This window comes from Bifidobacterium sp. LH_417 (assembly GCF_056357035.1).
In genome coordinates this window covers 1-40,993 of sequence record NZ_JBKEVI010000023.1, presented here as the reverse complement: position 1 = coordinate 40,993, position 40,993 = coordinate 1, and the positions used below count along the sequence as shown (strand labels likewise).

Here is a 40,993-nt window from a genome sequence, read left to right as displayed (position 1 = left end):
CCCGGACCCGACCGGCAAACCCCCGGCCGGACGGCGAAGCACGCCCACCACGCACAACCCCTAACCCGATACATCACCCCGGCCACAAGTTGACAAAAACATAGGAACACCCCCCGCTCGCTCGCCCATATCTACGCGCGTCCCCTGTTCTCCGCGAGCCGTCTCTGTCATCACGCAACCAAACCGTTTCACGGGCGCGGCCTCCCGCGAAACGACTCCGCCACCATATGACCGGAACGCCTCGGCAAAGGCTCTCCGCGAAGCACGTCCAACATGTCGTGCCCGTTCCGTTTCGCGAAGCCGACTCGTAGCGGAATGAAAAGGGCACGATAAAGCCAGATCGCTTCGCCAAGCAGGTCGGATTGGGAATAATCAGTCTCCCATACATTCCAGCCCCTCCCAGCATCAGGTTCATCTGATTCGTTGCCCCGGTTCCTCTCGCCATTACAAGCGAGGAAGTTCCCGGTTCTGACCACCTTTCTCCGTTGCGAGGGGTGCATCTCGCCGTTCCCCTACGCGTATCTGCGTTACGAGGGGTATCCGATCCCGCATGTCCCGGGTATACATGGCCCGATATCAACGTCCGGACTCGGGAATCACCAGTCGCGGTACCCCTCGTAAGCCAGATGGATGTCCGAACCGCGACACGGACACCCCTATGAAAGCGTGTGAACTATCTCACGCCACACGCCAGCACCATCCCGCATGCCACGTTACGAATCCTCGTTATAGTGTTCTTTGTCGGCGTCGACAGGGGGCAAGAACGCCGGCGAAACACACATCGAGGATGTTTGATTGAACATCAGATATCCGCGATGCGCGTGATGCGCACGTTTGCACGCCATGTGATCCATGGCTACGCGAGTGAATCGCACATCATCGCACGCTCATCGTGCGTGAGGCCGTTTCGCATGACCGTTCCGCACGGAACGGATCGGCGCCCATCCACCCTCTGCGCACACCGGCAGGCCATCGTATCCCGCTACGAAAGGAACCCCGCGCATGGCAAGGCTCACCGCGAATCATTGGACCAGCGCGATCGCGCCCGCGCTGCTCATCCACATCCCGATCGGCACCGTCTACTGCTGGAGCGTGTTCAAGCAGCTCATCGCCGATCAGATGCACGTCGCCCCCGCTTCCGTGGAATGGGCGTTCTCGCTCGCCATCTTCTTCCTCGGCATGTCCGCCGCGTTCGCCGGACCGATGGTGGAGAAGGACATCCGTAGGTCGGCGCTCGTCTCGACGATCTGCTTCGTGGTCGGCTTCGCCGGCACGGGCGTGAGCATCGCGCTGGGCTTCCTGCCGGGCGTGTTCGTCTGCTATGGCGCGGTCATGGGCGTGGGGCTCGGCGTCGGCTATCTGACGCCGGTCAAGAACCTGATGCTCTGGTTCGCGGACAACAAGGGGCTCGCCACGGGCATCGCTGTCGCCGGATTCGGTCTCGCCAAGGCGATCGGCAGCCCGCTCATGGAGCTTCTGATCGGCGCGGTCGGCCTTGTGAACATGTTCTATGTGCTGGCCGCGGTGTACGCGGTGATGATGTTCGCCGGGTTCCTGCTTATCCGCCGTCCGGCCGGCTGGACGTACGATCCGGTCACCTCGCATGTGAGCCGCCGTTCGATTCTCACGAAGCCCGTGTTCTGGGGCATCTGGATCGCCTTCTACCTCAACATCACCTGCGGTCTGGCGCTTATCAGCCAGGAGAAGGACATCCTGCACGATGTGCTGGCGGCGCTCCCCCGGTACTCCTCGCTGAGTCCGAGCGCGTTCGCCGCGGCCTCCGCGGGCGTCATCGGTCTGGTGCTGGCCGTCGATTCGGTGTTCAACACGGTCGGCCGCATCGGTTTCTCCACGCTCTCCGACCACCTGAAGCGCCGCGAGAGCGTGTACCAGGTGCTGTTCGTCATGTCGATCGCAGTCTGCCTCCTGCAGATCGTCTTGAACAGCATCGATGACGCCCTGCTGTGGGCGGTGCTCGCCATGCTGTTCCTCGTCAACGCGGGCTACGGCGGCGGATTCTCCACACTGCCGGTGCTGCTCGACCAGCATTTCGGCACGAAGACCGTCTCCACCACGCACGGACTCACACTGAGCGCATGGGCGTTCGCCGGTCTGTCCGGCAACCAGCTGGCCTCGTTCGTGGTCACGCACGCGCCCGATCAGGCGCACCGCTACGCCGCGCTGATCCCGGTGCTCACCGCGCTGTACGCGGTGGCGCTGGCAAGCGTCACCCTGGTCAAGGCCTCCGGCAAGCGCGTTCCGGCCCGCGCCACAGCCCCGTCCCCGACGCCCACCCCCGCCATCGGCAAGGCCGCCTGAGACGGGTCTCCGGTTCACGATTTCGACACGCAAAGAATTGTGAACCGGAGTTTTGTTCGTTTGCACATGACAAAGCCCGGAATCATGCCGAAAACCGATTCCGGGCTTGTGCGGTTATGGGCGGGTCCGGTTCACGATTCCCGGACGGCGGAAATCGTGAACCGGAGGCTGAAAGCCGTCAGGCGCCCAGCAGGTCGAGCATCTGGGCGATGTTCTTCTTGCCGAACTCGACCTTCTGCTCGCCGCCCTTGTCGATGACGATGCAGGGCACGCTCATCGCGCCGTACTGGTCGCGCAGCTCCGGGAAGTGCGAGACGTCGTAGGCCTCGGCACGCACGAGCGGGTTCAGCGAGGCGATGCGCTGCGAGGCGAGCACCGTCTCCGGGCACATCGTGCAGGTGAGCGACACGAGGATCATCACGTCGGTCAGCGCATCGATCGCCGCGGCACGCGCCTTGAGGTCGTCGTCGAGCGGCTGGCCGGGGCCGGCCGCGTTGTACAGGCCCAGCACGAACGAGTTGAACTCGTGGCCGGACGGCACGCCATGGAAGGCGAGACCGGTGAAAACAAGTTTTCCGTCACCGGCCACGCAGATGCGCACGGCCGGACGGGCGACCGGCATCACGCCGGCCGGGTCGAACTCGGCGCGCCCCGAATCGTCGAGCGTGCCGTACACCGGCAGCACGGCACCGTCACCGGAACCATCACCGGAACCGCCCGCCGAAGCGACGATCTCCAACGGCTCGCCGACGACCAGACCGGTCAGCGCCGACGCGCCGTCCACCGCCGTGACGAGACCCGCGGCGTCCACGGCCACCGAATTCAGCTTGCCGCCGGACAGCGCGACCATCTCACCCACGAATCCCTGCAATTCCGCGGAAAGCGGGGTGTCGTCGAGTTCCAGCGCCAACGTGACCGGACGCGCCATGCGACCGAACACGACACCGAGCTGCTGCTTGATCGCGGCGGAGAACAGCTCGCCCGGCTTGCGCTGCGACGCGGCCTTCGCGGCGGCCGCGTCGGCGCTGCGCTTGACGGGCGCGGGCGCGGGCGACGTGCCGGCGGCACCGGCACCCGACGCGGCCGACGTAGCCGCGGCGGCCTCCGCCTTCTCGTAGGCGGAGGCGGTCGGCCGCGGCGGGACGAGGCCAGTCCGCTCGCTCGCCGACTTCGCGTACCGTTCCAGCTCGACGGCCGCAATCGCGCCGTCGGCGGTCGCGGTGACCACCTGACGCAGGTTCTTCACGCGCAGATCGCCGGCCGCATACACGCCCGGCACGGACGTTTCGAGATAATCGTGCGTGACCACATAGCCGTGATCGTCGAGCTCGACGACGCCCCTCACCAGATCGGTGGCTGGCACGTAGCCGGCGAACACGAACACGCCGAACGTGCCGCCGTCGGCCGGCTTCCACGTTTCGGTCTCGCCGGAGTCGCGGTCGGCGATCGTCGCCTCGCGCAGGCCGCCCTGGCCGGCGGTGACGCCCTTGAGTTCGACGCCATAGCGCACGTCGATCTTCGGATTGCGCTTCGCCTCGGCGGCGACCGACGCGTCGCAGGTGAAATCGTCCTCGCGCACGAGCACGGTGACCTTGCTCGCATACTTGGTGAGGAACACGGACTCCTCGGCCGCGGCGAACCCGCCGCCGACCACGAGCACCTCCTTGCCGGTGAAGAACTCGCCGTCGCAGGTGGCGCAGTAGGCGACGCCACGGCCCGCATACTCACGCTCGCCCTCGAAGCCGAGCTTGCGCGGGGAGGCGCCGGTGGCGATGAGGATGCCGAAGGTCTTCAGGTCGCCGCGCGTGGTGTGCACGGTCTTGACGTCGCCCTCGACGTCGAGGCCGGTCGCTTCGGCGGAGAGGAATTCGGCGCCGAAATCCTTCGCCTGGCTCTTCATGGTCTGGGTGAGCGCGCGGCCGGTCGTGCGGCCCACACCCGGATAGTTCACGACCTCGTTGGTGATGGTGATCTGGCCGCCGAAATCGTCCTTCTCGAGCACGAGCACGCGATATCGGGCGCGCGCGAGGTACAGGCCGGCGGTGAGGCCGGCCGGGCCGCCGCCGATGACGACGACGTCGTAGAGGTCGTTCCGGGTGGATTGTTGCGATGATTGTTGCTTCATGAAAGCTCCTTACAGACACAATGAGCCCCCTCTGTCGAGGGAGCTCAGCATTGTCATGATTCGATCACAGCTGGCCGACGAGGTCGAGGCTCGGCTCGATGGTCTCCTCGCCCGGGGTCCAGTTGGCCGGGCAGACCTGATCGCCATGCTCGGAGACGAACTGGGAGGCCTGGACACGGCGCAGCAGCTCGTCGGCGTTGCGGCCCACGTTGGAGGAGGTGACCTCGTAGGCCACGACGCGCCCTTCCGGGTTCACGATGAAGTCGCCGCGCTCGGCCATGCCGTCGGCCTCGTTGTAGGTGTCGAGGTCGCGGGCGAGCAGGGCGGTCGGGTCGGCGAGCATCGGGTACTGGATCTTCGCGATCTTCTCGCTGGCGTCGTGCCACGCCTTGTGCACGAAGTGGGTGTCGCAGGACACGGAGTAGATCTCGCAGCCGATCTTCTTGAACTCGTCGTACTTGTTGGCGAGATCCTCAAGCTCGGTCGGGCACACGAAGGTGAAGTCGGCCGGGTAGAAGAAGAACACGGACCAGTGGCCGAGCACGTCGTCCTTGGTCACTTCCTTGAACTCGCCGTTCTGGAAGGCCTGGACCTTGAAGTCGGTGATTTCATGCTGCAGAAGAGTCATCATCGTTCCTTTCCGTATTCGCACCCGGCCCGCGCGTGATTCGCGCGGCACCGGTACGCCATGCGCGCTATGTGCAACCTCCCCCATCGTATCCCGGAACACCCCGCACCAGACCCACGGCTCGCGCAGAGCGATGTATGAACAACATCACACCGGGGCGAGAATGTGAGGGATAGGTGAGTAAGGCGGGGAAGAGGGCTCGGTTGGGGAACAACGAGCACGGGGACAATACAGGTCGGTCCGGGTGGATACGGGGAGGCGAAACGATGAAGACGGATTCGGCACGAAGTTGGCGCAAGCCTGCATGGTTTCGACCTCAACCTGCACGGTTCGGCATGGAAAGTGCATGATTCAGCCCCCTACCTGCATGATTCCGACCCGAACCTGCATGATTCCACCTGCAACCTGTGGACATACCCCGGCAAGAGCCCCCGCCTCCAGGCTTCCGCATCCACCGAAAACCTTGGTTTTCCAATACGTGCCATTCCAAAGCGCGGCGGCTCTTCAGGCCCACACCATGCAGGTTCGCGTCTACTTCCTACAGGTTCGCTCGTCAACCATGCAGGTACGCCCCTCGGTTATGCAGGTTCACCCCTCGGTCATGCAGGTTCACCCCTCAACCGTGCAGGTTCCTCCCCTCTTCTCTCCGCTCCCCTCCCACCCGCGCACAAGCCTTTCGGCCCGCGCACCTTCTACACTGGAATCCGGCGGATCGTGGCCGCGATCCGCAACGCACACTCCGAGGAGCGCACATGTCCGAGCAATACGAGCCGTATGAGCAGTACGAAGCATTCAGCGAACCGACCGAACCGTTCGAATCCCATGACACCCCCGAAGCGAAGGCGAACGCCGCGTGGAGCCGCCTGCTGCAGGGCAACCGCCGCTTCGCTTCGGGCGCGGCCGAGCACCCGTGGCAGGACCGCGAGACCCGCGAGCGCCTGCTCGACGGCCAGCATCCGGACGCGGCCGTGCTCTCCTGCTCCGATTCGCGCGTACCTCCGGAGATCATCTTCGATCAGGGCCTCGGCGACCTGTTCGACATCCGCACGGCCGGCGAGGTGCTCGACGACGCGGTCATCGCCTCGCTTGAATACGCGGTGGAGCATCTGGGCGTGAGCCTCATCGTCGTGCTCGGCCATGAGGGCTGCGGAGCGGTGAAGGCGGCGGTGGACGGCGTCGCCGAACTCGCCACCCGGTTCGACGACTGCGACTGCTTTGATGTGCCGGAAGGCGCGGCCCGCGACGAGGCGCACGCCGACCACTTGGAGGCGATGCTCGCCGCGCAGGATTCGCCGATCGTACGCGAGGTGGGCGCGTCCGTCGCGCAGGCGATGGACGCCGATCTGGAGGATTCCGCCGATTTCGAGCGCGCGCACGTGGCCCGCACGATCGAGCTGCTGGCCGATGGCAGCGAGGTGATCAGTCTCGCGCTGGCCGAGGGACGCCTGATGATCGCCGGCGCCCGCTACGTGATGCACGACGGCCTGGTCGAAGTGCTGTCGTTCTAAAACGTTTCCGGGCGCGCCGCCGCCCCCGAGATCACCGTTGCACCGGGCACGCCGCCGTTGGGCGGACATGCCCGGCACGCGCGAAACGCGCCCGGAGTACATTGTGATAGACATCGCGGCCGCGTGCGACGCATCGTCACGACATATCGCCACATGACGCATCATCGCGCAACGCCGCCGAGCAGAAGAGCCACAGAACCAACGAGAGACACCTGTCAGAGAGAAGAAGTCACGGCCATGCCTTTGCCAGCACTCACCGTATACGTCGGTTCCGTCGGCCACGCCATCAATCCCACGCGCGCGTCGGTCATCGGACGCGCCGCCGATTGCGACGTGATCGTCGGCGACCCGCACGTCTCCCATCATCACGCCCGACTCACGCCGACCGCCGACGGCTGGCTGCTGGAGGATCTGGGCAGCGCGAACGGACTGTCGGTCAACGGCGTACGCGTCACGCAGATTCTGATCGCCAACACGACGACGGTGATGCTGGCGGAGAACGTCGGCATCATCTGCGCGGTGGCGCCGCAAGCCGCGACACCGCAGACCACGCAAGCTCCACAGACACCGCAAGCCCCTCAGACACCGGCTGTCGCGCCGCCTCCCGCCACGACGGCGCCCGCGGCCCCGTCCGCTCCCGTGTCAATCTCCCAGCCGGCCCGCCCCGCACAGTCCGCGCGACCGATGCCGCCGGCGCGACCGGTGCCGCCGCGCAACACCGCAGTCCCGCCGTCCGCACTGACGGCGCCGACGGCCCCAGCAACACCGACGGCACCCGTTCCGTCACAGCGCCAGCCGGTGCCGCCGCAGCAGCGCCCGACGGCACCAACGCGGCCCGCGGCGCCCGCGGCCCCGTCCGCTCCCGCGCAGTCCGCGCCCCGCGGCTCCGCGTTCCCCAGCATCGCGAAATCCCTGCCGACGCCGCCCACGCCGGGCAGCCCCGCCGCGCCCACGCCGGGCGCGAACGTCCCCGAACCGTCCTCCCCGACCGGCCTGTACGGCACGGTGATGGCGGGCAGCACGCAGGCGCAACGACTCGAATCGCAGCTGAAACCGTCGCGCGTGCTCGGTGATTTCGATCCGAAACGCGACCAGACCGGCGTGATCGGCCGTGACCCCTCCTGCACGATCCGTGTAAGCGACTTCCTCGTCTCCCGCAGGCACTGCGCGCTCGAAGCGACGCCGAACGGCATCCTCCTGACCGATCTCAACTCGGCGAACGGCACGTATGTGAACGGCCGCCGCGTCGCCAAGATCTGGCTTGAGGAAGGCGACGTGGTCACGGTCGGCAACACCGATTTGACCGTGCATGACGGCGTGCTGCAGGATCGTGCGCCACTCGGCGGCGAGGACGCCGTCATCGCGGAGAACATCGGCCTGACCGTCGGCAAGGGCGTGCGTCTGCTCGACGGCATTGACGCCGTGTTCGCGAAGGGCACGCTCACCGCCGTGATCGGACCGTCCGGCGCCGGCAAGTCGACGTTCACGTCGATCGTCGCCGGCCTCAACTCCCCCACCGAAGGCCATGTGATATTCGACGGCTACGACGTACACCAGAACATCGAACTGCTGCGCAGCCGTATCGGCTTCGTACCGCAGGACGACGTCGTGCATCGCAAGCTCACCGTCGACGCGGCGCTCGAATACGCGGCGAAACTGCGTCTGCCGGGATCGTCGAAGGCGGAGCGCGCCGAGATCATCGACAACGTGCTCACCGAACTGGAACTGACGGAACGCCGCCATAACCGCATCGACCGACTGTCCGGCGGCCAGCGCAAGCGCGTGTCCACCGCGATCGAGCTGCTCACCGGGCCGGAACTGCTCATCCTCGACGAGCCGACGTCCGGCCTCGACCCGTCGCTCGACCAGACGGTGATGAAAATGCTGCGGCAGCTCGCCGACGCGGGACGTGTCGTGCTCGTCGTCACCCACTCGCTGACGTACGTGGAGAAGTACTGCGACAACGTGCTCATGCTCGCCCCCGGCGGCCATCCCGCGTTCTTCGGCACGCCCGCGGAGATGCGGCAGGCGTTCGGCGACAAGGATTGGGCGGACATCTTCAACGACGTGACCGAGTCGCCGAACCAGGTGTATTCGATCACCGACACGCATCAGCGCATGGTCGAGGCGCGCAAGCAGGTCAAACAGCATGCGAACCACGAAAAACCGGTGAAGGTGTTCCGCCTCCGGCAGATGCTCACGCTGGTCACGCGTCAGCTGCATCTCATCATCGCCGACCCCGGTCTGCTCGTCTTCCTCCTGCTGTTGCCGCTGCTGCTCGGCCTGCTGTCGCTCGTCGTGCCCGGTTCGCACGGTCTGGGCGAACCCGATTTCAAGGACGCGGCCACCGAGCCGAGCCAACTGCTCGCGCTCGTGATTCTCGGCGCGTGCTTCATGGGTTCGGCGTTATCCGTGCGCGACATCGTCTCCGAACGCGCGATCTACGACCGTGAGCGCGCGGTGGGATTGTCGCCGAGCTCGTACACGCTGTCGAAGCTCATCGTGATGGCGTTGCAGACACTGCTGCAGGCGGCGATTCTCACGGCGGCGGTGAGCGTGGGCAAGCCGCGGCCGGAAAGCGGCGTGATCACCGATTCCGGCGTGCCCGAGCTGGTGCTCGTGGTGTGGCTGACCGCGTGGGCGTCCGCGATGCTCGGCGAAGTCGGCTCCGCGTTGGTCAAGTCAGGCGAGCAGACGATGCCGCTGCTCGTGATCCTCGTGATGGCGCAGCTCGTGTTCTCCGGCGGCATGATCCCGGTGACCGACCGTGACGGCCTCGAACAGGCCTCGATGGTGTTCCCGGGCCGTTGGGGCTTCTCGGCGGCCGCGGCGGACATCGGCCTCAACAAGCTGCTGTACGGCCCGACCAAGGTGCCGACGTTCAAGAAGGACGACCTGTGGAAGAACACGCCGGACCAGTTCTGGTTCGACATCGCGATCCTCGTGGTGATGGTGGTCGTGTTCACGATCGTGCTGCGTGTGCTCGTCAGCAACGTCGTCGCCAAGATGCGCCGCCGGTAGCGAAACATGACGCATGACGCGGCTGCGGGTCGGTGGATGACGCGTGACGCCCCATCCACCGACCCGCGTCGTCCGCGAGTGCGCACGCGCACGCTGCTGGTATGATTCGTCGTCCTCCGGAAACCGATCTCACCGCCATCGATATCATCGGACAGCGAGATACTCACCAAGATGCGGTACGGCGAATTCGATCTTTCCATGGCCCGCCGAACGAATCAGCTTGTCCTTGATGAGGATCGCACGATACTTGCCAACCCAGCTCCGGCTTCGACGCACCCTCTGCGCGATGTCGGAAACACGCGTGGGTTCGGGCGCGTCCTGAGCCATGGCGTTCAGAAACAGCCGCTCCGCCTCGGAGGTTCCGTCCAGCGCGGGGGCGCAGACGGCATCGTCGAAGGCGAGCAATGCGTCCTTCACACCCGAATCCACATCATGCGCGGTGATGGAATCCACCCCTCGGCGTTCCGCGGATTGCCACATGTAGTAACCGATTAGTTGCACCATGTACGGGTAACCATCAGATCGGTTCGCAGCGCGAAGCGCATCCTCCTCACTGATGGTTTTGCCGGAATCGGCTACGGTCTCCAGGAACGCGTTTTTCACATCCACAAGCGGCACGTTATCGAGTTCGCGCCTCAACGCACGCCGCAGGAATGTAGTCACCTCGTTGTCAAGCAGTTCGTTGACCATATACGGCAATCCCGCGAAGACTATCGCCACGCCTTTTTTGTCGGCGTCCGGGATATCGCTTTCATCGGCGTCGGCGATGACATGCTGTATCGCCGTCGCTATGGCGACCACGTCGCCATGGGAAGCGGCCTGGGTCTCATCGATGGTGATGAGGACCCCCTTCCCCTTACCGATTTTCCGGCTTCCCAAACGGGTGTTGATGGCATTGCGCAACGTCAGCGGATTGGCCACAGCGGAGAGATGCGCCTGCCCCAAACTTGCGGTGGCCACACCGGGTATGCCGATGGACGGACTGATTGTGGCTTGGTCGAACCGTATTCCCGTCGGGGAGAGCGTCTGCACCAGCCGCGAGACCAGTCCTTCGGATGCGGTTTCCCCTATGGTCTCCCAATGTTGGGCTCTGGCGATACGGCGGAACTCGGTGAGCATGACGGTTTTGCCGAACCCGCGTTGTCCGGTGATCAGCATGATGCGTCCGGGAGCCCCGGCACCATTCGCCAAGGCCTCCGAAAAATCCTCGATGATGGATTGGCGTCCGATGAGAATCGGCGGCATCTTACCGGCCGTGGGCTTGAACGGGTTGACCGCCATGCGACTCCTCCCCCTGCAATCGTCAGGTGCGCTCCGAAAGACTGGAGGGCACCTTGAACATCAAATCACACCGTTATGCACCAATGTACACGAATGTACACCATTATATACCGATGTACACCGATGTACACCACAGCACGCCGATGCAGTCCGCCAGCATTACCCACCAGCACAGCCTGCGCCACACCCCGCCGATGATGCCGCCGTCACCCCGCCGTCCACCCCGGAACGACCTTGCGGTCCGCACGCCGTTTCATATGAAACAAAACAGTGCACGGACCGCAAGGAGGAAGGGAAGAGGAAAAAGGGGAAGAGAAAACGGGAGAGGTCCGTCACCGCGGCCGGCGGAACGCGCGGTCCCCGATAGGCGGGAACGGCTTGTGCGGCTCGGCCTGATACCAGTAGGCGACGGTGGCCACGTCGTCCTGCCGTTCGAAGTTGCCCGCCTCCTCGGTGCCGATCTGCTGCCATTCGACGCGAAGGTTCTTCTCGAAGTACATCGGATCGGGCAGATGCCAGCGGTACAGCCCGCGCGTCACCGGCGTGGCGGTGTCCCAGTAGCGGCTTTCGCGCCCGGCGAGGTTCTGCGAGTAGAACGGGAATCCGAGGTAGGGGCCGGTGAACGTCTTCTCGTACATGCGGCCGTTCTCGTCGAAGTCGGCGAAACTCCAGGCGCCGCCGAAGTAGTCCTCGGCGCCGGTGCTGCACCACGTGGGGTATTCACCGTCGTCGTCGATGTAGAACTTGAACTCGCCTTCGCCCCACCAGCGGCTTTCCAGCGCGGTGAGCGCCAGGTACGTGCCGACGTACGTTCCGTGGCCCTCGACGCCGTCGAGCACGACGTAGTCGCGGCCGAGTTCGGTGACGCGCTCGCGGCGCCATTGCGCATGGAAGCGCATCGCGTCGGCGGGCAGCGCGTCGTATTCGGTGTAGTCGATCTGGTAGAAGAACGCGGGCACGTCCTCGTTGTGGTCGCTGCGCAGCACGATACGCGCATGCTCGAATGGCATCGAGAAGTAGCAGTTGAAGCCGCGGTTCGGGTTCACCATGACGGGGATCGAGTTGATGGTGCACGACTGCGCGTGGCCGCAGCAGAAGAAGTCGCCGATCGGGCACTGCACCGAGGGCGTCTCCTCGCCGTCCCAGTAGAACTCGAGGATGAGGTTGCGAAGCACGTCCGGCCCGGTGGGGGAGGTCTTGTCGGTCACGGTCATCCAGATGTGGCGGATGACGCCCGGCCCGTCGACGTCCATCAGGGTGACGGATTCGCCGGCCTTCACCGTGCGGATGCAGGGGCTGCCCTTGCGCGAGGGGCCGAGGGCGCTGGCGGCCGTGGCGGCCTGCCCTTTGCCGCCGTGCGGGTTTTCGGCGTTGATGCATCGCGTGCGGCCCTGGGACCGCATGGTCACGGCGTCAAGCGCGCCCTGACCGAATCCGAGGCTCGCGCCGAGGTCTGCGGCGGGGTTCCCGTTTGCGTTGAACATGGTCGTTCACTTCCTTCCGTAAGGCGCCGCGTCCCGTCCCGTGCGCCGCGTTGCGCGTATTCCCAGGCAGATCGCGGAACGGGACGTGGCGTATGTTGGTGTGCTGTTGTTTGGATGATGCGTCACTTCACGGCGCCGGCGGTGATGCCCTGCGAAAGCTTGCGCTGGAAGATGATGAAGAAGATGATGGTCGGGACGATGCTGAGCAGCGAGGCGGACGCCAGGGTGGTGGCCTCCATCGTGTGCTGGCCCTGCAGCGTGGCGAGCGCCAGCGGGATGGTCTGCACGTCGTCGCCCATGAGGAACGCCATCGGGATCATGTACTCGTTCCAGGTCCACACGAAGAAGAACACGAACAGCACGCTGATGGTTGGCCAGGAGATCGGCAGCACCACCTTGCGCAGCACCTGCCAGCGGGAGGCGCCGTCGATGGCGGCCGCCTCGAGGATGGCCTGCGGGAACGTGCCGTACACGCTGGAAAGCAGGTAGGTGCCGTACGCGCTCTGGATGATGGTGAAGATGATGATGATCGCGAGCTTGGTGTTGTACAGGCCCGCGGCCTTGAACATCGTGTACAGCGGGTAGAGGAGCGCCTCCTGAGGCATCATGTTCGCGAGCATGATGGCGAGTACGATCCACGTGTTGCCCTTGACCTTGCCGATGCCCAGCGCGAAGGAGTTGAGCACGGAAAGCACCACGGCGGCGACGGCCACCACGAGCGAGATGATCAGGGAGTTGAGGAACTTCAGCGGGAACTTGGTGGTGGTCCAGAAGGATACGATGCCTTCCATCGTGAAGGTCTTCGGCAGGCTCAACGGGCCGGTGGCGTTGTAGTCGGCCTGCGTCTTGAATGCGTTGACGGTGAGCACCAGCAGCGGGAACAGCACGATGAGCGCGGCGACGATGAGCAGGACCAGCGTCACCCAGTCCCCTGCGGAGCGTACGTGCTGCGTTTTGCGGGATGCCCTTTTCGCCGCGGCGGCGGTCATTGATTGCGTCATGGTTCAACCCTCGGTTTCAGTCGTTTCGATCGTTCGATCGTTTCGGTATGTCGTTTCGGTGCGCGGTCGGCGCGGATGTCAGACCAGGTTCTTCTCGACGCGCTTCTGGATGATGGTGAACACCACGGAGAAGACGATGATCACGGCGGTCAGCGCGGTGGAGATGGCGGCGCCGTAGCCGACCTGCTGCACCTGGAAGAACTGGTTGTACGAGTAGTAGGACGGCACGGTGGTCGCGGTGCCGGGGCCGCCCTTGGTGAGCAGGTAGACCGGCGCGAAGGTCTTCAGCGCACCGATGGTGGCGGTGAGGATGACCACGAGCAGTTCGGGGATGATGGACGGCAGGGTGACGACGCGGAACTTCTGCCACCAGTTGGCGCCGTCGAGGCTGGCGGCCTCGTACAGTTCCGGGTCGACGCGCTGCAGACCGGACATGAAGATGACGATCGGGTAGCCGAGCTGGATCCACACGAGGATGAACATGAGCACGGGCAGGGCGCTGTCGGGGCTGCCAAGCCAGTTGTGAGTCAGGGAGCCGAGTCCGACCTGTTCGAGGAGCGCGTTGACGGCGCCGTCCTCCGGGCGGAAGATCCAGCCCATGATGATTGCGGCGACGGCGACCGGCAGCAGCTGCGGCAGGTAGAACAGGGCTCGCAGGAAGGACGCGGTTTTGCCGCCGAACTTCTTCTGGATGACGTCGGTGAGCAGGGAGGAGATGAACAGGCCGAGGATGGTCGGGATGACCACGATGGCCACGATGATCCAGAACGAGTTGAGGAAGGAGATCCAGAACGTGGAATCCTTGAAGAGGCGCTGCCAGTTCTGCAGTCCGATGAACCGGACCGGGCCGACGCCGCGCCAGCGGGTGAAGCTCAGGTAGATGTTCCAGACGAACGGGACGATGACGATGATGGTCAGGCCCAGGATGCCGGGGATGAGGTAGGGCACGAATCGTGAGGATTTGTTGCCGGGAAGTCGCGACAGCGATTCGTGATGAGCATGCTTGCGGTTGCCTGCCATTGCTCTCTACTCCTTATGTGCGATAACGATATGCGGTCGATGCGGTGACGACGACGTTGAGGCGCGGTGTCTTGGTGGATGCGAATGGAATGGACGGGGGAGAGAAGGAGCGGCGGAGTGCGGGAAGGGGCGCACGCACCCCGCCACGGGTGGTCCGGCCGATGGGCTGGACTGGCCGATGGGTCCGGACGTCCGGACCGGATAAGGACCGGACGTCCGGGCTTGGACTCAGTTGGCGAAGCCCATCTCCTCGACGCCGGAGTCGTACTTGGAATGGATGTCTTTGAGCACAGCTGAGGCGTCCTTGGTGCCGTTCACGAGCTCCTGGAAGGAGGCCGGGATGGCGTCGGTGAGGCTGGAGGCGGCGTAGTCGGGGTAGTAGCTGAGCTTGCTCTTGCTGGCGTAGGAGTCGTACTCCTCGATCATGGCCTTGCTCTTCTCATCGGCGATTTTGTCGGGGTCGGCGGCGACGGGGATGCCACCGGCGTTGCCGAGGAAGTTCTGGACGTCATCGGAGAGCACGTAGTTGATGAACTTGGCGGCGAGGTCCTTGTGCTTGGAGCGCTCGGGGATGACCAACAGGTTGCCGGCGCAGCCGACGGCGTACTCGGAGTCGGGCATGACTGCGGCGGTCCAGTCGAAGTTCTTGATCTGCTTGGCGAAGCGGCCCTGGTTCCAGGTGCCGGTCTGGTAAATCGGGTACTCGCCCTTGATGAACGCCTGGGTGGTGTCCTCGGCCTTCATGCCGGTCGCGTTCTTGGAGATGAAGCCCTTGTCGAGCCAGTCGCTGATGGTGCTGGTGGCGCCGGTGAGGGTCTTGGAGTTCCAGTTCACGTCGCCCTTGTACAGGTGCCAGGCGTCCATGAACTTGGCGTCGGCGTTCTTGGAGACCAGCTGCCACCACAGCCACATGACACCGTATTCCTGGGCATCGGCGGCGATCGGGGTCACACCGGCGTCGACGAACTTCTGGCAGGCGTCGACGAACTCGTCGTAGGTGGTCGGGATTTCGATGCCGTACTTGGCGAACAGGTCTTTGTTGTAGTAGACGCGCTGGAACTCGGCGTAGCTGGACATGCCGTACCAGGTGTCGCCGCCCATGATGCCGTTCTCGTCGTACTTGGCGGTCTCGGCGTTGGAGCCGGTGACCTTCTTGTCCCAGCCGTACTGGTCGACGTAGTCGCCGAGGTCGGTGAGCAGACCCATGGTGGAGAGCACGCCGGCGGAACCGTTGCCGCGGTTGGATTCCATGAGGTCGGGGGCCTCGTCGGAGTTGAGGAACTGGCTGCCGTTCTGCGCGATCTGGGTGAAGGACTTGCGCTCGAACTTGATGGTGACGCCGGTCTCCTTCTTGAACATTTCGGCGGCCTTCTTCCACGCCTGGGTCTGGCCGGCGTCCTCCTCCTCGTAGTACCAGAAGGACAGGCTGTCCGGGGTGCCCTCGTCCTGCGCGGTGTCGCTGCCGCACGCCGCCAGCGCGGTCACGGACAAGGCCGCCACGGCCAGTGCTGCGAGGCCTCGTTTGATGTTCATGGGATTCTCCTTTTCCTTTGGTTATTGCTTGCGCAACAGCTGCATCTCGTAATCGAATCGTTTCGATTAGAGGGACGGATACCGGGCTCCTTTCATGTCCGATATCGTGGCGGCCGGCCCTGCGGCCGGGAGATCGCGGTGTTTATCGAATCGTTTCGATTACCGTGATGGCGAGAGTGCGGCATGTTCCTTCATCGGCATCACGCCACGCTTTCTACAAGGGAAGTCTTCGAATAGGGGGAGGGGACCGCAAGTCCCACGGAATCGGCCGGGTCCACCGTGAGGACCGAGCCATGCTCCTGGACCTGCGGGAGCACGAATTCGCTGGCATCGGCGATGTCGGCGCCGCCCTCGACCGCGGACACCAGCAGTCCGACGGCCTTGGAGCACAGCAGTCGCGGCATCAGGGGAATCTCGGTGACCGGACGGACCACCAGGTCGTTCTCGAAGAACGTGCCGACCGACAGCACGGAGATGTCGGAGGGGATATCCATGCCACGCTCGACCAGCTCCTGCATCACCATGTTGAGCACGGTGGCGCTGGCCTGGTTGACGATCGCGGTGGGACGGGGGTCCATGGCCATCAGATCGCGGACGAACGCGGCGGCGTCGAAACGGTCCGCCTCGTTCCTTCCGGACTCGACGACGCGCATGCCGAGCTCGGCGGCGCGGTCGAGCATGCGCTGGCGCAGCGTGACCACGTAACCGGAACGGCGGGCATAGTCGCGTTCGTTGTCGCGCAACAGCGCCACGGTACGGTGGCCGTGCTCATACAGGTAGTCCATCGCCAGCGCGGCCGCGGCGTCGAAATCGACGTCCACGCACGCGCAGTCGCCGCGATGCGTGGGATAGCCGATGGCGACGCACGGCTTGCCGTACGAATCCGCCTGCATGACGCGGTCGTCGTCCTCGACGATGTCGAGCAGGACCACGCCGTCGACCATGTTGCTGCGGGTCACGCGTTGGATGTCGTCCACCGCGTCCTCGCCCGTGAGCAACAGCACGTCGTAACCGGCGTTCTTTGCCTGCCATGCGGTGTGGAGGAAGTACGCGTTGTACTTGGCCTCGTTGATGTCGCCGCGAATCGGCTCGCTCACCGCCAGGATCTGGTTGCGGCGTCCGCGCATCTTCTGCGCAGACGCGTCCGGGGTGTACTTCAGCTCCCGGATCGCTTCCATCACCTTACTGGCGGTCTTCTCCGAAATCGCGCGCTTGCCCGACAGCACGTAGGACACGGTGCTGACCGAGACCCCGGCGGCACGAGCCACATCCTTGATTCCAGCCATCATCGCCTCCTTCCACGGTCGCGCAATCGCATTGACGGCACTGTCTTCGATGATATTCCTCATCGAACCCGCTCGCAGCCAGCCCCGCGGCCATGTCGCCATGTCCGGCGCGCCTTGCGCCGATCATGGTCGATTGCGGTCGCTCACGGATCCGTCTACGTCGCTCCGTTCCGACAATCACTGTCGAAACGTTTCGCAAATACTATACGTCGAATCGTTTCGACTTGTCAATCGCACGACACGCCGCAACGGGCGAGAGCACCCCGGCGAGGCCGCCCTTCCCGCTTTGGCGTGCCACTCCCTTAGAGTGGGTGGCATGTCACTTGGCCTGAACATCCTGCTGATTTTCGTGTTCCTGCTGCTCGGTTCGATCTTCTCCGGCACCGAGCTGGCGCTGGTGAGCCTGCGCGGCTCCCAGATCGACCAGATGGAGCAGGAGGACGCCCGCGGCGCCCGCGTGGCCAAGATCGCCCGCGACCCGAACACGTTCCTGTCCACCGTGCAGATCGGCGTGACCCTGTGCGGCTTCCTGTCCGCGTCGTTCGGCGAATCGTCGATCTCCCCGTACATCACGCCGGTCGTGGAGGGCTGGGGCGTGCCCGCGCACATCGCCGCGCCGCTGACCACGATCAGCCTCACGCTCATCATCTCCTACTGCTCGATTGTGATTTCGGAGATGGTGCCGAAGCGCATCGCCATGCAGCGCACGGAGGAGATCGCACGCGCCGTAGTGCCCGCGATCGACATCTTCGCGAAGGTGTGCAGCCCGATCATCTGGCTCATCGGCAAGAACACGAACGGTCTGGTGCGCCTGCTCGGCTTCGACCCGAACGAGACCGAATCCGAGGTGAGCGACGACGAGCTGCGCGTGCTCGTCAATTCGAACACGAACCTGAGCAAGGACGAACGCACGATCCTCGACGACGTGTTCGACGCGTCGGAGACGATCGTCGCCGAGGTGATGCGCCCGCGCGCCGACGTCGTGTTCATCGACGGCGCGATGCCGATCGGAGACGCCGCCGCGTATGTGCGTGAGATGCCGTATTCGCGATACCCGGTCACCGGCAAGGATTTCGACGACGTGCTCGGTTTCGTGCACGTGCGCGACCTGCTCGACGTGCGCGATCCGGAGGCGACGACCGTGGCCGACGTGACGCGCGAGGGCATCTCCCTGCCGGGCACGTCGAAGCTGCTGCCGAGCCTCGAACTGCTGCGCAAGCGCGGCATCCATCTGGCCGTCGTCATCGACGAGTACGGCGGCACGGACGGTATCGTCACGCTCGAGGACATGACCGAGGAGCTTGTCGGCGACATCCGCGACGAATACGATCTGCCCGACGAGCCGGGCGGCGCGCGACGCAACCGTCGCGACGCGTTCGTCAACGGCGTGGCGACGATCGAGGGCGGCATGACGCTCGAGGATTTCGAGGACCTGACCGGCATCGAACTGGAGGACGGCCCGTACGAGACGGTGGCCGGGTACTTCCTCGCGCACACCGGCAAGATGGGCGAGGTCGGCGACGTGCTGCACGCCGACGGCTACAACATGGTCGTCACCAAGATCGACGGCCGCCGCATCGACACGATCGAAGTGCGCAAGGCCGGCGCCCCGGACCACGCCGAGACGCCGGGGCCTGCGCAGCCGAAGTGAAGCCGTCCATCCGTTGACGGTAGACTTGGGGGACGGGTTCCTTACGGGAGATTCCCACAAGGAACGTCCCTCATCAGGAAAGGAAGGACACCCACCATGACACTCGCATTCATCGTCCCGGGTCTTGACGAAGCGACCTCGGAGAAGGCCATCGCCATTCTGCAGAACCGCCTCAGCCAGGAGCAGGAGGCGGCGCTCGTCCTCAAGCACGCGCATTGGAACGTGACCGGCCCGAACTTCATCGCCGTGCACGAGATGCTCGACCCGCAGGTCGAGGTCGTGCTCGCGCAGGCGGACGAGACCGCCGAGCGCATCGCCACGCTGGGCGGTACTCCGGACGGCCGCGCCGACGCGATCACGCGCAACCGCACGTGGAAGCCGTTCGACATCGAGGGCCGCGCCGGCACCGAGGAGTACCTCAAGGCGCTCATCGAGTACTACGACGCGTTCATCGCCGACGACCGCAAGGCCATCGCCGAACTGGACGAGCTCGACCTCGTGAGCTCCAACATCATCCAGGACCACGTGCAGGAGCTTGAGAAGTTCCAGTGGTTCATGCGTAGCCACCTCGCGTGAGGCGTGCGAGGCGCATATGACTGAGGGTGGCCGCCCGGCAACTTCCACGTCCACTATGGACAGGAAACCGGATGGCCACCCTCAGTCGTCTGCAACGACGGCTCCCCCGCTACTCCTTCGTGAGGTTCTGGTACTCGGGCAGGCCCATGTAGTTGAACTTCACGTTGCTCACTGACTTGGAGGCGCCCGCGGAGACGTTGCCGTACCACAGCGGAATCACCGGCAGATCCTTGAGCAGCAGCTCCTCGGCCTGGTGGTAGTACTTGACCGAGCCGTCGAGCGTGGTCTGCTTCGCGGCCTCATCGATCAGCGAGTCGAACTCGGAGCTCTTGTAGTCGCCGTTGTTGAGCCCCTTGCCGTCGGCGGCAGAGGAATCATACGCCTGCACGAGGTAGCCCTCCGGATGCGGGTAGTCGGACTGGAGGCCCTGCGTGAACGCAGCGTCGATCGTGCGGTCGTGCACGGCACCGGAGAAGTCCTTCTGCGTGGGGAACGGGTACGACTTCGCGTCGATGCCGAGCGCGTTCTTGATCGAGTTGACGATCGCGTCCACCCACTGCTTCGAGCCGGAGTCGGACGCGTAGGCGAGACGGAACGTGCCGTCCCACGGCGAGATCGCGTCGGCCTTCGCCCACAGCTCCTTCGCCTTCGCGGCATCATAGGAGAGCACGTCGGAACCGGCGAGCGACTTCGAATAGCCGGCGATGGAGGGCGCGGTGAAGTCGGTGGCGACGGTCGCGGTGCCACGCAGGACCTTGTCGACGATGCGGCTGCGGTTCACCGCGTACGAGATCGCGGCGCGGCGCAGACGCCCCTCCTCGCCGGTGAAGTGCTTGAGGTTCGAGGGGATCGTGAACGCCTTGAACCCTGGGCCCGCCTTGCTGAACGACTGGATCGACTGTTCGTTCTTGTACGTGGCGAGCGCGCTGTTCGGAATCGTGTCGAGCACGTCGAGGTTGCCGGCGGTGAGGTCGGCGTACGCGGATTCGAGGTTCGTGTACAGCTTGTACGTGACGCCGCCGTTCTTCGCCTTGCGCGGCCCCGTGTACTTCGGGTTCGGCGTGAGCTTGATCTCGCTATCATGCCTCCACGAGGCGAACTGGTACGGGCCGTTGCCGACCGGCTTCTCGCCGAACGCCTTGATGTCCTTGTACGCGCTGGAAGGCAGCGGCAGGAACGCCACGTCGCCCACCTTGTAGTCGAACGAGGAGTCGGGGGCGGCGAGCGTGACCTGGAGCGTCCGGTCATCGACGACCTTCAGGCCTTCGAGCTGCGCGTTCTTGTCGCCGTTCTCGTCCTGCAGCTTGTCGTAGCCCTTGATCGTCGCGAAGATCGCGGCACCCATCTGGCCGTTAGCGGCGTTCGCGGCGAACGACCACGACTTCGCATAGGTCTCGGCGGTGATCTTCTCGCCGTCGGAGAATTCGAGGCCGTCGCGCAACGTGATCGTGTACTGGGAGGCGTCGTCGTTCGGCGTGATCGACTCGGCGTCCGCGTAGATCAGCTTGCCGGTGCTGCTGAACGTGACGAGGCCTTCGAACAGCTGCGTCACGACCTTCCAGCCGGCGAGGTCGTTCGTGTCGGACGGGATGAGCCCGCTCGCCGGTTCGACATCGTTGACGACGACGACCTGCTTGCCGTCGGCAGCACTCGCATCGGCACCGCCCGTCGCGCCGCCGGTCGCGCCGCAGCCGGACAGCGCGAGCGCGAGTCCGAGCGTCGCGGCGATCGCGGCGGTGATGCGTTTCGTGAGTCCTGTGCGCATGATGGCCCTCTTCTTCCGTTACTTCCGTTGGTGTTTCGACATATCTCGAATCGACATGTGCGATGACATATCACCATACAATCGCCACGGACATTACGCTTTCGGAGGGGAAACACGCCGCCGCCGTCATCAACGTTGCCGATGACGGGTTACAGCACCGCACGCCACGACACCGCACAGCACCGCGTTACGGTGTCGCGTTACGGTGTCGCGTTACAGCACCGCGCGCCGATTGAGTTCACGTCGCAACGCGCGCCAGCCCGGCAGATACGCGTCCATGCGCGCGCGGAACCGCGGGCCGTGGCCATGCTCCCACAGATGTGTCAGCTCGTGCACGAGCACGTATTCGAGGAACCGCGGCTCCATCAGCCCCAGTTGCAGGTTGATGCGGATACGGCCGGTCTTCGGCGTGCACGACCCCCACCGCGACGTCATCAACCGCAGCGTGACGTGCGTGGGCCTTTTGCCGACGATCGGCGCCCACTTGTCGAGCAGCGCGGGCAGCTGCGACTCGATGGACGACGCCGCCTCACGCCGGCGTTCGTCCGTCCAGACGAACGCGCGAGCGAGGTCGGGCGAGCCGCTACCGCCATTGTCGCCAGAACCGGCATCCGCTGTGCCGTCGGAGCCACGGGAGTCATTCAAGCCATCTGCGCCTCCCATCGTTTTCCCGCCATTGGCCCCATCGAGGCCAGCGAACGCGGCATCGTCGAGACCTTCCAACGGCACGTCGACGGCACCGCCGCGCGCCGCCATCTCCTCGACCACCAGACGACGCGACTGCGCGATGCGCTCCCGCTGCTCGATAATCCAGTCGCGGCGTTCGCGCACGAAATCACGGATGCGATACTCCGCCATGCGCATCGGCGCGGATACTTCGACCGTGCCGGACGGCGGTTTGATGCGCAGATACAGGTTCCTGATGCGCTTGCGCGTCACCGTCACCTCGATGCCGTCGATGTCGATGACGCGGACGGGCGCGGCGGGCCGAGGTGCGGGGTTCGGGGCGGACGCGGCGGACCGCCGGGGGAACGCAGCAGACCGTGAGGCGGACGCGGGGGAAGGACGACGATACGGCATACCGTCATTGTCCCGCGCCGACGGACAAGGTTCGGCGACGCCATGGATTCACGCGCGACACGCCGAAGGGCAGCTCGCTTTGACACAACCGGAATCGCATGTAATATATCTACTCGTTGCGCTTCTGAAGCGCGATGGACGGGCCCGTAGCTCAGGTGGTTAGAGCGCATCCCTGATAAGGATGAGGTCGGAGGTTCAAGTCCTCCCGGGCCCACAGGAAAAACCAGCGGCCATGTTTGAGCCGCTCTTTTTTTCTATCCAGACAAGTTCAGATTCGTTGCGTGCATCCCATTCGGGGCATTGGCGCAGCTGGTAGCGCATCTGCTTTGCAAGCAGAGGGTCACCGGTTCGAACCCGGTATGCTCCACGAACGCAGCGATTGGACTGGTTGAACGAGGCCCTTGGAATCGGTTTGATTCCAAGGGCCTCGTCGTTATCACGCCATCCGACCGGCTTCCTGAAAACACCTGGTTTTGACACGATGTCAAAACCAGGTCTACAATAGGCGGCGAGAGAAATTGACACCGCGTCAACGTGTGTGGATCACGCGTCGCGGCGTCACGGTCCGGCAACGACGCGGACCGAATACCAGGCCCAGGAAAGGACAGTCATGCTGTTTCAGGTCTATGGCGACAACGCCGTCTACCAGTGGATCGGATGGATCCTCGTCTTCTGCTGCCTCATCGGCGCGAACGAACTCGCACGCCGTACGAAAACCGGCGGCATCATCGCCTTCCTCGTCGTACCGGCCATCCTCACCGTGTACTTCGTGACCATCTACACAGCCGCCGCGATGGGTGCCGACTGGGCACTCAGCAACCCCACCTACGTGCACATGACCAGCTGGTTCCACTACGCGAAGCTGTACGCCGCCACCGCCGGCTGCATCGGCTTCATGGCGCTCAAATACCAGTGGGGATCGATCGGCAAATCCGAATGGTTCAAGTGCTTCCCGTTCGTGATCGTCGCCATCAACATCCTCATCGCCGTCGTCTCCGACTTCGAATCCGCGATCCGCGCGTGGGGCACCACGTGGGTCTCCACCGAAGGCGTGACCCTCATGGGCGGCTGGCATAACGTATTCAACGGCGTGGCCGGCCTGCTCAACATCGCCTGCATGACCGGCTGGTTCGGCATCTACGTCTCCAAGAAGAAGCAGGACATGCTCTGGCCGGACATGACATGGGTGTTCATCGTCGCCTACGACCTGTGGAACTTCTGCTACACGTACAACTGCCTGCCCACCCACTCCTGGTACTGCGGCCTGGCACTGCTGCTCGCCCCGACCGTCGCGAACGCGATCTGGAACAAGGGCGGATGGATCCAGAACCGCGCCAACACGCTCGCCATCTGGTGCATGTTCGCGCAGGTGTTCCCGATGTTCCAGGACTACTCGGTGTTCTCCACCCAGTCGGTGAACAATCCGAACGTGAACCTCACCGTCTCGATCATCGCGCTCGTCGCCAACGTGCTCGCACTCGGCTATATCCTGATCCGCGCGAAGAAGCAGGGTGTCAACCCGTGGACGCACGAAGTGTTCAAGGGCACCAAGGATTATGAGCAGGCTATCGCCCGCGCAGAGTAACTGCCTCACGACTGCCGCCGCTCGGCGTCGCCTACGGGGAACCCACCGGGTTCCCCGCCACACGGCTCCGTGAGCAGGCTATCGCCCGCGCAGAGTAGCCGTGGTGAGGCCGGACGGGTCCGGTCTCACCACGATCCGGCATCGAAAAGGGGCATTCGAGTATTTCCTTTGGTTCTTGCTGCACTCCTTTGGTACATCACGCCGGCAACATGAACAGCCCGGAATATGGAAACCTCCACATTCCGGGCTGTTGCGCATCTGCCGACCGCCGTCTCATCGGCGGTTCCGCTGCTCAGTTACCAAAGGAAGACCACAGGGACCAAAGGAATGCCCTCACGGCTCGAATCCGGGACTCAGAACGAGATGCCTTCGCTCTTGGCCTTCGCCATGAAATCGCTGACCTCGTGATCGTCGACGGACACCGCATCCTTGTCGCTGAGCTTCAGATCCACCGTGGCATGTCCGGTCGAATCGCCGTCGACCGTGACCTCCAGCTCGTTGAGCGAGCGCTTGGCACCATAGTCGACCATCACTTCAACGGACGGCAGGGCACCGCTGTCGTAATCGCCTTCGGCGAGCTTCCGCACGGCCTTGTCGAATTCGCTGTCGGCTTCGCTGGACGAGTATCCCTCCTGCTCGCGCAGCTGCTTGACGAGGTACGCGCGCAGTTCGGGATACTGCTTCTCGTTCTTCTGCCAGTACCCGCCGATGTCCTGCAGGAACGCATCCAGGTCGAGGTCATAAGTCAGACGCGTGCTGCCGCCGGATTTCACGCGCTCCTGCTTGGGGAAGATCTTGCTTTGCACATCCTTTTTCTCCAAGTGTTCGCCGAAGTACTTGAGAGCGAACTTCGCGTACTCCTTCTGCACGGATTCGTTCATCTGGCCTTCGTTCCAACGCTTCACGTCGTAGTTGTCGTCCAGTTGCTTCGCACCCTTGTTGAACGTCTGCAACGCGCCGGCGAAGTCCCAGTGGCCGTTGTTCACGACGGCGTCCTTCGTGTCGAGGATGACGTCGTCCCACTCGCTGCCGGCGAGGTCGCGGATCGCATTGCGGATGTCGCCGCGCGACGCGTAGGCGTACTGGGTTTCCACGTCACCGGTCCAATAGGATTTGCTCTGCATGGAGAAGCCGAAGTTGCCGTTCTGCCAGGCGACGGCGATACGCCCGTAATCGTCGCTCTTCGTGGTGAAGTACAGCATCGACGAATCGGTATCCGTACCGAGCGACCACGCGCCGTCGGCGGAGAAAGCGCCGGTCTCGTCGCTGCTGCCGGAAATCTCGTAGCGCGTGCTGGAAAGCTTGCCGACCGATGCGATCGCGTCGGAAGTAACGACGATCGGGTTGTTCGGACGGAATCCGAGCAGTGCCTTCACCGCGGTGAGATTCGGAATGATGATGGCGAGCGCGATGACCACGAGCACCGCCACGATGCCGCCCACGATAGCCGCGATCTTGCCGCCACTCATCCTGCGCTTCGCCGCGACGGGACGCATCGGCGCCCCGGGGGCACCGGAAACACCGGGCATTCCGGGAGCGCCCGGCACTCCGGGTACGGCAGGAGCGCCAGGGACGGGAGAAACCACGGAAGAGGACGGGACTCCGGGAACGGGAGGAACCGTACCGGAGGCCGTCGGGAAGGGCGATTGCGCGGGAGCGCCTGGACCGACGCCCGTGACGGCCGGAGGCGTCGCGGGATTCCCGGAATTGGGTGCCGGGATGGGCGAAGGATCGGGCGAGGGGATTCCTCCCATCATTCCGCCGGGAACCGCCGGCACGGCGGGAGCCGCCGGCGCAACGGGCGGCACCGGCGCGAACTGCTGCGTGGGGGCCGGTGGAGTCTGGGGGAGCGGCGGCAATGCCTGCGTCGGTTGGGTGGAGATGGGCGGCACCGGCTGCTGCGGCAATGCCTGCGTCGGCATGGCGTGCGGATCGGCGGCATACGGATTGATTGGTATGGGACCAGTTGGAGCAGGGCCGGATGGCACGGAGACCTGCGGCATCGGCGCGGAAACCGGATTGAGTCCCTGCGCGGAGACCGGAGCCCCGCACGATGCGCAGAATTGTTCTCCGACCGGTACCGGTCTCCCGCATTGCTTGCAGATGTTCATTGTTCCGACCACCCTTCCCACCGGCATACCGGCGTTTACGTCGGCTTCCCCACCAGCCTCATGAACCGTCTTTGGCCGACCGTTTCTCCCATTCTATCGCCGGGAGACCAATCGGAAAGCCCGGGACACGGCAATCGCCATGTCCCGGGCTTTCCGGAATCATGAGGGTGAGCATAGGTCTTCGGAAGACTTCGGAGAATCGACCTAGAACACGCTCAACGTGCTGGGAAACGCGATCCACACCTCACAGGCGCGGCCAACACGCCTCAGGCCTTGGTCACGTGGCCGCCGAACTGGGCGCGCATCGTGGAGACGACGCGCAGCGTGTCGTCGCCGCCGCCGCGCGAAGTCTGGCGGGCGTACAGCGCGGCCGCGGTGGCCGGAGTGGGCACGCCGAGTTCGAGCGCCGCCTCGATCATCCACTTCGCCTCGCCGGACTCGTTGGCGACCGGCGGCATCGATTCGAGCGTCGGATCGTCCTTGAACGCGTTGGCGAGCAGGTCGAGCAGCCAGGATCCGACGACGGAACCGGACTTCCACGAGGTCATCACGGCGGCCGGATCGTCGACGAGCTCGGAGCGGACCATCGTGGCGAAGCCTTCGCCGAACGCCTGCATCATGCCGTATTCGATGCCGTTGTGCACCATCTTGGCGAAGTGGCCGCCGCCGACCGGGCCGGCGAGCACGAGACCGTAGTCGTCGTTCGGCTTCAGGGTCTCGTAGATCGGGCGCATGAACTCGAAGTCCTCCTTCGAGCCGCCGACCATGAGCGCGTAGCCGCGGTCGATGCCCCACACGCCGCCGGAGACGCCGCAGTCCATGAAGCGGATGCCGAGCTTGCCGAGCTCCTCGGCGTGGCGGGCGTCGTCTACATAACGGGTGTTGCCGCCGTCGACGATCATGTCGCCGGCTTCGAGGAGCTCGCCGAGGCGGGTGATGGTGTCGTCGGTCGGCTTGCCGGCCGGGACCATGACCCACACGACGCGCGGGGCGTCGAGCGCGGCGACGAGGGCTTCGAGCGAGTCGACGTCGCGGCCCGATTCGGGGGACATGTCGTAGCCGACGACCTGGTGGCCTCCGGCGACGAGACGCTTGGCCATGTTGCCGCCCATGCGGCCGAGTCCGATCATTCCGATCTGCATTTCAGTGTCCTTTCACAGCGATGTGGATGCGATGTGGATGCGATGTGGATATTCGACGTTTCCAGGGGATTGGAGGCGATGCGAGGGTTCGAAGGATTTCGAGAGATGGGCCGGCCCGAAGCGGTTTCCCCGGACGGACCGGCCCGGGACGTCATAGGACGAGGGAGAGGAGCATGACGCAGCCGAGGCCGACGACGGAGAGCACGGTCTCCATCAGGGACCAGGTCTTCAGCGTCTGCGAGACGGACATGCCGAAGTACTCCTTGACGAGCCAGAAGCCGGCGTCGTTGAGGTGGGAGAAGAACACGGAGCCGGCGCCGATGGCGAGCACGAGCAGCGCCAGGTGGGTCGGGCTCATGCCCTGCGCGAGCGGCACCATGATGCCGGAGGCGGTCACGGTCGCGACGGTCGCGGAACCGGTGGCGAGGCGGATGAGCACGGCGACCAGCCAGCCGGCGATGAGCGGGTTCATCGCGGATTCGGTGATGCCGTTGGCGATCACGTCGCCGATGCCGGAGTCGACGAGGGTCTGCTTGAAACCACCGCCGGCGGCCACGATGAACACGATGCCGGCCACGGAGGCGAAGGACTTGCCGACCTCGCCGTTGATGAACTCGCGGGTGCGGCCCTGCATGAAGCCAAGCAGAATCATCGCGACGACGGCGGTGATGAACAGGGCGGTGAGCGGCGTGCCGATGAAGACGAGCACGCGACCCCACAGGGCTTCCTTCTGGCCGGTCAGGTCGACGACGGAGGCGGCGAGCATGAGCACGACGGGCAGGAGGATCACGGTCATCGCCTGGGCGAAGGAGGGGCGCTTGGACTCGTCCTTGACGGCTTCCTTCTCGGCCGCCTGCTCGGGCGCCTGGATCGGCACCCACTTGGCCATGATGCGGCCCATCAGCGGGCCGGAGATGATGACGGTCGGGATGGCGACGAGCAGGCCGAGGCCGAGGGTGACGCCGAGGTTCGCGTTGAGCGCGGAGATCGCGACCAGCGGGCCGGGATGCGGCGGCACGAACGCGTGCAGCGTGGACAGGCCGGCGAGCGCGGGGATGCCGATCAGCACGACGGGCATCTTGGCGCGGCGTGCGGCGAACAGGACCACCGGGATGAGGATGACGACGCCGACCTCGAAGAACATCGGGATGCCGACGATGAACGCGATGAGCGCCATCGCCCACGGCAGCATCTGCAGCGGCGTCTTCGCCATGATCGTGTCGACGATCACGTCGGCGCCGCCGGAGGCGAACAGGAGGGTGCCGACGATCGCGCCGAAGCCGATGAGCAGGCCGACGTTGGAGACGGTCGAGCCGACGCCGGACGTGAAGCTGTTCCACGATTCGTCGAACGGGACGCCGGCGCATACGGCCATGACGAACGAGCCGACCATGAGGGAGATGAACGGGTGGACCTTGGCCACGGCGATGAGCAGCACGATGGCCGCGATGCCGACGATGGCCGCGATGATGAGATTCATGGGTTGTTCCTTACAGTCGTTGGAAGGATGTCTTGGCGGGGCGTACCCCCTCCGTCCGGCTTCGCCGGCCACCTCCCCCTGAAAGGGGGAGGAAGATTCGAGCTGCGCCCCCTTCAGGGGGAGCTGGCGCGCGAAGCGCGACTGAGGGGGTTATGGAGGACCGGCGGCTCAGGCCGCGACGGGGACCTTGCTTTCCTGGTAGGCCTTGACGGCGGCGACGGCCTGTTCGACGACTTCGTCGATGGTGCCGTCGACGGGGACGACGACGCCGTTCTCGTCCGGTCCGAGCGGCTGAAGGTCGGCGAACTGGCTGGCGAGCAGCGACGGCGGCATGAAGTGGTCCTTGCGGGCGGACAGGCGACTGTAGATCAGCTCCTCGGAGCCGGCGAGGTGTACGAAGAACACGTCGACGTTCTCGCCGAGCAGATCGCGGTAGGCGCGTTTCAGAGCGGAGCTGGAGACGACGGTGTTCTGGTCGAGGGCCTCGCGGGCGACCATCCACGTGTTGATGACGCGCAGCCAGGGCCAGCGGTCCTCGTCGGTCAGCGGGTGGCCGGCGCTCATCTTGTCGATGTTGGCCTGCGGGTGGAAGTCATCGCCTTCGGCCATGGTGTAGCCCAGTCGGTCGCGGATCGCTTCCGCCACAGTGGATTTGCCGCATCCGGCGACGCCCATCACGACGACATGAATGCTCATTGGTGAATCTCCTTTGGTTCCGTCGGTCAACTACCTCGTTGATTTGTTGATATGACTATACGATGTTTTAATCGTATTTGTCAAGTCAAAAGTACTACTTTTCCGAAAATCGTTCGATTTTTCCGCGGAATAGTATGATGAGACGAGTCAAGGAGGGCATCATGGGCGACGACACCACCGGAACGCAGCCGGCATCGCGGGCGGCATCGCAGTCACGGACGAAGCCATCGGCGAAGCCGAATCTGGAGACTCCGAGCGAGCTGCTGCACCAGGCCATCACCGACGAACTCGCCGTCGACATCCTCGACGGACGCTGGAACCCCGGCGAACCGCTCACGCTGGAAGCCATCCAGGACCGTTTCTCCACATCACGCACCGTCGCGCGCGAAGTCGCCAAATACCTGGAATCGATGAACGCCGTGACCGTGCGCCGCCGCGTCGGCCTCGTCCCGAGGCCGGTCGCGGAATGGGCGGCGCTCAACACGCAGGTCATCCGCTGGAAGCTCATGTCGACGCGGCGCAAGGAGCAGCTGCGCGCGCTCACCGAACTGCGCCTCGCCATCGAACCGGCGGCGGCGGCCGCAGCCGCGCGCAACGCGGCGATGGAGGCGAAGGCGATGTTCCCCGTGATGGCGGGGGAACTGCGCAGACTCGGCGAGACCGGTGACCTCGCCGACTTCCACGACCTCGACGTGCGGTTCCACTCGGCGCTGCTGCTTAACAGCGGCAACGAACTGTTCGCCGGCATGGCGGACATCATCGGCATCGTGCTCAAGGGCCGCGTCGAGCTGCACATGTACCCGCAACGGCCCGAACCGGCCGCGCTCGACGCGCATGACGCCGTCGCCGAGGCGGTGTGGCGCGGCGAGCCGGACCGTGCGCGCGAGGCGATGCACGCCATCGTCGACGAGGTCGCCGAGGCGCTCGACCTGACGTGAACTGACGTGAGCGCGGCGGACGGCGCGGACGCGTCCACACGCCGCCGCATGTCCACCTGATGGCGAATATCATCCCCACCTCTTGAGCGTTTCTCGATTTCGCACCTACAATCGGAACCGTCTATTGATGGTCCAACCCAAAGGGGAGTTTCACTATGCTCACGAACGAGTACGTCAAGCGCGTCTATGCGCAGGTCGAGAAGCGCGACGGCGATCAGCCGGAGTTCCTGCAGGCCGTGCAGGAGGTCTTCGAAAGCCTGCAGCCGGTCGTCGAGAAGCATCCGGAATACGAGAAGGCGGGCGTGCTCGAGCGCATCGTCGAGCCGGAGCGCGTGGTCAAGTTCCGCGTCGCCTGGACCGACGACGAGGGCAAGGTGCAGGTCAACCGCGGCTACCGCGTCCAGTTCAACTCCGCGATCGGCCCGTACAAGGGCGGCCTGCGCTTCCACCCGACCGTGAACGAGGGCGTCATCAAGTTCCTCGGCTTCGAGCAGATCCTCAAGAACTCGCTGACCACGCTGCCGATGGGCGGCGGCAAGGGCGGCTCCGACTTCGACCCGAAGGGCAAGTCCGACGCCGAGGTCATGCGCTTCTGCCAGGCGTTCATGACCGAGCTGTGCCGGCACATCGGCCAGTTCACCGACGTGCCGGCCGGCGACATCAACGTGGGCGCGCGCGAGATCGGCTACCTGTTCGGCCAGTACAAGCGCATCCGCGACGAGTACTCCGGCGTGCTCACCGGCAAGGGCCTGGAGTTCGGCGGCTCGCTCGCCCGCACCGAGGCCACCGGTTACGGCGTCTGCTACTACACGGCCGAGGCGCTGCGCGTGCTCAAGGGCGATTCGTTCGAAGGCAAGACCGTCGTGATCTCCGGTTCCGGCAACGTCGCGATCTACGCGACCGAGAAGGCCGAGCAGCTGGGCGCGAAGGTCGTCACCGTGTCCGACTCCAACGGCTACGTCGTCGATCCGGAAGGCATCAAGGTGGACGTCGTCAAGCAGATCAAGGAGGTCGAGCGCGGCCGCATCAAGGAGTACGCGGAGCGCGTGCCGGGCGCCGAATATCACGAGGGCTGCTCGGGCGTGTGGACCGTGCCGTGCGACATCGCGCTGCCGTGCGCCACGCAGAACGAGATTGACGAGAAGTCGGCCGAGGCGCTGGTCGCCGGCGGATGCAAGGTCGTGTGCGAGGGCGCGAACATGCCGTCCACGCCGGAGGCCATCGCCGTGTACCAGAAGAACGGCCTGCTGTACGGCCCGGCCAAGGCCGCGAACGCGGGCGGCGTGGCCGTCTCCGGCTTGGAGATGAGCCAGAACAGCTACCGCCTGAGCTGGACGTTCGACGAGGTGGACGCGAAGCTCAAGTCCATCATGGAGTCGATCGTCGCCGAGTCGCTGAAGGCGGCCAAGGAGTACGGACATGAGGGCGATCTGATGCTCGGCGCGAACGCCGCCGGCTTCGTCAAGGTCGCCAACGCCATGGTCGCCCAGGGCGTGCTGTGATCATCTCGGCCCCCTCTGACGAGGGGGCCGTCAGCCGTAAGCTGACTGGGGGAGAGAAGAAAGAGCGGCCGCAGGCCGCGGGAACATCGTATCGGCCGTAGGCCGATTCCGCTTCCTGCGGCCTGCGGCCGACCTCACATCGGCTCGCCTGTCGGCTCACACATCGCCTACAAACGCCTCCGGCGTTTGCTTCACGGCGATGTCCCGTCAGAGGGGGCCGAGTTGTTACAGCAGCTCGAGGGTCACGTCGAGCTTGAGCGGGCGGTCGGCGGGCAGCTGGAACTCGTCATGCACCGGGGCGCCCCAGGTGTCGTCGCCTCCGACACCCATCTGGGCGGCGAGCAGACGCAGGTACGTGTTGCGCACCGGCGGCAGCTCGTCGGGGTGCATGGCCTCCTCGAGCATCAGCGAGCTGTACGGCAGCAGGCTCACCGCGAACGGCGAAGCCTCGCCCTCCGAAGCACCGCACCCGCGCACGTCGCCCGCCGAAACGCGCATGCCGTGCCCGTATTCGTCGGTGATCTCCGCCCAGCGCACCTGCTCGTGGTTGCCGGTCTCCTGCGGCACGAGGTAGGGCGCGAAGTCCTCCTCGGCCGTGCGCGAGTACACGCCGAGCTTCGCGCCGTGCAGGCGGTCGGCGTACGTTTCCTCAGGTCCGAGTCCGTAGAACTTCAGGCGGTCGTACTGCGCGGGCAGCTTCCATTCGAGTCCGAATGCGGGCAGCGTCGCCGCGCCGGCCTCGCCCGGGTATTCGACCGTCAGATGCACGCGCAGACGGTCGTCCACGTCGTAGCGCACGACGACCGGCGTGTGCGCGGCGTCGGCGAGTTCGTAGTCGTAGCGCGCGGTCAGGCCGTGACCGTCGGCCGTCGGTTCCACCGACGTGCCGGTCACGCGCGCGTACCGGCCGGCCGCGAACCACTGCGCGCGGTCGAATCCGGAACCGTTGCCGCGGTCGTTGTCGACGAGCGCGCGGAACGTCGTGAGGTTCGGGCGGCGGATGACCATCTCGCGTCCGTCGCGGCGGAACGACACGATGCCGCCCTGCGTCTTCGACAGGATGATTTCGTCGCGATCGTCGTGGATGCCGGCGTTGAAGCCGTCGGCGGCAACGGTCGCGCGCGTCGCGGCGTCGCGGCCGCGACCGCACGCGTCGCCGCAACCGCACGAACCCGTACCGTCGCCGGAACCCGCGCCGTCCACGGACACGACGGCCGTGTGCTGCCCGAACGTGAGCTCGTACCCGGCCGGCGCCCAGTCGGTGGGCGCGGCAAGCCGCTGATCGACCTCATACGTGACCTCGTACCGGCCGCCGGCCACGCCGCAACCACAACCGCAGCCACACCTGCAACCGCAGCCGCAACCACCGGCACCGGCCACGTCCACCAAATCGGTGATCGCCGGGAATCCGACGGCCTCACGGCGGGTCTCGCCTGCCGGCACGTCGAAGCGGTAGTCGGCGTGCCAGCGTTCGACGCCGTCGACGAGCACGCGCGCGGTGAACACGTAATCGGCGGTGGAGACGAACAGATTGTCGTTCGTGACGGTCACGCCGTGCGCGTCCGGCACGAGCTTGACGTTCGCGTAGCACTGCTTGACTTCGGCGGCCTTGGGGGAGGGGGTGCGGTCGGCGAACACGATGCCGTCGCCGCTGAACTCGTAGTCGTTCGGACGGTCGTCGAAGTCGCCGCCGTAGGCGAGGCGCTCGGTGCCGTCGGGCAGGCGCTGGACGAGCGCCTGGTCGACGAAGTCCCAGATGAAGCCACCCTGGTACTTCGGGTGCTTCTCAAGCGCCGTGTACAGGTGCAGGCCGCCGGTGGAGTTGCCCATCGAATGGCTGTATTCGCAGGAGATGTACGGCTTGGCGTCGTCGCCCATGTACAGTTCCTCGATCTCGGCGGGCTTCGCGTACATGCGGCTCATCACGTCGGACACGTCGTTGAATTCCTGCTGCCAGAACACGCCCTCGTAGTGGACCGGGCGATGCGGGTCGTTCGCGTGCACGAAGTCGTACATGGAACGGAACACGTCGCCGCCGTAGGATTCGTTGCCGAGCGACCAGATGACGACGCTCGGATGGTTGTAGTCGCGGCGCATCATGCTGCGCGTGCGGTCGACGCACGCCTCGCGCCATTCGTCGCGGCTCGCGGGCACGGCGAGTTCGGGCGTGAGCACGTCGCCGGGGGAGGTCCAGCTGCCGTGCGTCTCGAGGTTCGTCTCGTCGATCACGTAGATGCCGTATTCGTCGCACAGTTCGTACCAGCGGCTCTCGTTCGGGTAGTGCGAGGTGCGCACGGCGTTGATGTTGTGGCGTTTGAAGAAGCGGATGTCGGCGATCATGTCCGATTCGGGCACGGTGCGGGCGGTGCGGGCGTCGAATTCGTGACGGTTGACGCCCTTGAACACGATGCGCTTGCCGTTGAGTTTCATCAGTCCGTCTTCGATGGCGAAACGGCGGAAGCCGATGCGCTGCGGGACGGCTTCGACGAGCGCGCCGGCGGCGTCCGTCACGACGAGTTCCAGCGTGTAGAGGGTCGGGTTCTCGGCGCTCCACGGCTCGACGCGGCCGACGTTCGCCTGCCACGTGACCACGTCGCCGCCCGCCGCGGCGGCGGTCACGTCGGCGGCGGACTTGGTCTCGCCCCACACGACCGTGCCATCGGCGTCGCGCAGCGCGAGGTCGACGGTCGCGCCTGTGTTGTCCGCGATGGCGTCGTCGAGGCCGTCCACCGTCGCGACGACGTCGAGCACGCCCTCGCCGGTCGAGGCGTCATAGTCGGCGTCGACCTTGAGGTCGGCGACGTGGACGCGCGGATGCACGGCGAGTTCGACACTGCGGAAGATGCCGTGCAGGCGCCAGAAGTCCTGGTCCTCCAGCCAGCTCGCGGAGGTGAACTCGAAGCAGGCGACGGCGAGCGTGTTCGCGCCTTCGCGGATGATTCCGGTGACGTCAAACTCGCTCGGGGTGAAGGAGTCCTCGGCGTAGCCGACGAACGTGCCGTTGAGCCACACGGCGATCGCGGTGGCGGCGCCGTGGAAGGTGAGGGTGACGGTGCGTCCATCGCGGATCGCGGCGGCGGTCTTCGGAGCGGGGGCGAACGCGCGGCGGTACAGGGCGACGTGGTTGTGTTCGGGGATGCCGGGCGCGACCGGGGCCTCGTGGCCGGACCACGGGTACTGCTGGTTCACGTACTGGTGCTTGAGGAATCCCTTGACTTCGAGCGCGGAGGGCACGTCGATGGGGGAGAATGCGGAGTCGTCGTAGGCGGGCTGGGCGAAGGCGGCTTCGGCGAGCGCGCTCTTGCCGTAGTCGGCGAGGTCCACAAGTTCGACCTTCCACGTGCCGTCGAGGCTCTGCTTGAGGTCGGACGCCTCGCCCGCGGCCGGGACGTGGTCGTAGGCGCGGTGGCTGGAGTGGGCGGCGAGGCGGTTGACGGCGAACGTGCGCGGGTCGGTGAGCCATGCCGGATCGAGGCGGTCGGCGGCGACCGGTTGCGCGGATGATTGCCCGCCTGTCCATCCGGCTGTGGTGAGACTGGTCATAATCATTGCCTTTCTGCTGGTCCCGATGGTGCGCCGATGCTTGATTGTTGTGCACCACGACTTCGTGATTTCCCACCGGGATAAATCGTTTACTAAATTTACCGTCGCCAATACGATAACGCAACCACGACACGCGCCCACTCCGACAGCAGGGCATTTCAATCACCGCACGCCCACCAACGCAACATCACACGCAACATCACACGCAACATCACACGCAACATCACACACAACACCGCACACCGCACCACCAACACCAACCTCCGGCAGCACGCCAACACACTCGCGACACGCCTTACCGACAGCCGTTTTTATAACGATATTTAGTTACGATTTTACTTATTCTAAGTAATGCGATACGCTCAATCACATCTGTCCGGACAACAACGTCCGGGCGGCTTCACCGTCGAAAGAAGGCACAGGATGTCCGCCACGCCCACGGAACCCACGCATACGCCATCAACCCAGCAATCCGATCCGCAACGACCGGCAGCACCGCACCCGAACCAATCCGCCACGACCACCGCACCGACGATCCATAAAGGGCGTCTCGCCGCCTACGCGTTCGGCAACTTCGGCCAGGCACTCTTCTACAACGCGCTGAGCACCTACTTCGTGGTCTACGCGACCACGTCGCTGTTCGCCGGCATCGACAAGGCCCTCGCGGCCAAGCTCATCGGCGTCATCACCTCGCTCGTGATGATCATCCGCATCGCCGAGATCTTCATCGCCCCGCTGCTCGGCAACCTCGTCGACAACACCACCACGCGAATCGGCCGGTTCCGCCCATGGCAGTTCATCGGCGGCACCGTCTCCGCCATCCTGCTGCTCATCATCTTCACCGGCATGTTCGGCCTGGTGAACGTCAACACCACCGCGTTCATCATCACGTTCGTCATCGTGTTCATCGTGCTCGACGTGTTCTACTCGCTGCGCGACATCTCCTACTGGGGCATGGTGCCGGCCATCTCCTCCGACTCGCACGAACGCTCCGTCTACACCGCCGCCGGCACGCTGTTCGGCTCGCTCGGCTACAACGGTCTGACCATCGCCGTCATCCCGATCACCACGATGTTCGCGATGGACCACACCACGCAGACGCAGGGCGGTTGGACCGCGTTCGGCGTCATCGTCGCGCTCATCGGCATCCTCACCTGCTGGACCGTCGGCTTCGGCGTCAAGGAGAACGACAGCGCGCTGCGCAGGAAAGCCGAGGCGAACGGCAACCCGCTGCAGGCGTTCAAGGCGCTCGGACGCAACGACCAGCTGCTGTGGACCGCCCTCGCCTACCTGTTCTACTCGTTCGCGAACGTGGCCACCGGCGGCGTGATGGTGTACCTGTTCAAATACGTCGTCAACCGTTCCGACCTGTTCTCGATCACCGGCATCATCCCGTTCGTGGCGGGCATCCTGCTCGCGCCGCTGTTCCCGATCGTCACGCGCCGCGTCCCACGCAAGGCCGTGTTCCTCACGGGCGTCGCGATGATGGGATGCGCCTACGTGCTGTTCATCATCGCGCCGACCAACATCACGGTCGTCATCACCGCGCTGGTGCTCTTCTACGCGCCGCAGACGCTCATCCAGATGACCGGCATCCTGTGCCTCGAAGACTCCGTCGAATACGGACAGCTCAAGACCGGCCGCCGCAACGAGGCCGTGACGCTCTCCGTGCGCCCGATGCTCGACAAGATCGCCGGCGCGTTGTCCAACGGATTCGTCGGCTTCGTGGCCGTCGCCGCCGGCATGATCGGCACGGCCACGGCCGGCGACATGACCCCGGCGAACATCGCCACGTTCAAGGGGTTCGCGTTCTACATGCCGCTCGCGTTCATCGTGATCAGCTTCCTCACGTTCCTGTTCGGCGTGAAGCTCAGCGAGAAGGCGCATGCCCGCATCGTGCGCCAACTCGAGGCCGGCATGGGCGGCGACGGCGAGCCGGAATACGGCAAGGAGATCGCCAAGGCCGCGTTGCTCGGCTAGCGAGGTACCTACCGTCAAGGCCGCGTGACGTCGGTTCGATCCCCGTCGATCACGGTCGGTTCCCAGACTCTCACGGTTCCCTCCTTGGTGTGCCACGGTTTTCCGTTGCACACCAAGGAGGGAACCGTGCTAACGAGGGAGGGAACCGTGACAATCGATGAGCCCGGTGCGCCCGCGCGCGACGCCGTGCGATATGATGGGATTAGTAAACGAATTTACCTGTGATTCCGCAAGGGAGCGTACTGAACAACCATCATGGTCACGATCAAGGAGATAGCGAAGCAGGCCGGCTTCTCACCGGCGACGGTCTCCCGTCTGCTCAACGGCGACCCGACGTTCTCCGTCAAGGAGGAGACCCGCCGACGAATCCTCGAGGTGAGCGAGCGCCTCGGCTACGACATGCAGGATCGCCGCGGAGGCATGCCGGCGCTGCGTGACGTGGCCGTGCTGTCCTCGCTCGCCGACGACGAAGAACTGCAGAACGCCTACTTCGCCGAACTGCGCGACGTGCTTCTCGCCGCCGCCGAACAGCGCCGCGTCACGCTCACGTTCCGTTCCGACATCGACCGGCTCATCGAGGAGGCGGACCAGTACGACGGATTCATCTCCATCGGACCGGAGATCCACGCCGCCGAAAGCCTCTCCCGATTGCATGACGCGTTACCGCACGGCGTGTTCATCGACGTGAATCCGGCCCCGAACCTGTTCGATTCGGTACAGCCCGATCTCGCGCAGACCGTACTCGACGCGATCACCGAGGCGCGCCGGCGCGGCATGACGCGCATCGGATTCATCGGCGGCGACGGCTATTCGATGGGCGACTACGAGTATCCGGAGGATAGCCGTTCGATGGCCTACCGCAACTGGTGCGAACGGCTCGGACTTGACACGACCGGATTGTATTTCGTGGGCGGCAAGACCAGTGTGACCACCGGACGCGAGCTCGGACGACGGATCATCGCACAGGTTGGAGACCTGCCCGACTGCTTCATCGTGAGCGCCGACCCGATCACCGTGGGCGTGCTCCAGGAGTTCACGCAGGCCGGCATCGTCGTACCGCGCGACGTGGAACTCATCTCCATCAACAACCAGTCGATCGCCCGCTACACGTCACCGCCGTTGACCACCTATGCCATCGACCTCAAGGCCATGGCGCACACCGCGCTCAGCCAACTCGTCGAATCGGTGAGCTACGGCGGCGACACCAAGCGCCACACGTTCCTCTCCACCAAGCTCGTGGTCCGGGGCAGCTTCACCCCGGCAGGGAAGTGAGACTACATGTTCAAACCTTCGGGGCATCTCAACAGCAGTTTCACCCCGGCGGGGAGTGAGGGCACGCGGGCACGCCCCGCTCTGTAGCGAACGACACGCATAGGCCCGTCTTTCGCTACGGAATCGGCGGCGCACTCCACCCAGCGGGTGCACCGCTCCACGACTCCGCATACAGATCGCCCGCGGCGATATGGGCGCAGGGAACCGACAAACCGCGGTCGGCTCTAACGCCAGCCGGCAAGGAAGGAAGCGGCCTTTGCCCGGTCATCACGGTAGGCCTTGCCGAACTCGTCGATGAGGCCGTGGAACTCCTGAAGCTGTGCGACGTCGAGCCCGGAGGCGAGCACCACGGGCGAGAACGCCTTGTGGAACGCCGGATACCCGGCCGGCACGGCGAACCCAAGGAAGGCGAACAAACGCCGAGCATAGGTGTCGGCGACGAACGCGCGTCGGGAGAACACGTAGAGCATCAGGTCGTCGGCGGTCTCACCCCCGATGCCGAACAACGACAGCAGCTCGGCGCGCAGCGCGTCGTCGGGCACGCCGGCGACGCCACCCGGATCGGCGCCGCACCGATCGACGTACCAGCGGCTCAGCGACCGTAGCGTCCGGGCCTTGTTCCGGTAGAAGCCGGACGAACGGATCAGGTCCTGCAACGCCTGAGAATCCGGTTCCACAGCAGCGATGGCGTGCGGCTCCAGCATGCCCGCCGCCTTCAGCGCCTTCAACGAGCGGTCGACGTTGCCCCATGCGGTGTTCTGCGTGAGCACCGCGCCCACCATGATCTCGAACGGCGTATCCGCCGGCCACCAATCAGTGGGACCCAGCTCCCGTTCCATCACCGCGTACAGCCGCCCGATATCTTCGGGATCCGGGCAACGATAAGACGTCATGATCTGACCGCCATTTCATTTGCAGGAACGATCCACAGGAATATGGCCATGTGGATAGGTGATCCTGTAGGTGATCTTGACTTCGTCTCCGATCATACGGCAATTACCGGGGCCGGTTTGATACCGCGCCCGACATCATGATTCTCGATCGGGGACCGCATGGACTTCGCCCTGCGGCTCTAGGCCCTCACATCCACCGCCGCTGTCGCGGCATGACACCGGCACCGTGACCGCGGCAGCCCCTCGCCAAGGCAATCTTCCCATAAAGGCAGCTTCCCCATAGAAGCAGCCCCATAAAGACGGCATCCCCCATAAAGGCATTCCCCATAAAGGCAACCCCCATAAAGGCATTCCCCATAAAGGCAACCCCCATAAAGGCATTCCCCATTCTCCTATAAGGGTTGTGAACTGCTGAGGCTTTGGTTTGTTTTGCCTTGTTGGTGTGTGATATGATTTGCCTGTGCGTGCGAAGGAATGGGCGGCTCGTGAGGGTTTGAACGAGCAGACGGTGTGGAAGTGGTGTCGTGAGAACCGTATGCCTGTTCCCGTGGAGAAGGCCGGGGGCGTGTGGCTGGTCCACGACCCGAAGTATGAGAAGACGGATATGCCGGCAACCGGTTCGCGCGTCGTGTGCTATGCGCGTGTCTCGTCCTCCGATCGGAAAGCCGACTTGCAGCGTCAGGCGGACAGGTTGAAGGCGTTCGCCATCGATCTGGGAGCGAGGGACATCGAGGTCGTGTCGGAGACCGGTTCCGGCATGAACGACAAACGTCGCAGATTGAACCGCATCCTCGCCGACCCGACCGTGGGCACGATCATCGTGGAGCATCGGGATCGTCTGGCCCGTATGAACGCCGGACTGGTCGAATCCGCGTTGAACGCGCAGGGACGACGACTGATCGTCGTGGACGATTCGGAGTTGGACGACGACTTGGTGCGTGACATGACCGAGGTGTTGACCTCGTTGTGCGCCCGACTGTACGGGCGGCGCGCGGCGAAGAGCAAGGCGGAGGCCGCGTTGAGGGCGGCGCGTGATGCTTGAGGCCGTCAGGGTGGCGTTGGACCCGACGCCGGCGCAGGAACGGTTGCTGTCGTCGCACGCGGGAGCGGCTCGGTTCGCGTACAACGCGGGTCTCGCCCACGTCAAAACCGCCATCGAGGCCGGGGAGAGGCCGGAATGGTCCCTGTATGCGCTGCGCCGCTGGTGGAACGCGAACAAGGACAAGCTGGCCGTGGATGCGGACGGGAAAACGTGGTGGCGGGAGAACTCGAAGGAGGCGTACGGCAGCGGGCTCGGATCGTTGGCGGACGCCCTGTCGAACTGGTCGAAAAGCCGCAAGGGCGAGCGAAAAGGTCGCAGGGTCGGGTTCCCGAGGTTCAAGGCGAAGGACCGCGCCACGCCACGGTTCGCGTACACGACCGGCAGCTTCGGCCTCGTCAAGGACGACCCGAAAGCATTGCGACTGCCGCGTATCGGCCGCGTGCACTGCATGGAGGACGTGACGGGACGCGTGGACGGGGCCAGGGTGCTGCGCATGACGGTCTCGTGCCGCGCGGGGCGCTGGTACGCCGC

General features: G+C 64.8%; 28 protein-coding genes and 2 tRNA genes. 14 read left to right on the top strand and 16 right to left on the bottom strand.

From position 1 onward, the window contains the following. Positions 1-1,002: 1,002 nt before the first annotated feature. Positions 1,003-2,319, top strand: a complete 1,317-nt coding sequence (locus tag AC1AYR_RS10730; protein WP_476512593.1) for an OFA family MFS transporter — start codon at positions 1,003-1,005, stop codon at positions 2,317-2,319. 178 nt (positions 2,320-2,497) lie between these two features. Here the strand turns inward: AC1AYR_RS10730 and AC1AYR_RS10725 are convergent, their stop codons facing one another. Both AC1AYR_RS10725 and ahpC read right to left on the bottom strand, forming a co-directional pair. After that, a complete protein-coding gene (locus AC1AYR_RS10725; RefSeq protein ID WP_476512594.1) occupies positions 2,498-4,444 on the bottom strand; it encodes an FAD-dependent oxidoreductase in 1,947 nt (648 codons plus the stop codon). A gap of 64 nt (positions 4,445-4,508) precedes the next feature. Further along, positions 4,509-5,072: an alkyl hydroperoxide reductase subunit C gene (ahpC, locus tag AC1AYR_RS10720; RefSeq protein ID WP_476512595.1), complete on the bottom strand. Its 564-nt coding sequence runs from the start codon at positions 5,070-5,072 to the stop codon at positions 4,509-4,511. 863 nt (positions 5,073-5,935) lie between these two features. Between ahpC and AC1AYR_RS10715 the strand changes: the two genes are divergently transcribed. Beyond that, positions 5,936-6,580, top strand: coding sequence for a carbonic anhydrase (locus AC1AYR_RS10715; protein ID WP_034525748.1), 645 nt, complete (start codon positions 5,936-5,938; stop codon positions 6,578-6,580). Between the two features lie 237 nt (positions 6,581-6,817). After that, the gene (locus AC1AYR_RS10710) at positions 6,818-9,601 is read left to right on the top strand and encodes an FHA domain-containing protein (protein ID WP_476512596.1); all 2,784 of its coding nucleotides are present in this window, start codon (positions 6,818-6,820) and stop codon (positions 9,599-9,601) included. Between the two features lie 144 nt (positions 9,602-9,745). Here the strand turns inward: AC1AYR_RS10710 and AC1AYR_RS10705 are convergent, their stop codons facing one another. From AC1AYR_RS10705 to AC1AYR_RS10680, 6 genes are all read right to left on the bottom strand, one after another. Beyond that, positions 9,746-10,882 carry an ATP-binding protein gene (locus AC1AYR_RS10705; RefSeq protein ID WP_476512597.1) on the bottom strand — a complete coding sequence of 379 codons (1,137 nt, stop codon included), beginning with the start codon at positions 10,880-10,882 and terminating at the stop codon, positions 9,746-9,748. Positions 10,883-11,214: 332 nt separating this feature from the next. Continuing rightward, a complete protein-coding gene (locus AC1AYR_RS10700) occupies positions 11,215-12,366 on the bottom strand; it encodes a glycoside hydrolase family 172 protein (protein WP_034525589.1) in 1,152 nt (383 codons plus the stop codon). A 122-nt stretch (positions 12,367-12,488) separates the two neighbouring features. Further along, on the bottom strand, positions 12,489-13,367 hold the full coding sequence (locus tag AC1AYR_RS10695; protein WP_476512598.1) for a carbohydrate ABC transporter permease: 879 nt from the start codon (positions 13,365-13,367) through the stop codon (positions 12,489-12,491). A 78-nt stretch (positions 13,368-13,445) separates the two neighbouring features. Beyond that, positions 13,446-14,387: a carbohydrate ABC transporter permease gene (locus AC1AYR_RS10690; RefSeq protein WP_034525595.1), complete on the bottom strand. Its 942-nt coding sequence runs from the start codon at positions 14,385-14,387 to the stop codon at positions 13,446-13,448. Between the two features lie 228 nt (positions 14,388-14,615). Further along, positions 14,616-15,920 (bottom strand): ABC transporter substrate-binding protein, encoded by a 1,305-nt coding sequence (locus AC1AYR_RS10685; RefSeq protein WP_476512599.1) that lies wholly within the window; start codon positions 15,918-15,920, stop codon positions 14,616-14,618. 200 nt (positions 15,921-16,120) lie between these two features. Beyond that, complete coding sequence (locus AC1AYR_RS10680; protein WP_476512600.1) at positions 16,121-17,206, bottom strand: LacI family DNA-binding transcriptional regulator; 1,086 nt, start codon at positions 17,204-17,206, stop codon at positions 16,121-16,123. A gap of 316 nt (positions 17,207-17,522) precedes the next feature. Between AC1AYR_RS10680 and AC1AYR_RS10675 the strand changes: the two genes are divergently transcribed. Together AC1AYR_RS10675 and AC1AYR_RS10670 are read left to right on the top strand one after the other, a co-directional pair. Beyond that, positions 17,523-18,857, top strand: a complete 1,335-nt coding sequence (locus AC1AYR_RS10675; protein WP_034525602.1) for a hemolysin family protein — start codon at positions 17,523-17,525, stop codon at positions 18,855-18,857. Positions 18,858-18,953: 96 nt separating this feature from the next. Beyond that, positions 18,954-19,433 carry a Dps family protein gene (locus tag AC1AYR_RS10670; RefSeq protein ID WP_476502225.1) on the top strand — a complete coding sequence of 160 codons (480 nt, stop codon included), beginning with the start codon at positions 18,954-18,956 and terminating at the stop codon, positions 19,431-19,433. Between the two features lie 109 nt (positions 19,434-19,542). Here AC1AYR_RS10670 and AC1AYR_RS10665 read toward each other — a convergent pair whose 3' ends face one another. Next, positions 19,543-21,198: a peptide ABC transporter substrate-binding protein gene (locus tag AC1AYR_RS10665; protein ID WP_476512601.1), complete on the bottom strand. Its 1,656-nt coding sequence runs from the start codon at positions 21,196-21,198 to the stop codon at positions 19,543-19,545. Positions 21,199-21,411: 213 nt separating this feature from the next. Next, positions 21,412-22,278: a M48 family metallopeptidase gene (locus AC1AYR_RS10660; protein WP_101622135.1), complete on the bottom strand. Its 867-nt coding sequence runs from the start codon at positions 22,276-22,278 to the stop codon at positions 21,412-21,414. A 140-nt stretch (positions 22,279-22,418) separates the two neighbouring features. Here AC1AYR_RS10660 and AC1AYR_RS10655 point away from each other — a divergent pair. The 3 genes from AC1AYR_RS10655 to AC1AYR_RS10645 all read left to right on the top strand — a co-directional run bounded on the left by AC1AYR_RS10655 (position 22,419) and on the right by AC1AYR_RS10645 (position 23,863). Next, positions 22,419-22,492: transfer RNA gene (locus tag AC1AYR_RS10655), tRNA-Ile, on the top strand. 80 nt (positions 22,493-22,572) lie between these two features. After that, positions 22,573-22,645, top strand: a tRNA-Ala gene (locus AC1AYR_RS10650). Positions 22,646-22,888: 243 nt separating this feature from the next. After that, positions 22,889-23,863 carry a DUF5692 family protein gene (locus AC1AYR_RS10645; RefSeq protein WP_101622136.1) on the top strand — a complete coding sequence of 325 codons (975 nt, stop codon included), beginning with the start codon at positions 22,889-22,891 and terminating at the stop codon, positions 23,861-23,863. Positions 23,864-24,216: 353 nt separating this feature from the next. Here AC1AYR_RS10645 and AC1AYR_RS10640 read toward each other — a convergent pair whose 3' ends face one another. The 4 genes from AC1AYR_RS10640 to AC1AYR_RS10625 form a co-directional block, all read right to left on the bottom strand. After that, complete coding sequence (locus tag AC1AYR_RS10640; RefSeq protein WP_133125397.1) at positions 24,217-25,332, bottom strand: hypothetical protein; 1,116 nt, start codon at positions 25,330-25,332, stop codon at positions 24,217-24,219. A gap of 908 nt (positions 25,333-26,240) precedes the next feature. Then, a complete protein-coding gene (gene gnd / locus AC1AYR_RS10635; protein ID WP_034525618.1) occupies positions 26,241-27,116 on the bottom strand; it encodes a phosphogluconate dehydrogenase (NAD(+)-dependent, decarboxylating) in 876 nt (291 codons plus the stop codon). Positions 27,117-27,267: 151 nt separating this feature from the next. Further along, a complete protein-coding gene (locus tag AC1AYR_RS10630) occupies positions 27,268-28,596 on the bottom strand; it encodes a GntP family permease (RefSeq protein WP_476512602.1) in 1,329 nt (442 codons plus the stop codon). Between the two features lie 168 nt (positions 28,597-28,764). Next, entirely contained in the window at positions 28,765-29,292 is a 528-nt protein-coding gene (locus AC1AYR_RS10625) for a gluconokinase (RefSeq protein WP_476512603.1), read from the bottom strand. Between the two features lie 161 nt (positions 29,293-29,453). On the opposite strand from AC1AYR_RS10625, the gene AC1AYR_RS10620 reads away from it, so the two are divergent. After that, entirely contained in the window at positions 29,454-30,230 is a 777-nt protein-coding gene (locus AC1AYR_RS10620; protein WP_476512604.1) for a FadR/GntR family transcriptional regulator, read from the top strand. A gap of 155 nt (positions 30,231-30,385) precedes the next feature. Beyond that, positions 30,386-31,732 carry an NADP-specific glutamate dehydrogenase gene (gdhA, locus tag AC1AYR_RS10615; RefSeq protein WP_476512605.1) on the top strand — a complete coding sequence of 449 codons (1,347 nt, stop codon included), beginning with the start codon at positions 30,386-30,388 and terminating at the stop codon, positions 31,730-31,732. Between the two features lie 225 nt (positions 31,733-31,957). Here the strand turns inward: gdhA and lacZ are convergent, their stop codons facing one another. Then, on the bottom strand, positions 31,958-35,275 hold the full coding sequence (lacZ, locus tag AC1AYR_RS10610) for a beta-galactosidase, LacZ type (RefSeq protein ID WP_476512606.1): 3,318 nt from the start codon (positions 35,273-35,275) through the stop codon (positions 31,958-31,960). 423 nt (positions 35,276-35,698) lie between these two features. Here lacZ and AC1AYR_RS10605 point away from each other — a divergent pair, with 423 nt between their 5' ends. Together AC1AYR_RS10605 and AC1AYR_RS10600 are read left to right on the top strand one after the other, a co-directional pair. Further along, a complete protein-coding gene (locus AC1AYR_RS10605; protein ID WP_476512607.1) occupies positions 35,699-37,255 on the top strand; it encodes a glycoside-pentoside-hexuronide (GPH):cation symporter in 1,557 nt (518 codons plus the stop codon). Between the two features lie 255 nt (positions 37,256-37,510). Beyond that, on the top strand, positions 37,511-38,527 hold the full coding sequence (locus tag AC1AYR_RS10600; protein ID WP_101622142.1) for a LacI family DNA-binding transcriptional regulator: 1,017 nt from the start codon (positions 37,511-37,513) through the stop codon (positions 38,525-38,527). 224 nt (positions 38,528-38,751) lie between these two features. Here the strand turns inward: AC1AYR_RS10600 and AC1AYR_RS10595 are convergent, their stop codons facing one another. Beyond that, positions 38,752-39,420 (bottom strand): endonuclease III domain-containing protein, encoded by a 669-nt coding sequence (locus AC1AYR_RS10595; protein WP_101622143.1) that lies wholly within the window; start codon positions 39,418-39,420, stop codon positions 38,752-38,754. Between the two features lie 460 nt (positions 39,421-39,880). Here AC1AYR_RS10595 and AC1AYR_RS10590 point away from each other — a divergent pair, with 460 nt between their 5' ends. Both AC1AYR_RS10590 and AC1AYR_RS10585 read left to right on the top strand, forming a co-directional pair. Further along, positions 39,881-40,462 carry an IS607 family transposase gene (locus AC1AYR_RS10590; RefSeq protein WP_476512608.1) on the top strand — a complete coding sequence of 194 codons (582 nt, stop codon included), beginning with the start codon at positions 39,881-39,883 and terminating at the stop codon, positions 40,460-40,462. Then, the coding region (locus tag AC1AYR_RS10585) for a helix-turn-helix domain-containing protein (protein ID WP_476512609.1) at positions 40,455-40,993 on the top strand (539 nt) is incomplete at its 3' end. The genes AC1AYR_RS10590 and AC1AYR_RS10585, both read left to right, overlap by 8 nt.

What these genes read in the sequence shown, in the direction of transcription:
- AC1AYR_RS10730 (WP_476512593.1), top strand. Translation starts at nt 1,003, where the DNA reads ATGGCAAGGCTCACCGCGAATCATTGGACCAGCGCGATCGCGCCCGCG.
- AC1AYR_RS10725 (WP_476512594.1), bottom strand. Translation starts at nt 4,444, where the DNA reads ATGAAGCAACAATCATCGCAACAATCCACCCGGAACGACCTCTACGAC.
- ahpC (WP_476512595.1), bottom strand. Translation starts at nt 5,072, where the DNA reads ATGACTCTTCTGCAGCATGAAATCACCGACTTCAAGGTCCAGGCCTTC.
- AC1AYR_RS10710 (WP_476512596.1), top strand. Translation starts at nt 6,818, where the DNA reads ATGCCTTTGCCAGCACTCACCGTATACGTCGGTTCCGTCGGCCACGCC.
- AC1AYR_RS10705 (WP_476512597.1), bottom strand. Translation starts at nt 10,882, where the DNA reads ATGGCGGTCAACCCGTTCAAGCCCACGGCCGGTAAGATGCCGCCGATT.
- AC1AYR_RS10700 (WP_034525589.1), bottom strand. Translation starts at nt 12,366, where the DNA reads ATGTTCAACGCAAACGGGAACCCCGCCGCAGACCTCGGCGCGAGCCTC.
- AC1AYR_RS10695 (WP_476512598.1), bottom strand. Translation starts at nt 13,367, where the DNA reads ATGACGCAATCAATGACCGCCGCCGCGGCGAAAAGGGCATCCCGCAAA.
- AC1AYR_RS10690 (WP_034525595.1), bottom strand. Translation starts at nt 14,387, where the DNA reads ATGGCAGGCAACCGCAAGCATGCTCATCACGAATCGCTGTCGCGACTT.
- AC1AYR_RS10685 (WP_476512599.1), bottom strand. Translation starts at nt 15,920, where the DNA reads ATGAACATCAAACGAGGCCTCGCAGCACTGGCCGTGGCGGCCTTGTCC.
- AC1AYR_RS10680 (WP_476512600.1), bottom strand. Translation starts at nt 17,206, where the DNA reads ATGGCTGGAATCAAGGATGTGGCTCGTGCCGCCGGGGTCTCGGTCAGC.
- AC1AYR_RS10675 (WP_034525602.1), top strand. Translation starts at nt 17,523, where the DNA reads ATGTCACTTGGCCTGAACATCCTGCTGATTTTCGTGTTCCTGCTGCTC.
- AC1AYR_RS10670 (WP_476502225.1), top strand. Translation starts at nt 18,954, where the DNA reads ATGACACTCGCATTCATCGTCCCGGGTCTTGACGAAGCGACCTCGGAG.
- AC1AYR_RS10665 (WP_476512601.1), bottom strand. Translation starts at nt 21,198, where the DNA reads ATGCGCACAGGACTCACGAAACGCATCACCGCCGCGATCGCCGCGACG.
- AC1AYR_RS10660 (WP_101622135.1), bottom strand. Translation starts at nt 22,278, where the DNA reads ATGCCGTATCGTCGTCCTTCCCCCGCGTCCGCCTCACGGTCTGCTGCG.
- AC1AYR_RS10645 (WP_101622136.1), top strand. Translation starts at nt 22,889, where the DNA reads ATGCTGTTTCAGGTCTATGGCGACAACGCCGTCTACCAGTGGATCGGA.
- AC1AYR_RS10640 (WP_133125397.1), bottom strand. Translation starts at nt 25,332, where the DNA reads ATGAGTGGCGGCAAGATCGCGGCTATCGTGGGCGGCATCGTGGCGGTG.
- gnd (WP_034525618.1), bottom strand. Translation starts at nt 27,116, where the DNA reads ATGCAGATCGGAATGATCGGACTCGGCCGCATGGGCGGCAACATGGCC.
- AC1AYR_RS10630 (WP_476512602.1), bottom strand. Translation starts at nt 28,596, where the DNA reads ATGAATCTCATCATCGCGGCCATCGTCGGCATCGCGGCCATCGTGCTG.
- AC1AYR_RS10625 (WP_476512603.1), bottom strand. Translation starts at nt 29,292, where the DNA reads ATGAGCATTCATGTCGTCGTGATGGGCGTCGCCGGATGCGGCAAATCC.
- AC1AYR_RS10620 (WP_476512604.1), top strand. Translation starts at nt 29,454, where the DNA reads ATGGGCGACGACACCACCGGAACGCAGCCGGCATCGCGGGCGGCATCG.
- gdhA (WP_476512605.1), top strand. Translation starts at nt 30,386, where the DNA reads ATGCTCACGAACGAGTACGTCAAGCGCGTCTATGCGCAGGTCGAGAAG.
- lacZ (WP_476512606.1), bottom strand. Translation starts at nt 35,275, where the DNA reads ATGACCAGTCTCACCACAGCCGGATGGACAGGCGGGCAATCATCCGCG.
- AC1AYR_RS10605 (WP_476512607.1), top strand. Translation starts at nt 35,699, where the DNA reads ATGTCCGCCACGCCCACGGAACCCACGCATACGCCATCAACCCAGCAA.
- AC1AYR_RS10600 (WP_101622142.1), top strand. Translation starts at nt 37,511, where the DNA reads ATGGTCACGATCAAGGAGATAGCGAAGCAGGCCGGCTTCTCACCGGCG.
- AC1AYR_RS10595 (WP_101622143.1), bottom strand. Translation starts at nt 39,420, where the DNA reads ATGACGTCTTATCGTTGCCCGGATCCCGAAGATATCGGGCGGCTGTAC.